Origin of the sequence: Paralimibaculum aggregatum (assembly GCF_030270585.1) — a bacterium.
GTDB classification, from domain to species: Bacteria; Pseudomonadota; Alphaproteobacteria; order Rhodobacterales; family Rhodobacteraceae; genus Thermohalobaculum; species Thermohalobaculum aggregatum.
This window is the reverse complement of record NZ_BSYI01000002.1, coordinates 54836-111185: the sequence shown is the minus strand read 5'-3', so window position 1 is coordinate 111185 and position 56350 is coordinate 54836. Positions and strand designations below refer to the sequence as shown.

The following is a 56350-nucleotide window of genomic DNA, read 5'->3' as shown; positions in this document are numbered from 1 at the left end:
GCGCGGCGAGCGCGCGGCCCATCATCGCCTCGGCGCCGGCGACGGTGGCGCCGAGCGTCAGCGCGCCTTCCATGAAGCGGCGTCGGTCTATCCGCCCAGCCTTGAGCTGGGCCTTCAGCGTCTCGAGTGTGATCATCCCTGTGTCTTCCTTGTGCAGAGGGACCGTGGCCCCGTCCGGGTTTATGTCTGCACAGCCTAGCGCCCATCCGGCGCCGGGCAAAATCCTATTCCCTCGCGGCAGCGGGCGCCCGGCAGGCGCGTCGACAGCGCTGCGACGATGTGCTAGCGCTACGTAATGTTCGGTTTTCGGAATGGAGGCACGCGATGACCCTGTCGAGGATGGCCGGAGCGACCGCGGCGTTTCTCCTCGCCGCAGGCAACGCCTCGGCGATGCTGGTCGATGTTTCCCTCTTCGAGGACGGCCCGATCGTTCGGCTCGAGTATTCCGGCACCGTCGATCTGACGGGTTTTAACTTTTCCGGTACGGCGACACCCTTTTCCAACAGCGCGTTCATCAGGCCCGGCCTCGAGAGCCCCGGTTTCTACGAGTACCAGAACGGTTTCACTGTTTCGAAAGCGGGGGAAACCCGCGATAGCTACTATTCCCTGATGAGCTCCGGGCCGCAAAACTTCGGCACGCCAGGGAGTGTCTTCGACACCATGCCTGCCGTTTTCGGCGACAGCTTCTTCTTCCTGTTCCTGAAGCAATCCGATCTTGCGGCGCCACATGTGCAGATCGAGCTGCCGCAGGGGTATGCCTCGAACACCCCGCTCGACGGCAGGGCCGAGCTCTCGGGCACCGATCTCGCGACCATCGGCGCCGACCCCGGGGTCTATGAGTGGATGTTCGGCAACAACACGCTGCGGCTGACCGTCAGCGCCGCGAGCGACGTGCCGCTGCCGGCCTCGGTGCTGCTCCTGCTGGGCGGTCTCGGCGCGCTCGGCGCGGTCAGGGCCGCCCGCGCGCCTCGGCGCGGATGAGCGCGAGATTGCGGATATAGACCACGACGCCGAAGGCCTGGGCGAGGATGATCACGATGTCCTCGCGCAGGATGCCGTAGACGAACAGCATCGCCGCGCCGCCCAGCGAGAGCCACCAGAACGCCACCGGCACCACCGAGCGGCGGGCCCGCTCCGAGGCGATCCACTGCACCAGCATCCGCGCCATGAAGACCGCCTGCGCCAGCAGCCCGAACAGCGCCACCCAGACGCCCCAGACGCTGTCGACCAGCAGCACGTGCATCAGCCAGCCCGGCGCCGCGGCCCAGACGGCGGCGAGGCTCTCCATCAGCCGGCCTGCTCCGGCATGCCGGCGGCGCTGGCCGCGACCGGCGCCGTTGCCGGGGTCTCCACCGGCGCCGCCATGCCCGGGTCGAGCGCCACGACCTCCGCCAGCTTGCGCCGGCGGATCAGCCACCAGACGCCGAGCAGGTCCTGCACGCCGACGAAGGCGCGCCCGAAATTGGTGTATTTCGAGCTGCCGGTCTCGCGCGCCCGGTGGCTGACATCCACCAGCATCACCGAATAGCCCTCGCGCTTGACCAGCGCCGGCAGGTAGCGGTGCAGGTGGTCGAAGAAGGGCAGGGCGAGGAACACCGCGCGGGGAAACGCCTTGAGGCCGCAGCCGGTGTCGCGGGTGTCGTCGCCGAGGATGCGCGCGCGCAGCCCGTTGGCGAGGCGCGAGGCGAGGCGCTTGGAGGCGGTGTCCTTGCGCCCGACGCGCTGGCCGGCGACGAGGCCGAGCGGCCGCTCCCCGGCCCGCGCGCCCTCGAGGAACGGCCGCACCAGCTTGGGGATCTCGCCCGGCGGGTTCTGGTTGTCGCCGTCGATGGTGACGATGTAGGGCCCCTGCGCCGCCAGCACGCCGGAGCGCACCGCGGCCGACTGCCCGCAGGGCCGGGCATGGCGCAGCTCGCGCAGCCAGGGATGGCTGCGGCGCGCCTCGGCGATGCGCTCGGCGGTGTCGTCGGTTGAGCCGTCATTGACGAAGATCGCCTCGAACGGGCCGAGCCCGGCGCAGGCCTCGGCGATCTCCTCGGCCATCGGCATCACCGCATCGGCCTCGTTGAGCATCGGGGCGACGACGGTGAAGCGCGGAGCATTCGGGTGCGGGGCGCCGGCGGGATCAGGCATCGGTGTCTCCTGGCTGCGCGCGACCATAGGCCATGAAAGGGGGCGATCCAAGTGGGCTTGCGGGCGCAGGTCAGCCCCCCGCGGCAGCCGCGCAGGCGGTCCAGCGCGGGTCCTCGGGGGTGACGATGGCCGCCGTCTCCATGTCTCCGCGGTTGTAGTTGAAATAGCTGAGCCGGGCGCGCTCCACGAGCGCCGGCGGGCTTTCCCAGTGGCGCTCGAGCAGCGGCTTCCAGCGGTCCTCGAGCAGCATCAGCGTGCCGGGATCGCTGGCCAGCGCGCGGGCCGCCTCCTCCGGCGTGGCGAGCCGCGTCCCGGTCTCGGTGAGGAAGACGAGGCTCGGCTCGCGGTATCCGGCGGTGACCAGCGGCCCGGAGGCGCAGGCCCGCCAGGGCGCGGCGGCGGCGGCGATGCGCGGCGAGGGGAAGGCGGTCTCCAGCGCCGGCAGGCCGAACTGCAGCACCCCGCCCGCCAGGGTCAGCACCGCGACGAGGCTCGCCGCGATCTGCGCCAGCGGCCGGTCGTCGAGCGCGGCGCGGGCGGCCAAGAGGCTCGCCCCGGCGCCGAGCGGCGCCAGCAGCAGCGCCGGCCAGGGCAGCCGTCCCTCGAGCGCCAGCGGCAGCCCGACCAGCGCCAGCGCCAGCAGGCAGCCCGGCACCGCGGCGATCAGCGCGCCGGCCCAGCGGGTGCGCGGGCCCGGCACCGGGCGGTCCTCGGCCAGCGCCCAGGCGGCGAGCCCCACCAGCAGCGCCGGATAGAGCGGCAGCACGTAATGCGGCAGCTTCGTCGGCACCGCCTCGAGCACGATCCAGAACGGCACCACCCAGGCCGCCAGCAGCGCCATGAAGGGCAGCCGCCGCTTCGCCCAGGCCCAGGGCACTGCCGCCGGGAGCAGCGCCGACCAGGGCCAGAGCGTCAGCCAGACCAGCGCGAGGAACAGCCCCGGCGGGCCCCAGTGCTTCTCCTGCCCCTCGGCGACCTTGCCGAGCAGGTCCTTGCCGACGCTCTCGGCAAAGAAGCGCCCCTCGGAGACCTGCCAGATCGCGACCAGCCAGGGCAGCACGATGGCCGCCGCCAGCAGCACGCCGACCCCGGGGCGCAGGCGCAGCAGCGGCGGCGGGCGCCGCGCCCAGAGCCAGAGCCCGGCCAGCGTCAGCAGCACGATCAGCGGCACGATCGGGCCCTTGACCAGCCCGGCCAGCCCCACCGCGCCCCAGAACAGCAGCACCACGCCCCAGGGCAGGCGCGCCTCCGGCGCCGCCAGCATCCGCGCCAGCCCGGCGAAGGCGGCCACCGAGCAGGCCATCAGCACCGCGTCGGTCTTGGCGATGTTGGCCTCGCCGAGCGCCAGCAGGCAGCTCGCCAGCAGCACCCCGGAGAGCGCCGCGGCCCGCGCGCCGACCAGCGGCCGCGCCGCCCAGCCGAGCAGGATCGCCGCCGCCAGCGCCGCCAGCGCCGAGGGCAGCCGATAGGCCCAGACCGGCGCGGCGCTGCCGCCGGCGAGCGCGGCGCTACCGGCCTGCATCCAGTAGATGCCGACGGGTTTCTTCCAGCGCGGCGCGTCCTGGAACCGGATGTCGATCAGATCGCCGCTCTCGACCATCTGCTTCGAGGCCTGCACGAAGCGGGCCTCGTCGCGGTCGGTCACCGGCATGGCGGCGAGGCCCGGCAGGATCGCGGCGAGCGCGACCGCGGCGATCAGCAGGCTGCGGCGGAGCGGGCTGGCGGCGGCCCGGTCGAGCGCCGCGGCGAGCCACGTCTCGAGGCGGCCGCAGAGCCGCCGCGCAGGGGAGGGGGGCCGGTCCGCCACGGGCTGCATCGGGAGCCGGACCGGCGCCCCGGATCAGTCGGCGGTCGGCGGGGTGGTGGCGCCGCCCTCGGCCGGAGCGGGCTCCGGCGCGCCGGCCGCGCCGCCATCGGCCGCCGGCAGGCCCGGCAGCACCGCGCCGCCGGCACCGGCCGCGCCGTCGTCGGCGGGCGGCAGCTCCGGCAGGATGATCCCGCCGCTGCCGTCCTCGACCGGGACCTCGTCGATCACCGAGCGCGCGGTGGGGTTGCCCCCCGCCAGCACCGCCAGCGTGATCGAGGTGGCGATGAAGGCCGCGGCCAGCCCCCAGGTGAGCTTGGCCAGCGCCGTCGCGGCGCTGCGCGAGGAGACCATGCCGCCGCCGCCGCCGCCGATGCCGAGCGCGCCGCCCTCCGAGCGCTGCAGCAGCACGGCGCCGATCAGGCAGACGGCGATGATCAGGTGGATGATGAGAAGGACGTTTTCCATCGGGTTCCGTGTCTCGGGCGTTGCTGTCCGGCGCATCGCCATGCCGGAGGGGCGGGCGTCGCACATATGACCAGGGGCCGGGGCGTGCCGGCCCCGGAAGCGGTTTGCGGGCCTTCTAATCTGCCTTAAGCCATCTGTCGAGACTTGGCCGGCCTGCGCGTGCCGGCGGGGAGGGCGGGCGATGTATGCCGAGGACAGCTTCTTCACCCTTTCGGCATCGGCGCGGGCCGGGCTGCTGGCGCTTTCTGCCGGGTTCGCGGGCCTTGCCGGGGCGCTGGCCAGGGCGGGGCTGCGCGCCGCCGGGCGGCGGCTGGCACCGCGCCTCGCGGTGGCCCTGCTGGTGTTCTGGGGCTTCGAGTGGCTCTCGCCCCAAGGCTACTACGCCTACTACCGGGCGGTCATCCCCGGGCTGCCGGCGCAATGGGTGATCGGCCGGCCGCCGGGGCCGGGGCAGGTGGCGGAAATCCTCGGCTTCGCCGGGCCGGCGACGCTCTCCGCCCATGCCCGGGGGCTGCTCGGCTGGGCGCTGCTGCTGGCCGCCTGCGCGCCGATGCTGCGCCGCCTCAGGCCGCCGAGATCCCGCCATTGACGCTGATCGCCTGGCCGGTGATGCGCGCCGCCGCCGGGCTGGCGAGGAATACCGCCAGCGCCGCCAGATCCTCCGGATAGGTCGGCCCCAGATCCGCCTTGGGCCGGGCCTTGGCGAAGAGCTTCGCCGAGAACCGCCCCTCCTCCATCAGCCGGTCGGTGAGCGGGGTGCCCTCGACGAGGCTCGGCGTCAGCACATTGGCGCGCACGCCGTTGCGCTTGGCCTCGAGCGCCAGGGTGCGGGCGAACTGGATGATCGCCGCCATGCCCGCGCCGATCACCGACTCGCCGGGGGTGGCGAGCTTGCCGGCATCGGAGGCGACCATCAGGATCGTCCCGCCGCCATCGGCCATCATCGGCTCGAGCACCCCGCGGGCCGCGAGCAGCGCCGGAGCGAGGTCGAGCCGCAGGGTCTCGGCCACGTCCTCGAGGCTCTGGCGGAACAGCAGCTCGGGCAGATGCGTGGTGCCGGTGGAGACGAGCGCGGTGTCGATCCGCCCGAGCGCGGCATGGGCCCCGGCCACCGCGCGGGCGACCTCGGCCGGCACGGCGCAGTCCGCCGCGACGAAATGCGCCGCCGGCCCGAGGCTCGCCGCCGCCGCCGCGCCGCGCTCGGGGTTGCGCGCGATCAGCGCGACGCGGGCGCCCTCGGCGACGAAGGCGCGCGCCGCGGCGAGCCCGATCCCCGAGCTGCCGCCGAAGATCGCCACGCCCTGTTCGCGGAGCGGCCGCGGTTCCGCTGCCATGGCCGGTGCCTCCCTGGCGTTGCCTGCGCAGTTCCCTGCACGGTTTCCTGCGGCGAAAGGCTAGCCGAGGCCCCGGAGCGGCGCAATCGGGCGGGCCGGGCGCCTCAGGTGCAGGGCCGGCCGGCCGGAACCGGAAACTGCGCCCAGGCGCCGGCGAGATCGAGCCAGAACACCGCGCCGGCGAGGCCGATCGCCGCCGAGGTGCCGGCCGCGCCGTCGGCGACATCCGCGGCCAGGCTCGCGCCCGTGGCCGGGGAGAGCGGCACCACCGCCAGCACCTCGCGCCCGTCGCTCGTCAGCTCGGCGCCGACCGAGAGCGCCAGGCGCACCATGGCGCGGTTGTCCCGCGTGGTCTCGATGCGCACCCGCTTCAGCCCGAGATTGCGCGCCCGGCGCAGCACCCGGCGCATCAGGCCGAGGCCGATGCCGCGCTTGCGAAAGCCGGGCTCGACGGTGAAGGCCGCCTCGCCGGAGCCGTCCGGCTCCGGATGCAGCTCGGCGACGCCGCGCAGCACGCCGGCCTGGAACCATCCGATCACATGGCCGCCGCCCGCGAACACGCTGGCGGCATGGGCGGCCAGCGCCTCGGCCGACATCGCGCGCATGAAGCGGCTCTGGATGCCGGTTCGGCACATCCGCTGCCAGTGGTCGAGAAGCGCGGCGGTGTCGCCCTGGGAGAGGCTCGCGAAGTAGCCGTGCTCGAAGACCGGGGCCATCGCCTGGGAAAGAGCCGTCGTGGTCATGGGGCAGTCTCCTTCGAGGGTGACAGCCCGTCGTGAACGTTTCCTGTTGGTATGAATTAGACGCGGCGGCGGAGGATGCAATGCGTCCCCGCCTGCCGGCGCCTGGTGCGCGGCGCGATGTGGCACGGGTGCCGCATCGCCGCGCCGCGCGGGACGGTCGCCCTGGCTCAGGTGTCCTCGACGTCGTCGACCGAGACCTGGCCGCTGAGCCGGCGGCGGATGATCGCCCAGGAAAGCCCGATGCCGAGGATCAGGCCGAGCCCGATCAGCACCAGCCAGTCGACCACGCCCGGGTTGGCCAGGTCGAACACCCCGTTCTCCGCCAGCACCCAGACCAGCGCCGCCAGCAGCGCCGCCACCAGCGCGACGCCGGCGACCCCGATCGAGAACAGCGTGGCGCGCAGCAGCACCACGTAGCAGACGATCAGCAGCAGCCCGACGAAGATCTTGGTCGGCTCCTCGAGCGAGACGCCGCCCTCCTTCAGCCAGTGGACATAGGAGAGATATCCGGTGGGGTTGTAGGTCAGAAGCACGATGACGGTCGCGATGGCGATGCGAATCAGCATCCCCGTGAACGTATTCTGGCTCAGCATGGCCCCTCCGCGATTCAGTTTTCCGCTGCCTTATAACCGGCGGGCGGCGGCAGGCCAATGGCGCAGCGCGGCCATGCACTCTTGTCGCGGGCGCGCGGGCGGGTCATCTAAGGGACCATGCCACTCACCGAGTACGACATCGCCGCGGCCATCGCGCAGGGCCCGCGCCGCCGCGGATCGGACGACGATCTCAACCCGGAGGCGCGCCGGCTGGCGCTCGGCATCCGGCGCGAGCGTCCGGCCGCGGTGCTCGCCGCGCTGATGCCGCGCGCCGAGGGGCTGGGCCTCTTGCTGACCCGCCGCGCCGGGCATCTGCGCCATCATGCCGGGCAGATCTCGCTGCCCGGCGGCAAGGTGGAGCCGGAGGATGCCGGGCCGGAGGCGGCGGCGCTGCGCGAGGCGGAGGAGGAGATCGGCCTGCCGCCGGCCGCGGTGCGGCTGCTCGGCCGGCTCGATCCCTATCTCACGGTGACCGGCTTCCTCGTGATGCCGGTGGTCGGCGTGGTCGAGCGGCCCTTCACCCCGCGGCTCGACCCGCAGGAGGTGGATCATCTCTTCGAGGCGCCGATGGATTTCCTGATGGATCCGGCCAACTGCGCCCGGCACAGCTTCGAGCGCGACGGCATGCGGCGGCACTATTATGCGATGCCCTGGGGCGAGCACTATATCTGGGGCGCGACGGCGGGCATCCTCAAGGGGCTGTCGGACCGGCTGGCCGCGCCGGCCGCCGCGGCGGCGGCCTCCGCCGCGGCGGAGCGCGAGGGGTGAGCGCCGCCGCCGGCGAGCCCGCGCCGCGGATCGACGCGCCCTGGATCGCCGCCTCCTCGGCGCGCGCCGTGCTCGCGGCGCTGGGCGGGGCGGGCTACTTCGTCGGCGGCTGCGTGCGCAATGCGCTGCTCGGCCGGGAGGCGACGGATATCGACCTTGCCACCCCGCTCGAGCCGCAGGAGGTGGTGCGCCGGCTCGAGGCGGCGGGCCTGCGCGCGGTGCCCACCGGCATCGAGCATGGCACCGTCACCGCGGTGGCCGGGGGCACGGGCTACGAGGTCACCAGCTTCCGCGCCGATATCGAGACCGACGGGCGCCATGCCACCGTGCGCTTCACCACCGAGATGGCCGAGGATGCCGGGCGGCGGGATTTCACGATGAACGCGCTCTATGCCGATGCGGATGGCCGGGTGATCGACCCGCTCGGCGGGCTGCCCGATCTCCGCGCCGGGCGCATCCGATTCATCGGCCGCGCCGAGGACCGCATCCGCGAGGATTATCTGCGCATCCTGCGCTTCTTCCGCTTCACCGCCTGGTACGGGCGCGAGGGGGTCGAGCCCGAGGGGCTGGCGGCCTGCGCGGCGCTCGCCGAGGGGATCGCCCGGCTGGCCCGCGAGCGGCTCGGGGCGGAGATGAAGAAGCTCCTCGCCGCGCCCGATCCCGGCCCGGCGCTGGCGGCGATGGCGGCCGCCGGCGTGCTGGCGCGGGTGCTGCCGGGGGCGACGGCGGCGGCGATCCCGCCGCTGGTCCATGCCGAGGGGCTGGCCGGCGCGGCGGCGGACTGGCGGACCCGCCTCGCGGCGATCGGCGGCGAGGACCCGTCCGACGCGCTGCGGCTCAGCCGGGCCGAGGCGCGGGCTCTGGGGCTGATCCGCGCGGCGCTGGCAGAGGCGCTGCCGCCCGCGCAGGCGGCGCAGAAATCCGGGGTCGAGGCGGCCCGCGCCGCGGCGCTGATCGCCGCCGCCGCCACCGGGGCGGTGCCCGCCGGCCTCGAGGACGAGCTCGAACGCGGCGCCGCGGCCCGCCTGCCGCTCGAGGCGCGCGACCTGATCGCCGCCGGCATCGCCCCCGGCCCGGCGCTCGGCCGGGCGCTGGCGGCGGCCGAGGCGCGCTGGCGGGCGAGCGATTTCACGCTGGACAAGGCGGCGCTTCTGGAGGACTGTCCGAAACAAGGTCAATAAAGCTGACCAAACGCGCCATCTCTGCCAGACACCGGGGCCGACATGACCATCGACACGCTTCTCGCCCTTGCCGGTTTCGCCTTCGCCGCCGCGTGGACGCCGGGGCCCAACAACATGATGCTGGCCGCTTCCGGCGCCACCTTCGGCTGGCGCGCCACGCTGGGTCATGCGCTCGGCGTGTCGCTCGGCTTCGCGCTGATGATCTTCCTGATCGCGCTCGGGCTCGGCGAGGTGTTCCAGCGCTCCGAGACGCTGCGGATCGGGCTCGCCTGGGGCGGCGGCGCGGTGATGCTCTGGCTCGCCTGGCGGATCGCGACGGCGGGGCCGGCGCGCACGGGCCGGCGCTCGCGGCCGCTGAACTTCCTCGAGGCCTCGGCGTTCCAGTGGATCAACCCCAAGGCCTGGGTGATGGCGATCGGCGCGGCGGCGACCTTCGCCTCAGGCGCCGCGCCGCTGCGCGAGGCCTCGGTGGTGGCGGCGGTGTTCCTGCTGGCCGGGCTCACCGGAACCCAGGTCTGGAGCGGCTTCGGCGCGACCCTCGGCCGGCTGCTGGGCGATGGCTGGGCGCTGCGCGCGTTCAACGTCACCATGGGCGTGATGCTGGCGGCCTCGGCGCTCTGGATGGTGCGCGACGGCATGGTCGGCACCGGGGCGCCGTGACGGCGCCCGGCGGGCTGGCGATCCGGCGCTACCGGGCGGCGGATGCGGGGCCGGCGGCGGCGCTCTTCTTCCGGGCGGTGCGCGAGGGCGCGGCGCGCGCCTACAGCCCGGCGCAATGCGCGGCCTGGGCACCGGCGGTGCCGGAGACGGCGCGCTGGCACGAGCGGATGGCCGGCGGGATCAGCCTGGTGGCGACCCGCGGCGGCCGGCTCGCCGGGTTCATGACGCTGAGCCGGATCGGCGCGGCGGGGCCGGGCAGCGCCCATCTCGACCTTGCCTTCGTCGCGCCCGAGGAGATGGGGCAGGGCACCGCCGGGGCGCTGCACGAGGCGCTGCTCGCCGAGGCCCGCGCGGCGGGGATCAGCCGCCTGACCACCGAGGCGAGCCGGCAGGCCCGGCCCTTCCTCGCGCGGCGCGGCTGGCAGGTGCTGCGCGAGCAGGTGGCGGTGCGGGCGGGGGTGAGCCTGCCCAACACGGTGATGGCGCTGGCGCTCGGCTGAGTGCCTCAGCGGTGGCGGCGTACCGCGTCCTGCCACCAGGGATCGCCGGCCAGGGCCCGGCGCAGCGGGGTCTCGGTGGTGGCCGGCGCGCTCTCGATATAGCCGACCGCATCCGCCAGCCGCTCCGGCGGCAGCGCGGCGAGATAGGCCCGCGCCGCGGCGAGGCTGAAGGGCTGCCCGGTCGCCGCGGCGAAGTTCGAGGGCAGATCGGTCCAGACCGCGCCGTCCCAGCCGCTGGCGGCGCACCAGTCGGCCACCAGCGCCACCACCCGCCGGTCGCTGCCGTGGCGCTGCCCGCTGATGCGGCAGACCGCGCCGATATGCGCCTCGGGCGCCCGCTCGCGCGCCGCGAGATCGGCGCGCGCCTCGGCGATGGCGGCGCGGCGCGAGGCGATCGCATGGGTCGGGCAGGCGGTGCCGTGGCCGGCGGCGATCACCACCGTCAGCGCGCCGTTGCGCTTGGCGCTCACCCGGCAGAACTCGAGCGGCAGCGCCGGGCCGACGCCTATCTGCCAGGCGCCCGTCACCTTAGGCGCGAGGTCGTCGAGATCCCAGATCAGCGAGCCCCAGCCGATCACCGCAAAGCCGGGCATGGCGCCTCCTTCAGCCGCTCGGCACATCTGAGCCTGCGGCGCCGCCGCGTGCAAGGCCGATGCGCCGGAGCGGCGACGGAGCAGGGCCGGGGCGCTTGCGGGGGCCGCGCGCTGCTGCCATGCTCGGACCCTTCGATGGCAACCCCGGGGGCAGAGGCGATGGCAGTTCGCGAAACCGAGGTGCTGGCGGCCAATGCCGCCTTCTACGCCGCAATGCGCCGGGGCGACCGGGGCGCGATGGCGGCGCTCTGGTCGGTGCGCTTCGAGGTGAGCTGCACCCATCCCGGCGGGCCGACGCTGACCGGCCGCGCCGCGGTGATCGGCAGCTGGGACGCGGTGCTGGCCGAGAGCCCGGGGCCGGAGATCCGCGTCTCCGGGCCGGTGGCGGTGGTCTCGGGCCGCACCGCGCTGGTGCTCTGCGAGGAGCGGATCGCCGGCGCGCGGCTGATCGCCGTCAACGCCTTCATGCTGGAGGACGAGGCCGGCGACGGCGGCGCCCCCGGCGGCTGGCGGATGATCGGCCACCACGCCGCCGATCCGATCTGAGCCGGCCGCGCCCTCAGAGCAGCGCCGCGCTGTCGGCCGGCGCCTCGGCGCGGTCCTCCAGCCCGTAGTCGCGGATCACCGCCGCGACCCGCAGCCGGTAGCCCGCGAACAGCCCCTCGCGCCCCATCTTCTGGTAGCGCCGGTGGACCGGGTGGTTGCGCCAGGCATCCACCGCCGCCTCGTCGCGCCAGAACGAGATCGAGAGCAGCTTGCCCGGCGTGGTCAGGCTCTCGAAGCGCTCGACCGAGACGAAACCGTCGATCTCGGCGAGCAGCGGCTTCAGCGTGGCGGCATGGTCGAGATAGGCCGCCTGCCGGCCCTCGGCCGGCTCGACCTCGAAGATGATGGCGATCATCGCGTGTTCCTTTCGTGGCTGCCCGTTGCTGCCCCGGCGTTGACAAAGCGGCCCGATCATGCCAGTTGCCGCATCCTTGCGGGAGTGATGCCCGCAGCCCGACCCCCGCGGCCCGGTCTCAGGGCCTGTCGTTCCGCACCGCCTCCGGCGGGCGGGAAGAGGAGGGGCGGGTCGACATTCGCGATGGAGTGCAGAGATGAGCAAGCGGACCTCCGCCAAGTACAAGATCGACCGCCGGATGGGCGAGAACATCTGGGGCCGTCCGAAGTCCCCGGTCAACCGGCGTGAATACGGCCCCGGCCAGCACGGCCAGCGCCGCAAGGGCAAGATGTCGGATTTCGGCCTGCAGCTCCGTGCCAAGCAGAAGCTGAAGGGCTATTACGGCGACCTGACCGAGAAGCAGTTCCGCCGCATCTTCGCCGAGGCCGAGCGCCGCCGCGGCGACACCGGCGAGCTGCTGGTGGGCCTGCTGGAGCAGCGCCTCGACGCGGTGGTCTACCGCGCGAAATTCGTGCCGACGGTCTTCGCCGCGCGCCAGTTCGTCAACCACGGCCATGTCCTGGTCAACGGCAAGCGGGTCAACATCCCGTCCTATCGCGTGGTGCCGGGCGACGAGATCTCGGTCGGCGAGAAGGGCAAGCAGATGGCGCTGGTGCTCGAGGCGACGCAGTCCGGCGAGCGCGACGTGCCGGAATATCTCGAGGTGGATCACAACAAGCTGACGGCGCGCTTCGTGCGCATCCCGACGCTCTCCGAGATCCCCTATGCGGCGATGATGGAGCCCAACCTCGTCGTCGAGTACTACGCGCAGAACTGATCCCGCCGATCGGCTGCGTGCCTGCCGCCCGGCCCGTCTCGGGGCCGGGCCTTGCCGGAGCGCGGGGGCTCAGGGCAGTTCTCTCAGCAGCCGCTCCCGCTCCGCCTTGCGCGAGGCGAAGCCATTGGCCGCCCGCACCGCCCGGTCATGGGCCGTGCGCGCCGCCCGCGCCGCCGCCTCCAGCTCCCGGCTCTGCCGCTCGAAATCCTTCAGCGCCCGCTTGAAGTCCTTCTCCAGCGCCTTCACCCGCTTGTCGATGGCGGCCTTCAGCGCCGCCGCCTGGGCGGTCTCCGCGGCATCGAGCGAGATCGCCACGAAGCTCAGCATCGGGCCGAGCCCGCGCACCTTCACCCGGTCGAGCTGGTCGTAGCAGGAGAGCATGGTCTCGCTGGTCTTGTGCGCCGCCTGGTAGCGGGTCATCGAGCCGCCGGCGCCGACCACCTTGTCGATCACCATCCCCGCCGCGGTGGCCGAGACGGCGATGCCGAGGGTCGCCGCCACGCCGATCGGCCCGGCCGCGAGGGTGGCCCCGGCGATCGCGGCGCCGAGCGCGGTCTTGGCCGCCTTGCCCTTCAGGATGCGCTTCAGCTTCTCGAGGTCGCGGCGGGTCTGGTCGAGCTTCTGGCGGATCGCGAGGAAGGTCCGGGCATGGCCCGAGACCTGGCCGACCAGCGTGAAGAACAGCGTGAGCTTCACCCCGAGCGCGGCATCGACCACGGCGCTGAAGGGCACGTTCATCTCCTCGACGATCTCCAGCGCGATCAGATGCGTCTGATAGGCGCCCTCGAAATCGTCGAGATCGCGGGCGCGGCCGGAGATCACCCGGTTCCACGCGTCGTTGAAATCGCCGTAGCTCGCCTCGCAGGCGGCGACATCGCCGCGATAGGTGGCGAGCGTCGCGGCGGTGCAGGCCTTCAGCGCGCCGCTCTGCAGGTTGCGCCCGGCGAGGGTGAGCGCGGCCTCGGTGGCGTTGACGATCTCGCCGAGATAGCGGCGCACGACGGGGGTATCGAGAAACTCCTTCGGATCGGCGGTTGCGGTTGCGGACATCGGTCTGATCCCTTCGGTTGCGTCGCCGGCAGGGGTGCCGGCTCGCTGTCAGGGATATGTCCGCCCGGTTTCGCGCATGTGTCGGGCGCCGCGCCGGAAGGGTCTCGAAGGTTGCCTGCGTTTCGGTTGTTTCCGCGCCGGTCAGGCGGCCGGGGTCTCCGGCGCCGCGATCTCCTCGGCGAAGAGCACGAAGCGCATCGGGCCGTCCTCGTCGCCGTCGAAGGGCCAGCAGGTGGCCAGCGCCAGCCGCCGCGGGCCCTCGAGCGCCACCGGAAAGCGCCATTCCCGGCTGTCCACCACCAGCGCGCGGGTGACGCGGTAGCGCTGCACGCCGCCGCCGGGGGTCTCCAGCGCCAGCAGGTCGCCGGGGCGGAGCTTCGCGAGGAAGGCCAGGTGGGTGTCACGGTGCCCTGCCACCGCCGCCAGCCCCGGCGTGCCGAGCGGCGCGGTGCCGGGCACATGGCCCGGCCCCCAGGCCATCGCCTCGCCGGAGGCGCTGGCCAGCACCACCGCGGCCGCGCCGAGCGCCGGCGCCGAGAGCCGCGCCGCCGGGGCGACATCGGCCCAGCTCCAGGGCCTGGCCGGGCGGCCGGTCTCCAGCGTCTCGGCCCAGGCGGCCTCGAGCAGCCATTGCCCGACCTTCGCCTTGGCCGGCAGGTAGGCCGCCTCGGCGGCGAGGACCAGCCCCGCCGCCATCAGCCCCGCGCCCGCCAGCTGGCCGGCGCGCCGCAGCGGCCCGCGGCTCATGCCCGCCCCGAATCGGCGGCGGTGACGGTGATCGCGCGCACCTGCGGCCGGCGCACCCGGCGCAGCCGCGTGACCACCAGCGTGAAGAGCCCGGTGACCATCAGCAGCAGCCCCAGCAGCAGCGACTGGCGCCAGTTGAGCGCGCCCTTCGGCACCGGGGCACCCGCCGCTTCGGCCTCGGCCTGGGTGCGCTGCGGCGCGATCCGCTGCAGCATGGCGCGGTCGAGCTGCGGCGCGGCCTCCGGCGTCTCGAAGAGGAAGGCCTCCGGGTCCCAGCCCTTGGGCAGGTTGAGCGGCACCTCGGCGCTGGCGAGGCCGGTGCCGCGCGGCCGGCTCGGGGTGACGTCCACCGCCACCAGCGAGGTCAGCCGCGAGACGAGGCCGTAGCCGAGCGCGGTGTCGAGGATCTCGCGGTCGAGCCGCTCCATGCCGGAGACCTCGACCGCCGGGCTGAGGCGCAGCGCCTCGAGGCTGGCGATCCGGCGCCGGGCATAGAGCTTGGCCACGCCGGCGCGCTCGGCGGCCCGGTCGAGCGGCAGGCGCACCTGCCAGGGCTGCGCGCCGCGCATCCCCGAGAGCACCGCCTCGCCGGCGATCTCCGGCCCGCGCAGCGCCACCGCGAGCGGCTCGCCGGCATAGAGATCGGGCAGCGGCGAGGGCAGCACCTCGGCGGTCACGCCCTCCGGCAGCCGGAGCTCGAGATCGGTGATCGCCGGGGTCTCGATCTTGGTGAACAGCGCGGTCATCCGCTCCGCCACCTCCGAGAGATCGCCGATATAGACATGGGCGCCGCGGCCCTTCTCCGCCGCGCGGCTCATGAAATAGCTGTTGGGTGCGGAGCCGATGCCGACGGTGAAGAGCCGGGTCTCGCCGAGCTTCTCGTCGATCAGCGCGAGCATCTGCGCCTCGTTGCCGACGGCGCCGTCGGTGAGGAAGATCACCTGGCGCAGCCGGTCGCCCGCCGGGGCGCCGGAGAGCGCATAGTCGAGCGCCGGCAGCATCTCGGTGCCGCCCTCGGCCTCCAGCGCGCGCACCGCGGTGACGGCGGCGGCGATGTTCTCCGGGCTCGCCGGCACCGGCGCGTCGTGGAACACGGCGAACTGGTCGTTGAAGATCACGATGTTGAAGGCGTCCTCCGGGCGCAGCCGCTTCACGGCCATCTCGAGCCCCTCGCGGGCCTGCTCGATCGATTCGCCCGACATCGAGCCCGAGACGTCCTGCACGAAGATCACCTCGCGCGGCCGCACCGGGCGGGCCTCGCCGAGCTCCGGCGCGGTGAGCATCAGCAGCATGTGCGCCTGCCCGTCCTTCTCCTCGGCGAACAGCGCGGCCTGCGGCTCGGCGCCGCTGCCGGCCCAGCGCAGCAGGAAGTCGCGGTCGGCCGGGGCCGGGCCGGCGAGCGCGATGCGGGCGCGGCCGGGGCCGGGCTCGGCGACGGTGATCTCGTGCGAGGGGCTCTCCAGCGTCGCGATGTCGAAGCCCGGCGCGAGGTCGATGTCGATCTGCACGGGGTTGCGCATCTGGCCGGCGGGCTCGGCGCGCGGATCGGCCACCGGCGGCTCGATGCGGTCGCGGTCCGGCACCGGGTCGGTCACGCCCCAGCCGTCCTGCAGGAACTCCACCACCTGCACCACCGGCGAGGGGTTGTAGCGCGGCGCCACCACCAGCGGCATGCGGACCTCCCAGCGCCCGTCCTTCGGCGCGAGCGACTGCTGGAAGGCGATCTGCGTCACGATCACCTCGCCGGGGCCGATATTGGCGACCGAGTTGGTGAACAGGTTCGGCCGCTCCTGCTCCACCAGCGCGGCCTTCTTGCCCTCCGCCTTGGCGGCCTCGTAGATCTCCTTGGCCTCCTGCCGCTCCTTGATCTCGCCCTCGATGAAGCGGTCGCCGATGCGCATCCGCAGGGTGTCGACGGCGCTGTCCTCGGGCAGCGGGAAGGCATAGATGCCCTCGACCCATTCCTCGGTGGGGTTGGTGAAGCGCTGGGTCACGGTGGCGCGGGCCACGGTGCCGGTGATCTGCATGTCGATCTTGGTGGAGACCAGCGGGGCGGGCACGTATTTGCCGGGCTCGTCGGTGCGCAGCATCAGCCGCCCGGTGCGCACGTCGTCGAGGGTGAGGAGCGCCGGCGCGGCCGCCGGGGTCTCTGTCGGGGCGGCGCCGGGGGCGCCGGCCTGCTGGGCCGGGGCGGTGCCCTGCGCCAGAGCCATGACAGCGGCGAACGCCGCTGCCAGTCGGGTGATACGGGGTGTCATGATGCTCCTCCCTCGCGAGCTTTCGGGATACGCCACTGGACTATACGCAGAAGAGGCGCCGATTCGGGCGGTCGCTGGCCGCGGGTCGGGCAGGGCGGGGGCGATTTCGTGGCCCGTTAACCACAGTGTGGCGCCCGGTGTTGCGGATGCGCCGCGATCAGGTGCCCCGGGCGGCCGCCGCCTCCTCCCGCCGGTCGAGCAGCGCATCGGTCAGCGCGCCGCCCGCCCACATCGCCGCGAGCGCAAGCCAGGCGGTCAGCGCCAGCGCCGAGCCGCCCGAGACCCCGGCGCCGATCGAGCATCCCCCCGCCAGCATCGCGCCGAAGCCCATCAGCGCCGCGCCGGTCAGGGAGCGCTGCATCGACCGCACCCCCGCCCAGCCCTGCCATTCGAGCTCCCCCGCCGCGAGCGCCGCGAGGAAGGCGCCGAGGAATACCCCCGGCACGAGGCCGATGTCGAAATCCAGCGCCGGCGCCGGCGTCAGCACATAGATCAGCATGTCGGCCGAGGGGCCGGAGAAGGTCAGGCTCTCCACCGGCGTCGGCGCGAAGGTGAGCCCGGCGAGCGCATGGGTGATCCACCAGCCCGCCGCCGCCGCGAAGCCGACCCCCGAGCCGAAGACCAGCAGCCGCGCCGAGACCCGGTTGCGCCAGGCGAGCCAGAGCGCGGCCAGCGTGAACCCCGCGCCGAGCGCGATCCCGGCCCAGCCCGGCAGCCCCGCCGCCGCGGCGAGATCGGGGTTGGGGCCGGGCGTGACGATCTCCGCCGCGAGCCGCCCGCGCGGGCCCGCCAGCAGCCCGTGCAGCGACATCTGCGCCGCCACCGCGAAGACCAGCCCCGAGAGGATCGCCCGGAGGTTGCCGGTGGCCGCCAGCACCAGCAGCCGCCCCGGGCAGCCGCGCGCCAGCACCATCCCGGCGCCGAAGACCAGCCCGCCCAGCACCGCGCCGGAGACCGAGCCGGGCTGGCCGAGCCAGCGGCTCTCGGCCAGGTCGATCTCGCCAGCGAAGATCAGCGCCTGGGTCCACAGGAGCGCCGTGGCGAAGCAGAGCAGCCAGACCGCCATGCGCGGCCCGAGCCGGCCGCGGGCGAACTCCACCACGCTGGCGCGCAGGCAGAAGCGGCTGCGCTGTGCCGCCACGCCGAAGACCAGCCCCACGGCAAGGCCCGCCAGCGCCACCGTCTCGGCCTCGCCGAGCGTCTCGAGCAGCCCCTCGAGGATCTCCGCGACCTCCATCGCGCCCTCCCGGCTTTCCCTCCCGGTTTCCCCCGAGGCTGGCGCGGCGCGCGCCGGGGCGCCTTGATCCGGGTCATGCCGCCGGGCGCATCCATGCCGCTGACGCAAGACAGATTGCCGCAGGAGGCGCTGGCGGCGGCGCCGCCCAGCGGCTAAGACGGGGCGGAAAGGAATTTCGCCCATGCCGCCCCTGCCGATTTCCGAGGCCGCCAGCCTGCCGGTCTGGCGTCGTCCCGCCGCCCTTCTCGTGCTGATGGCCATCGCCACCCCGCTCGCCTTCGCGACCTGGTCGGCGCTGCTCAACAACTTCGTCGTCGAGGCCGCGGCCTTCGACGGGCTCGACATCGGCACGCTGCACGTGGCGCGCGAGATCCCGGGCTTCCTCGCCTTCCTGGTGATCTACCTGCTGTTCGTGATCCACGAGCAGCGCCTGGCGATCCTGGCGCTGCTGGTGCTCGGCGGCGGCACCGCGGTGGTGGCGGAGTTCCCGAGCTACTGGGGGCTGATGGCGACCACGATCATCTCCTCGGTGGGGTTCCACTATTTCGAGACGGTGAACCAGTCGCTGCAGCTGCAATGGCTGCCGAAGGACCGCGCGCCGAAGATCATCGGCTGGATCGTCTCGGCCGGCTCGGCCGGCTCGCTGGTGGCCTTCGGCACCATCATCCTCGGCGCCGAGTTCTTCGGCTGGGGCTACGAGACGCTGTACTGGCTCGGCGGCGGTGCCTGCGCGCTGCTGGCGCTGGTGGCCTGGGCCTGGTTCCCGATCTTCCGGGCGCCGGTGACGCAGCACCGCAAGATGATCCTGCGCCCGCGCTACTGGCTGTATTACGCGCTGGTCTTCATCGGCGGCGCGCGGCGGCAGATCTTCATCGTCTTCGCGCCCTTCATGATGGTGGAGCGCTTCGGCCTCGCGGTGCACGAGGTCACCGGGCTGATGCTGGCGAACTATGTCGCGACGATCTTCTTCGCGCCGCTGGCCGGGCGGATGATCCACCGCTATGGCGAGCGCAACGCGCTGATCGTGGAGTATATCGGGCTGTTCACGGTGTTCATCGCCTATGCCGGGATCTACTTCTTCCACTGGGGCGTGGCGCTGGCGATCATGCTCTACGTGCTCGACCATCTGCTGTTCGCGCTGGCGATCGCGCAGAAGACCTATTTCCAGAAGATCGCCGATCCGGCCGACCAGGCGCCGACGGCGGCGGTGGCCTTCACCATCAACCACATCGCCGCGGTGACCCTGCCGGCGCCGCTGGGGCTGCTCTGGCTCACCGCGCCGGGCGGGGTCTATGCGCTCGCGGCGGCGCTGGCGCTGGTCTCGCTCACCCTGGCCTTCCTGGTGCCGCGGCATCCGATGGCGGGGGCCGAGACGGTGCTGACCCGCGCGCGGCCGGAGGCGGCCGACCCGCCGCTCACCCAGCCGGCGGAGTGAGCGGCGGGCCTTGAGCGGGAAACCCCAGATCGCCGCGCCCGGAGGCGGCCGGCCCGCGCCGGAGAGGCCGGCCGGCCAGCCGCGCTTCACCACCGGCTCGACCATGCGCCATGTCGCGGTGATGACGCTGACCGGCGCCGTCGGGCTGATGGCGCTGTTCCTGGTAGATGTGGCGAACCTCTTCTATGTCTCGCTGCTCGGGCCGGAGGTGCTGGCCGCGGCCATCGGCTTTGCCGGCACCGTGCAGTTCTTCATGATCTCGGTCTCCATCGGGCTCTCGATCGGGGCGGCGGCGCTGGTCAGCCGCGCCATCGGCGCCGGGCGGCGGGCCGAGGCGCGCCGGCTCGCGGCCTCGGCGGCGGTGCTCAACTTCGCGGTGCTGGCGGCGGTGACGGCGGCGGCCTGGGCGTTCCGCGACGAGATCCTGACCCTGCTCGGGGCCGGCGGCGAGACCCATGCCATCGCCAGCCGCTTCCTGGCCATGGTGCTGCCGGCGCTGCCGCTGCTCGGGCTCGGCATGGTCTCCGGCGGGCTGCTGCGCGCGGTCGGCGACGCGCGGCGGGCGATGTGGATCACGCTCGGCGGCGGGCTGCTGGCGGCGGCGCTCGACCCGCTCTTCATCTTCGGCTTCGGCCTCGGGATCGACGGCGCCGCCATCGTCTCGGTGATCGCGCGCATCGTGGTGGCGGGGCTCGGGCTCGGCTTCGCGATCCGCCGGCACGACCTGATCGCCCGGCCGCGGCTCGCCGACATCCTGGCCGATGCGCCGCGGCTCGGCGCGATCTCCGGGCCGGCGATGGCCACGCAGCTCTCCACCCCCTTCGGCATGGCCTATCTCACCACGGTGGTCGCCGCGCATGGCGACGAGGCGGTGGCCGGCTGGGCGGTGGTCGGGCGGCTGACGGCGCTCTCATTCGGCGGCATCTTCGCGCTCTCCGGGGCGGTGGGGCCGATCTTCGGGCAGAACCTCGGCGCCGGGCGCGGCGACCGGCTGCGCATGGTGCTGCGCGACGCCTTCCTCTTTGCCGCGGCCTATGTCGCCTGTGTCTGGCTGGTGCTGGTGCTGCTGTCGGGCAGCGTGACCGCCGCCTTCGGGCTCACCGGCGCCGGGGTGCGGGTGTTCGAGACCTTCGTGCATTACGGCGCCGGGGCCTATCTGTTCACCGCGCTGCTGTTCGTCGCCAACGCCGCCTTCAACAATCTCGGCCGGCCGCATCTCTCGACGCTGTTCAACTGGAGCCGCGATGCGCTGGCGATCCCCGGGCTGGCGCTGCTGCTCGGCGCCGCGGCGGCGCCGGAGGGGGCGGTGCTGGTGCAGGCGACGGCGGCGATCGCGGTGGGCATCGCCGCCGGCTTCGCGGCACGGGCGCATGTGGCGCGGGTGGCGGCGCGCACCGTGCCCGCGCCGGCCGAACCGGCGCCGCCGCATGCGCTGGCGGTGCCCTTCACCAGCGCGCGCACCGATCTGCCCGAGACCGGCGAGGGGCTCGCCGAGGCGCCGGAGCCGGCGGAGATGGCCGGCCGCCCCCCTCTGGCACCGCCGGAAAAGACAGGCTAAGAGGGCGCAAAGAGGCGGATTCCAGTCGACAGGCTAGCAGGGGACCAGCAGGGCCATGGCAAAGATCACGTATATTGAGCACAGCGGGAAGGAACACGTCGTCGAGGTCGCCGAGGGGCTGACCGTGATGGAGGGCGCCGTCTCCAACAACATCCCCGGCATCGATGCCGATTGCGGCGGCGCCTGCGCCTGCTCGACCTGCCATGTCTACGTGCATCCCGACTGGGTGGCCAAGCTGCCCGAGAAGGAGGACATGGAGGTCGACATGCTCGATTTCGCCTTCGAGCCCGACACCGAGCGCTCGCGGCTGACCTGCCAGCTCAAGGTGACCCCCGAACTCGACGGGCTCGTGGTGCAGATGCCCGAGAAGCAGATCTGAGCGTGGGGCGCGCGGCCGGACCGGGCGGCGCGCCCGCACGGCGCCGCCGGATCGCCCTGGCACTGGCGCCGGCGGCGATCGCCGCGCTGCTCGCCGGCCCGCGCCCCGGCGCGGCCGACACGCCCGGGTCCTGCGTGCGGGACACGGCGACCGGCCTCGGCGCCTGCCTCGAGGATGCCACCGCGCGCTATGGCCACGGCGTGCTCGGCGAGGGCGGCGAGTGGGAGCGGCTCTCCCTCGGCCCGCGCGCCGGCCCGGCGCTGACCCATCGGCTCGGCGCGGGGCATGTGTTCGAGGACCTGCATCCCCGGCTCGCGGATCTCGACGGCGACGGTTTCCCGGAGATCGTGACGGTGCGCTCGGGGCAGGCCAGCGGGGCGGCGATCCTCGTCTATTCCGCGGCCGGGGGCAGGCTGCGCGAGATCGCCGCGACGCCGGCGATCGGCCGGCGCCACCGCTGGCGGGCGATCGCCGGCATCGCCGAGCTCGACGGCGCGCCGGGGCTGGAGATCGCCGAGGTGGACCGGCCGCATCTGGCCGGCATCCTGCGCATCTGGTCGTTCCGCGACGGCCGGCTGACCGAGATCGCCGCGGCGGCGGGCTTCTCCAACCACCGGATCGGCGAGAGCGCGATCCGCTCGGTGGTGCGCCGCTGCGCCGATGGCCCGGAGGTGGTGCTGCCGGATCGCGGCTGGACGGAGCTCGTCGCGGTGCGCCTCGAGGGCGGCGCGCTGCGGCAGCGGCGGCTCGGCCTGCCGGCGAGCGATGCCGGCCTCGGCCGCGCCCTCGCCTGCCGCTGAGCCTGGGAACCACAACACGGGAGCGAGAATGGCACATCGTCCGCTGATCGGCGTCACCGCCTTCCTGCACAGGGTCGACGACACCTTCGATGCCGATATCTGCGGCGTGCGCACGCCCGAGGCGGTGGCCGGGGTGGCCGGCTGCGCGCCGATCGTGCTGCCGGGGCGGCCGGAGGCGCTGCCGACCGGGCACCTGATGGAGTTGCTCGACGGGCTGGTGCTGACCGGCGGGCGGCCCAACGTGCATCCGCGCCACTATGGCGAGGCGGATGACGGGCGCTACGGCAAGTTCGACGAGGGGCGCACCGCGATCACCCTGCCGCTGATCCGGGCGATGGTGGCGGCGGGGCGGCCGGTCTTCGGCATCTGCCTCGGCATCCAGGAGATGAACGTCGCCTTCGGCGGCAGCCTGCATCCGGAGATCCGCGACGAGCCGGGGCGGATGAACCACCGCATGCCGCCGGGCGAGAAGGACCCGGAGGTGATCTTCCGCCGGCGCCATCTCGTGCGCTTCCGCGAGGGCGGTGCGTTCGCGCGGCTGCTGGGAACGCAGGAGACCGTGACCAACTCGCTGCACGGCCAGGCGATCTGGCGGCTCGGGGAGCGGGTGGTGGCAGAGGGCCGGGCGGAGGACGACACCATCGAGGCGATCTCCATCGCCGGCGCGTCGAGCTTTGCCCTCGGGGTGCAGTGGCATGCGGAATACGCCGCCGGCGAAGATCCGGTGAGCCGGGCGCTGTTCACCGCCTTCGGCGCGGCGGCGCGCGCGGCGCAGGCGGCGCGGAACGGCTGAGGGACCCGGGGGCGGCCCGCCATCGCGCCCGCGCCGGAACGGGGCGCCCCGCCCGCCCGCCCGCGCCCCGCTCCGGCGCGGGCGCGATGGCGGGCCGGCCGGAGCGGTGGTGGGGGCGGGCAGCCGGGGCGTCTCCCGCCGGGGGCTCCGGTGCGGTGCAGATGCCGGAGGTGCAAGCCCTGCCGCGGGGAGCCCGGGCTCAGAGCCAGTCGCGCAGCACCGGGATCAGCGGCAGGTCGGCCGGCGGCATCGGGTAGTCGCGCAACCGCGCCGGGCGCACCCAGGCCAGGCGCTGGCCCTCGCGCGGGCTCGGCGTGCCCTCCCATTTCCGGCAGGCGAAGAGCGGCATCAGCAGGTGGAAGTCGTCATAGGCGTGGCTGGCGAAGGTGAGCGGCGCGAGGCAGCTCGCCCAGGTGCCGATGCCGAGCTCCTCGGCGAGCTCGCGGATCAGCGCCGCCTCCGGGGTCTCGCCGGGCTCGACCTTGCCGCCGGGAAACTCCCAGAGCCCGCCCATCGCCTTGTGCGCCGGGCGCTGGGCCAGCAGCACGCGGCCGTCGGGGTCGATCAGCGCCGCGGCGGAGACCAGCACCATGCGCTGCGCCGCCGCTTCGGCGGCGGCGCCCTCAGCTCCGGTAATCGGCATTGATCTCGACATAGCGCTTGGTCAGATCGCAGGTCCAGACGGTGGCCCGTCCCGGCCCGACCCCGAGATCGACGCCGATCTCGAGTTCCTGGCGGCGCATGTAGGCCGCCCCGGCCGCCTCGGAATAGGCCGGCGCGACCCAGCCGGCCTCGGCCACCGGGATGTCGCCGAAGCGGATCGACAGCCGGTCGCGATCCGCCTTCTCGCCGGACTTGCCGACCGCCATGACGATGCGGCCCCAGTTCGGGTCCTCGCCGGCCAGCGCGGTCTTGACCAGCGGCGAGTTGGCGATGGCGAGGCCGACCTTGCGCGCGGCGCGGTCGCTCTCGGCCCCGGTGACGGTGATCTCGGCGAGCTTGGTGGCGCCCTCGCCGTCCTTCACCACCTGGATCGCCAGATCGCGCATCACCGTGCCGAGGGCGCCGCGCAGCAGGTCGGCCTCCGGGCTCTCGGCGCGCTCGATCGGGGCCATCGGCGCCTGGCCCGTGGCGCCGACGATCAGCGTGTCGGAGGTCGAGGTGTCGCTGTCGACGGTGATCGCGTTGAAGGTCTGCTCGGTCAGCGCGGAGACCAGCGCCTGCAGCACCGGCGGGCGCACCGCGGCATCGGTAAAGATGAAGACCAGCATCGTCGCCATGTCCGGCGCGATCATGCCCGAGCCCTTGGCGAAGCCCGAGACGGTGACCGGCGTGCCGCCGATCTCCACCGTGGCGGTGGCGCCCTTGGGGAAGGTGTCGGTGGTCATGATCGCCCGGGCGGCGCGCTCCCAGGTCTCGGTGGAGAGCCCGGCGGCGAGGCGCGAGAGGCTGGCCTCGATGCGCTCGGCGGGCAGCGGCTCGCCGATCACGCCGGTGGAGGCCATCATCACGTCGCCCGGCGCGAGGCCGAGGGCATCGGCGGTGGCCCTCGCCACGCGCTCCACCGCCTCGGTGCCGGCAGCGCCGGTGAAGGCATTGGCATTGCCGGAATTCACCACGATGGCCCGCGGCGCCGGGGCCGCCGTCGCCAGCGCGGCGAGGCGTGCCTCGCACCAGAGCACGGGCGCCGCGCGGGTGCTCGAGCGGGTGAAGGTGCCGGCCAGCACCGAGCCGGCCTCGAGGCGCACCAGCATCACGTCGTCGCGCCCCTTGTAGCGCACGCCCGCGGCATCGGCGGCCAGCGTCACCCCGGCGACCGGGGCGAGCGCCGGGAAGCGCGCCGGGGCCAGCGGCGAGACCGGCCCGCCGAGGCGTTTCCTCAGCGCCGCGATCTCGGCCGCGAGCGCCCTGGCCGCGGCCTCCTTCTCGGCGAGCTCGGCGGCCAGCGCCGCGTTCTCCTCCGGGCTGCTCATGCGCGAGGCCCCGTCACTCGGACGCGGCTTCGGGGGCGATCAGCTGGTCGGCCAGCAGCGCCTCGGCGGGGATCTGCGTCTCCGGCATGGCGATCGCCACCGCCTCGCGGGTATCGGTGATCACCTCCTGCTGCGCCGCCTCGGCGAGACCGCGGACGATCTCCTCGCGGACCTCCTCGATCGGCGGCGCGGCGCGGGTGCGGCGGTCCTTCACCAGGATCAGGTGCCAGCCGAAGGTGGTCTGCACCGGCTCGCTGATGTCGCCGACCTCGAGGGCGAAGGCGGGCTCGGCGAATTCCGGCACCATGTCGGTGGCGACGAACCAGCCGAGATCGCCGCCGCGCTCCTTCGAGGGGCCGATGCTGTGCTCCCGGGCGGCCTCGCCGAAATCCGCGGCCTCGCCGGCGGCCTCGAGCTCGGCGCGGAGCGCCGCGGCGGCCTCCTCGGTCTCGAGCAGGATATGCGCGGCATTGATCTCGGCCACCGGCTCGGCATCGGCATAGCGCGCCTCGTAGGCGGCGGCGATGGTCTCCTCGGTGATCTTCTCGGCCATCGCCTCGCGCATGTAGGTGTCGGCCAGCGTCGAGTTGGTGATGTTGCGCAGCGCCATGTCGACATCGGTGCGGCTGTCGAGCCCGGTCTCGCGGGCGCGCTGGGCCAGCGCGGTCTGGTTGATGAGCTGCTCGAGCAGCCCGGTCATCAGCAGCTCGGCCGGCAGCGCCTGATACTGCGCCGGCAGCTTCTGGCGCACCGCGATCAGCTCGCCGAGGGTCAGCTCGTAGTCGCCGACGGTGGCGATCACCGTCTCCGCCGTCAGCCCCTCCAGCGGGTTGACCGCGGGCGCCGGCTCGGCGGCGGCGGCCGCCGCGGCTTCCGGCTCGGGGGGCAGCTCGTCGGCGCCCGCGGCGGGCTCGGCAGCGGGCTCGGCGGCGGCGCCGCTCTCCTGCGCGAGGGCCGGCAGCGGTGCGGCCAGGACCAGGCCGAGTGCGGCGGCAGCGGTCAGGCGGGGCAGGAGGGGAGAGCTGATCGTCACGGGCGATCTCCTTCGCATCTGCGGCCGGTGGGCCGCTCTGGCCTCGAATTCCGGCCGCGCGGGCCGTTTGCGCCAATTGTCGCCGGCCCGCACCGAAGCCCCCGCAAGCCACGCCGGGGCGTTGACAGGCAGGTATGGGCGACCATAACTCAGTGCCGGGCCGGCTGGCTTTGGCTCACCTCATGTACGCCCATGTCTTCGGATTGCCAACCGAGACCGGGCAGATATTTCGCGCTCCGGCACCAGCGCCGAGATGCGCAATCCGCCGCGGGCGAAACGCCCAGCGACCCCGGGAGACCGCGCCGCATGTTGGGACTGAAAACCCTCGGAAAGAAGCTCTTCGGTACCGTCAATGACCGCAAGGTCAAGGGCTACCAGAAGACCGTCGAGGCGGTGAACGCGCTGGAGGGGCAGATCTCCGCGCTCTCGGACGACGCGCTGCGCGGCCAGACCGACAAGCTCCGCGCCCGCATCGAGGCCGGCGAGAGCCTCGACGCGGTGCTGCCGGAGGCCTTCGCCACGGTGCGCGAGGCGGCCAGGCGCACCCTCGGGATGCGGCCCTTCGACGTGCAGATCATCGGCGGTGCCGTGCTCCACGGCGGCAACATCTCGGAGATGAAGACCGGCGAGGGCAAGACGCTGGTCGCCACCATGCCGGTCTATCTCAACGCGCTGACCGGCAAGGGCGTGCACGTGGTCACGGTCAACGACTATCTCGCCCGCCGCGATGCCGACTGGATGGGCAAGATCTACACCTTCCTCGGCCTCACCGTCGGCGTGATCGTGCCCGGCATCGACGACGACGCCCGCCGCGCCGCCTATGCCTGCGACATCACCTACGGCACCAACAACGAATACGGCTTCGACTACCTGCGCGACAACAACAAGTACCAGCTCGAGGACATGGTCCAGCGCGGCCACCACTTCGCCATCGTCGACGAGGTGGACAGCATCCTGATCGACGAGGCGCGCACGCCGCTGATCATCTCCGGGCCGGCCGAGGACCAGACCGAGCTCTATCTCGCGATCGACAAGATCATCCCGCGGCTCGACGAGAGCCACTACGAGGTCGACGAGAAGCAGCGCTCCACCACCCTCACCGAGGAGGGCAACGAGGCGGTCGAGCAGCTCCTGCTCGAGGACGGCATCCTGCCCGAGGGCCAGAGCCTCTACGACCCGGCCAGCGTCTCGCAGGTGCACCACGTCAACCAGGCGCTGCGCGCGCACAAGCTGTTCCAGCGCGACAAGGACTATATCGTCAAGGCCGGCAAGATCATCCTGATCGACGAGTTCACCGGCCGCATGATGGAGGGCCGGCGCCTCTCCGAGGGCCTGCACCAGGCCATCGAGGCCAAGGAGGGCGTGAAGATCATGCCCGAGAACGTGACGCTGGCCTCGATCACCTTCCAGAACTATTTCCGCCTCTACGAGAAGCTCGCCGGCATGACCGGCACCGCGCTGACCGAGCACGAGGAATTCGCCTCGATCTACGGGCTCGACGTGATCGAGGTGCCGACCAACCAGCCGGTCGCCCGCGTCGACGACGACGACCTGGTGTTCCGCACCGGGGCCGAGAAGTTCAAGGCGATCGTCGAGGCGATCGAGGACGGCCAGTCGCGCGGCCAGCCGATTCTCGTCGGCACCACCTCGATCGAGAAGTCCGAGCTGCTGGCCGCCGAGCTGCGCAAGCACGGCATCCCGCACAACGTGCTGAACGCGCGCTATCACGAGCAGGAGGCCGAGATCATCGCCGAGGCCGGGCGGCCGGGCGCGGTGACCATCGCCACCAACATGGCCGGCCGCGGCACCGACATCCAGCTCGGCGGCAATGTCGAGATGGAGGTGCAGAAGCGCCTCGCCGCCGAGCCCGAGGCCGACCCGGTGGCGCTGCGCAAGGCGATCGAGGATAGCCACCGCGAGGCCAAGGAGAAGGCGCTGGCCGCCGGCGGGCTCTGGGTGATCGGCACCGAGCGCCACGAGAGCCGGCGCATCGACAACCAGCTCCGCGGCCGCTCCGGCCGGCAGGGCGATCCCGGGCGCTCGACCTTCTATCTCAGCCTGCAGGACGACCTGATGCGGATCTTCGGCTCCGAGCGGATCGACGGCATGCTGCAGCGCCTCGGGCTGGAGGAGGGCGAGGCCATCGTCCACCCCTGGGTCAACAAGGCGATCGAGAAGGCGCAGGGCAAGGTCGAGGCGCGCAACTTCGACATCCGCAAGAACCTCCTGAAGTTCGACGACGTGATGAACGACCAGCGCAAGGCGATCTTCGGCCAGCGCCGCGAGATCATGGATGCCGACGATCTCGCCGAGACCGTGCGCGACATGCGCCACGACGTGATCGAGGCGCTGGTGGCGACGCATATCCCCAAGCGCGCCTATGCCGACCAGTGGGAGACCGAGACGCTGGAGGCCGAGATCACCGCCGTCACCGGGCTGGAGCTGCCGGTGCGCGACTGGGCGGCGGAGGAGGGCGTCGACGACGAGACGATCCTCGAGCGCATCCTCGAGGCGGCCGACAGCGCGGCCGAGGAGAAGGAGGCCGCGGTCGACGCCCAGGCCGGCGAGGGCACCATGCGCCAGATCGAGAAGGGCATGCTGCTGCAGCTGCTCGACCGGCGCTGGCGCGAGCATCTGGTGATGCTGGACCACCTGCGCGCGGTGATCGGCTTCCGCGGCTATGCCCAGAAGGACCCGCTCAACGAGTACAAGCGCGAGGCCTTCGAGCTGTTCCAGGCGCTGCTGACCGGCCTGCGCCGCGACGTGACGCGCGAGCTCGGCCGGATCCGCCCGCTGACGCCGGAGGAGCAGGCCGAGCGCCAGCGCATGATCGAGGAATACCAGGCGGCGATGCAGGCCCAGGCCGAGGCGGCGGCGGCGCGCGCCGCCGCCGGGCTCGCCAGCGAGGCCCAGGCGGTGAACCAGGCCAGCGGCGACGGTGCGCTGCTCGAGGCCGAGGTGCCGCTGGTGGCGGCGGAGGAGCGCGACCCGGCCCGGCCCGAAACCTGGGGCAAGGTCGGCCGCAACGAGGCCTGCCCCTGCGGCTCCGGCAAGAAATACAAGCACTGCCACGGCCGGGTGGCCTGAGGCGGCGCCCCGGCCCGTCCGCCCTGTCCCCGGTCTCGCGCAGGCCGGGTACAGGGCAGCGATCCGGTCGCCTCGCGGCCGGCCAAGGCGCTGACCCCACGCCGGGCCGATGCGTGCTGATGTGATTCCAGCGCCTCTGCGGCCGGGACACGCCATGCGCGCCCGCCCCTGACCGCCGCCCGGATCGCCGCCGGCACGATCCCGCCTGCCCAGGCCGCGCAGGCGGCGGTCACCGCCGCTATCGAGGAGACGGCAGCGGGCATCGCCCCTGCATCCTCCGGCAGCATCGGTTTCCAAGGCGCATCTTCCGGCCAGCAGTTCCGCCGTGAGCGCCCGGTTTCGGTGACAGCTTCGGCGGCGCGGGCGCATCGCCGGCCGATATGCCTCTGCCGGGCGGTTTCGGCGCGCTGCGCGCGCCCGCCGCCTCCCCCACCCTGTCGAGGCTCCGCCCCCGGACCATCCGGACCAAGAGCCCACCCATGGTCGGCGGCGGGGTGTCCCGCCCGGTGCCGATGATGCGCTCCGGCCGGCCGTGCCCGCCGGCGACCGGGTGGGCTGCGCCGCCGCCGGATGCTGGCGCAGGTCCATCAGGGGTGGGGGGCGCCGGCGGGCGCGGCCGGCCATGGGGTGGGCCGCATGGCTTCCAACACTGTCGGTGCCGAATCCCCCGGTCCGGAGGCACCTGCAGGAAACGGCCAGCCTGTTCCTAATTCGTTTCCCTACGGATGGTGTGTCTGGAAACGTCAACACCAAAATATGGTGTGGGGTGCGATCTTTTCCATTGACCCGAACCGGGGTCTGCATAATTCTGGTTGGGCATTGGCGGCCTGACACAAGATCTAGCGCCAGCACCAGAATCTAGAGGGATGCGCCGCCGGGGTAAACCCCGCGCGCCACGAGCCGCCGCGATGCAAGCGGCGCGGGGAGAAGATTTGCCATGAAGTTCGACCGCCAGTTCACCAAGGCCGGGCAGGACGTCTACGACGCCATCGGGTTCCGCATCGCGAGCTCCGAGATCCGCAATCCCGACGGCACGGTGGTGTTCCATCTCCCGGAGATGGAGGTGCCGGCCGCCTGGTCGCAGGTCGCCGCCGACGTGCTGGCGCAGAAGTATTTCCGCAAGGCCGGCGTCGCGGCGCGGCTGAAGCGGGTGCCGGAGAAGGGCGTGCCGGAATTCCTCTGGCGCTCGGTGCCGGACGAGGCGGCGCTGGCCGAGCTTCCGGAGGCGGCGCGTTTCGGCGGCGAGACCAGCGCCCGGCAGGTCTTTGACCGGCTCGCCGGGGCCTGGACCTACTGGGGCTGGAAGGGCGGCTATTTCTCCTCGGAGAAGCATGCCCGCGCCTATTTCGACGAGATGCGCGCGATGCTCGCGCTGCAGATGGCGGCGCCGAACTCGCCGCAATGGTTCAACACCGGGCTGCACTGGGCCTATGGCATCGACGGGCCATCCCAGGGGCACCACTATGTCGATCACGAGACCGGCGAGCTGACCCGCGCCACCTCGGCCTACGAGCACCCGCAGCCCCATGCCTGCTTCATCCAGGGCGTCTCGGACGATCTGGTGAACGATGGCGGCATCATGGATCTCTGGACCCGCGAGGCGCGGCTCTTCAAGTATGGCTCCGGCACCGGCACCAACTTCTCGGCGGTGCGGGCGGAGAGCGAGCCGCTGCGCGGCGGCGGCAAGTCCTCGGGCCTGATGTCGTTCCTGAAGATCGGCGACCGGGCGGCGGGGGCGATCAAGTCCGGCGGCACCACGCGGCGCGCGGCCAAGATGGTGATCTGCGACATGGATCACCCGGATATCGAGCAGTTCATCACCTGGAAGGTGCGCGAGGAGCAGAAGGTCGCGGCCCTGGTCGCCGGCTCGAAGATGCACAAGGCCCGCCTCGGCGAGATGCTGGCGGCGATCCGCGCCTGGGACGGCGCGGCCGAGGATGCCGCCGATCCGAAGGTCAACAAGGCCCTCGGCCGCGCCATCCGCGCCGCCCGCAGGAACGCCATCCCGGAGGCCTATATCCGCCGGGTGACGCAGTTTGCCGCCCAGGGCGCCACCGAGATCGACTTTCCGGTCTTCGACACCGACTGGGATTCGGAGGCCTATCTCACCGTCTCCGGGCAGAACTCGAACAACTCGGTGCGGGTGACCGACGCCTTCCTCGAGGCGGTGCTGGCGAATGACGACTGGGACCTGATCCGGCGCACCGACGGCAAGGTGGCGCGCAGCGTCAAGGCGGCGGATCTCTGGGACAAGATCGGCCATGCCGCCTGGGCCTGCGCCGATCCGGGCATCCAGTTCCACGACACCATCAACGACTGGCACACCTGCCCGGAGGATGGCGAGATCCGCGCCTCCAACCCGTGCTCGGAGTACATGTTCCTCGACGACACGGCCTGCAACCTGGCCTCGCTGAACCTGCTCGCCTTCATGAGGGACGGGGTGTTCGACGCCGCCGCCTACGAGCACGCGGTGCGGTTCTGGACCGTGACGCTCGAGATCTCGGTGCTGATGGCGCAGTTCCCCTCGCCGGAGATCGCCGAGCGCTCCTACCGCTACCGCACCCTCGGTCTCGGCTTCGCCAATATCGGCGGGCTGCTGATGACCCTCGGCCTCGGCTATGACAGCAAGGAGGGCCGCGCGCTCTGCGCCGCGCTCTCGGCGATCCTGACCGGCCGCGCCTATGCCACCTCCGCCGAGATGGCCGGCGAGCTCGGCGCCTTCCCGGCCTATGAGAAGAACCGCGAGGCGATGCTGCGGGTGATCCGCAACCACCGCCGCGCCGCGCATGGCCATACCGGCTACGAGGCACTCCGCACGCTCCCTGTCGCGCTCGACGCGGCCAACTGCCCGGACCCCGAGCTCGTCTCGCGGGCCCGGGCCTCCTGGGACGCGGCGCTGGAGCTCGGCGAGGCCCGGGGCTACCGCAACGCCCAGGCCAGCGTGATCGCGCCGACCGGCACCATCGGCCTGGTGATGGACTGCGACACCACCGGCATCGAGCCCGACTTCGCGCTGGTGAAGTTCAAGAAGCTGGCCGGCGGCGGCTATTTCAAGATCATCAACCGCGCGGTGCCGGCGGCGCTCGACGCGCTCGGCTACGATGCCGACACCCGCGACGAGATCATCGCCTATGCGGTGGGCCATGGCAGCCTCGCCGCGGCGCCGGGGATCGACCATGACCACCTGGTGCGGCTCGGCTTCGGCGCCCGCGAGATCGAGAAGCTCGAGGCGGCGCTGCCCGGCGCCTTCGACATCCGCTACGTGTTCAACCAGTATACCCTCGGCGCCGAGTTCTGCCGCGACACGCTCGGCATCTCCGAGGAGAAGCTCGCCGATGCCGGCTTCGACCTGCTCGGCTATCTCGGCTTCACGCCGGACGAGATCGAGGCCGCCAACACCCATGTCTGCGGCACCATGACCCTCGAGGGCGCGCCGGGGCTGAAGCCGGAGCACCTGCCGGTGTTCGACTGCGCCAGCCCATGCGGGCGCAAGGGCACCCGCAGCCTCTCGGTGGCGGCGCATATCGAGATGATGGCGGCGGCGCAGCCATTCATCTCCGGCGCGATCTCCAAGACCGTGAACATGCCCAACGACGCCTCGGTGGAGGACTGCACGGCGGCCTATCTGCGCTCCTGGCGGCTCGGGCTGAAGGCCAACGCGCTCTACCGCGACGGCTCCAAGCTGTCGCAGCCGCTGGCCGCCCAGGTGCTCGAGGAGCTCGATCTCGACGCCGAGGAGCTGGAGGAGGCGACCCCGGCCGGCAAGGCCGAGCAGGTGGCGGCCCGGATGGTCGAGAAGATCGTCGTGCGCGAGCGCGACACCCGCGGCTCGCGCGACCGGCTGCCCGACCGGCGCCGCGGCTACACCCAGAAGGCCATCGTCGGCGGCCACAAGGTCTATCTGCGCACTGGCGAGTTCTCCGACGGCCGCCTCGGCGAGATCTTCATCGACATGCACAAGGAGGGCGCCGCCTTCCGCGCGATGATGAACAACTTTGCCATAGCGGTCTCGGTGGGGCTGCAATACGGCGTGCCGCTCGAGGAGTTCGTCGAGGCCTTCACCTTCACCCGCTTCGAGCCGGCCGGCATCGTGCAGGGCAACGACTCGATCAAGAACGCCACCTCGATCCTCGACTACATCTTCCGCGAGCTGGCGGTGAGCTATCTCGACCGCGACGACCTCGCCCATGTCGAGCCCGAGGGCCAGCGCTTCGACACGGTCGGCCAGGGCGAGGCGGAGACGCCGAACCTGACGGATGCCGATCCGGAGGTCGCGGGCGCGGCGATCGAGGCGATCCGGCTGGTCAGCTCGACCGCCTCGACGGGCTATCTGAGAAAGCGCCTGCCGAAGGCCTTCGAGGCGATGGCCGCCGGGGTCACCGGGGCCGGCGGCGGCGGCCTCGCCGCGGCGGTGCGGGCCGGGGCAGCGGCCTCGCTCACGATCCCCTCCACGGCAGCGATCGGCGCGGCCGGCGCGGTCACCATGGGGCGCATCGCCGAGGCCCGGGCAAAGGGTTACGAGGGCGATTCCTGCAACGAATGCGGCAACTTCACGCTGGTGCGCAACGGCACCTGCCTGAAATGCGACAGCTGCGGCTGCACCACCGGCTGCAGCTGAGCCCGACCGCCGCGACATGCCGGGCCGGCGTTCGCGCCGGCCCCCTCCGGACAGGCCGCAGGAGAAAGAGCCCATCGAGCAGTGGATAAGAAGCGGACCTGAAAACCAACTCGCGGGGGCCCAGGCTCCCGTTTTTCTTTGTCCGGCAGGCGGCGGCGCGTCCCCGGGGCGCGGCACAGCGCCCGGTCAGGGGCGCCCGCCCGCCCACCCCGCCCCTGCCCGGACGCCGCGCCGCGCCCCGGATGCCGGGCGCCGGCGCGAAAACCTCCCTCGGGGCGATATCGCAGATGGTGCGGGGCCGCTCCTCGCAATGCCCGGCATCGCCCCTCCCTCGGTGCCGGGCATTCCGATTCCGGGCACCACATCGGCCAGCTGGCGCAGCGCGCCGCCGCCTCCCGTGGGTGGGCCGCGATGCGCGCGAAGCCGCCGCGACATCTCAGGGGTGGGGGAGGCGGCGGGACGGCCGCTCAGCCGGTGGCGCCGAGGCCCGCCCGCATCGCGAGCCGGCGCAGCGGCCCGATCCCGGCGATTGCCCCGAGGCCGGCCATCCGGAGATCGCGCAGCGGCTGCGGCTCGGCCTGGGCGAAGCGGTTGAGCAGATCGACCCCGAGCACGCGCGCCGCGATCTCCGGCAGCCGCCGCCGGGCATAGCGGCCGAGGATATCCGCGGCCCCGACATCCGCGGCGCCGGCGGCGATCCCGGCGAGGCATTCGATATCTGCCAGCGACATGTTGAGCCCCTGGGCGCCGATCGGCGGCACGACATGGGCGGCCTCGCCGATCAGCGCGAGGCGGCGCTCGGTGATCTGCGGCGCGATCTGGGCGATGATCGGCCAGGCGGCGCGCGGCCCGGCGATCTCCAGCGTGCCGAAGAGCCCCATGGTCTCGGCGGTGAGCTCCGCGGCAAGCGCGGTGTCGCCGAGCGCCATCAGCCGTTCGGCGCGGGCCCCCGGCATCATCCAGACCACCGCCGAGCTGGGGCGGCCCGCCCGCATCGGCATCGGCACCAGCGTGAGCGGCCCGCCATGGCGGTGGATCTCGGTGGAGATGCCGGCGTGGCCCGGATCATGGGTGACGGCGAAGACCAGCGCGCGCTGGCCGTAGCTCCAGCGCCGGGCGCGGAGCCCGGCGAGCCGGCGCAGGCGGCTGTCGCGCCCGTCGGCGGCGATGGCGAGGCGCGCGGCGATGCGGCTGCCGTCGGACAGGCGCAGGATCGCGGCATCGCTGCGCGGCAGCCAGCCGGTGACCGCGGTGCCGGGCAGCATGGTGACGGTGCCGAGCGCCGCGATCCTTGCGCGGAGCGCGGCGCGGGCGGTGGTGTTGGCGATGTTCTGGCCGAACGCCGCGTCCTGCAGCTCGCTGGCCGCGAAATCGGCCGTGCGGCGGGGCTGGCGCAGGGCGCCGCCGGCATCGACGAGGCGCATGACCCGCAGCGGCGCGGCGTCGCGGGCCATCGCCTCCCAGGCGCCGGCGCGGCGGAGCGTCTCGATGCCCGGCGCGAGATAGGCGGTGGTGCGCAGGTCCTCGCGGCCGTCGGACCGGGTGCCGGCGGTTTCGGGCGCCGGATCGACGAGCGTGACGCGCTGCCCGGCGGTGCCGAGGCGGGCGGCGGCGGCGAGCCCGGCGAGCCCGGCGCCGGCGATCAGGATGTCGGTCTCTCGGATGGCCATGGCGCAGAGGGTAGGGCGGCGCTGCCGCGCCCTCAAGCGCCGCGGCACGGCAGGATGGTCGCAGGGGGCGGGGAGGGGGCGCCGCTCCCCCCATCGAGGGGGAAGCGGCGCCCTCGCCGGGGCTGGCGCCCCGGCTCGCGCCGGTGGCACCTAGGGCGCCAGGGCGGGCGGGCTCAGCGGCGGGCGGCGAAGAAGGCGCGCAGGAGGGCGGCGGCGGCGGCCTCGGCGATGCCGCCATAGATCTCGGGCGCATGGTGGCAGGTGGATCGGGCGAAGACCCGGGGGCCGTGCTCGACGCCGCCGGATTTCGGGTCTGCCGCGCCGTAGTAGAGACGCGCGACGCGGGCCAGCGAGATCGCCCCTGCGCACATCGGGCAGGGCTCCAGCGTCACCGTGAGGTCGCAGCCGGCGAGCCGTTCCGTGCCGAGGCGCCGGGCGGCGGCGCGCAGCACCAGGATCTCGGCATGGGCCGTGGGATCGGACAGCTCGCGCACCCGGTTGCCGTCGGCGGCGAGGATCTCGGTGCCGCGGGAGATCACCGCGCCGACGGGGGTCTCGCCGCGGGCGGCGGCGGCGCGGGCCTCGGCGAGGGCGCGGGGCATGTGGGAGGCGAAGCGCATGGGCTGCCTTCTAGCGGCTGCGGCGGCGGGCGGGAAGCGCGCGTGCCGGTAGCCTGCACCTCCGGCCCCTGCCGGCGCGGTCCGCGGCCGGTGGGGGAGCGTGACGGCGCCGCCTGGCGCAGCGGTTGCCGGGGTGGGCGGGGCCGCGGACCGCGCCGGCAGGGGCCGGGCGCCGCGGATGCCCCTCACTTGCACCAGGTGGTTCGGCGCTGCGCCGTGTCGAAGTGGAAATGGTCGGCGTGGTGGCGATCCGAGCCCGGGCCGAGCACCGTGGTGAAGCGCCCGCAGGCGCCCTTGCGCGCGGCCTTCAGCAGCGCCCCCCTCGCGCCCTTGCCCCAGTGCTCCTTTACCGAGACGCGGCCGCCGCCGGCCAGCAGCACCGCGCCGATATCGATGGCCCGGCCGCGGGCATGTTCGGAGATCCGCGCGCCCTTGCGGTTGTTGCGCGTGCGGCAGGCATAGGCGCCGAAGATCCTGAGCGCGGTCGGGCTGTCCTGCAGGTGCCGCCGGGTGGCGGGCCGGAGCACGCCGGAGACCCAGTCGGCCAGCGCCCGCGCCGTGCCGCAGCCGAGCGTCGCAGCGGGGCGCAGCGCGATGCCGTCGATGGTCTCGACCAGAACCGGCTCGGCGATGCCGCAGGGCATTGCGGCATGGGAGATCAGCGGTTTCCTGCGGCCGATCACCCGTGGGTCGCGGCAGACCATGCCGGGCTTGCCGCTGCCGGTCGGGCCGGCCGGGGCGGGGCGCATGAGGGCGGGCCGCGGCGGCGGCGCGAGGGCGAGCCGCGGGGCCGGGCCGGACGGGGCGCCGGTGGCTTCGCCAGGGGTTTCCGCCGGCAGCGGCCCGGCCGGGGCAGGGTCGGCGGCGGCGGGCACGGGCACCGCGTCGCGCGCCCAGCCCTCGACGGCACGGTCCCAGGCGGCGGTGGCATTCGGTGCCGGCTCGGCGGCCGGTTTGGCGGCCGGGCCGGAGGCGGTCTCGGGGGCCTCGGCGGGCGATCCGGGGGCGGTTTCGAGCGTCTCGGCGAGTGCGTTGGGGGCGGCTTCTAGGGCCTTCGCGGCCAGCGCTGCGGCGGGCAGCTCCAGAGCTGGAGCCGCGGCGAGGCTCCGCGGGCGCATCGGCGGCAGCGGGATGCCGGGCGCGGGCTCGGCGGCGCGCGCCGGGGCGCTGGCGGGAAGGACGGGCAGCGAGGTGCGCTGCGGCGGCGGCGGCGCCACCAGCGGCGCGCCGGCCGCGGCCGCGCCGGGCAGCAGGGCCAGGGCCAGGACCAGTAGAGCCAGGGCCGGCAGGGCCGCCGGGAGGCACGCGGCGCGCGCCCCTCCGGCCGGTCCTGCGCCCCCGGCCCGGCGCCTCACCGCTTCGGGCCCGGCCGTCCGAGGCGCCCGAAATCCGGCGCGTCGGTGTCCTGCCCCGCCTCGAGGATGCCGCGGCGGATCGCGCGGGTGCGGGTGAAATAGGCGTGCAGCCAGTCGCCGTCGCCGGTGCGGATGGCGCGGCGCACCATCATCAGCTCCTCGGAGAAGCGCCCGAGGATGTCGAGCACCGCCTCGCGGTTGTTGAGGAAGACGTCGCGCCACATCGTCGGGTCGGAGGCGGCGATGCGGGTGAAATCGCGGAACCCGGCGGCGGAATAGCGGATCACCTCCGAATCGCTGACCCGCGCCAGATCGTCGGCCACGCCCACCATGGTGTAGGCGATGGCATGGGGCACATGCGAGGTGACGGCGAGCACCAGGTCGTGGTGCTCCGGCGTCATCCGCTCGACATGGGAGCCCATCCCCTCCCAGAGCGCGGCGAGGCGGGCGATCGCGTCCTCCGGCACCTCGTCGCCCGGGGTGAGGATGCAGAAGCGCTTCTCGAAGAGCTCGGCAAAGCCGGCATCGGGGCCGGAATGCTCGGTGCCGGCGAGCGGATGGCCGGGGACGAAATGCACGCCTTCGGGCAGATGCGGGCGCACCGCGGCGATCAGCTCGGCCTTGACCGAGCCGACATCGGAGAGCGTGGCGCCGGGCGCGAGATGCGGGGCGATCTCCGCCATCACCGCCTCGATGGCGCCGACCGGCACGCAGAGCACCACGAGATCGGCGCCCGCCACCGCCTCGGCCGGGCTGTCGCAGACACGGTCGCAGAAGCCGAGCTCGCGGGCGCGCTCGCGGGTGGCGGCGGAGCGGGCATGGCCGGCGATCTCGCCCACCAGCCCGCCGCGCCGTGCCGCCCAGGCCATCGAGGAGCCGATCAGCCCGAGCCCGAGCAGCGCCATCCGGGCATAGACCGGCCGCTGCGCCGCCGCCGGCGCGATTGCGGAAGGCGCGCTCACGCGGCCGCCCCGATCCCGGCCATCGCCTCGGCCACGGCACGGCAGGCGGCGGCATCGCCGACCGAGATGCGCAGATGCCCGGGCAGGCCGTATTCGTCCATGCGGCGCACGATCAGCCCGTGCGCGCGGAGATGGCCGTCGACCGCCCCGGTGCGCGCGCCGGTCTCGACCAGCAGGAAATTGGCATGCGAGGGGGTCACCGGGAAGCCGGCGGCGGCGATCTCGCGGGCCAGCCAGTCGCGCCAGACCTCGTTGGCGATGCGGCAGTCGGCGACATAGCCGTGATCGGCGATGGCGGCCTCGCCGGCGGCCAGCGCCGGGGCGTTGACGTTGAACGGCCCGCGCACCCGGCTCAGCACGTCGATCACATGCGCCGGGCCATAGAGCCAGCCGAGGCGCAGCGCCGCGAGGCCGTGGATCTTCGAGAAGGTCCGCGTCATCACCACGTTCTCGCGCGACTCGACGAGGGCGATGCCGCCGTCATAGCCCGGCGCGCGGACATATTCGGCATAGGCCGCGTCGAGCACCAGCAGCGCCGCCGGCGGCAGCGCCTCGGCGAGCCGCGCGATCTCGGCCTCCGGCACCATGGTGCCGGTGGGGTTGTTCGGGTTGGCCAGGAACACCAGCCGCGTCGCCGGGGTCAGCCGGGCGATCAGCGCGTCGATATCCGTCGTCAGCGCGCGCTCCGGCGCGGCGACCGGGGTGGCGCCGGCCGAGAGCGCCGAGAGCCGGTACATCAGGAAACCGTGGGCCGAGTAGAGCACCTCCGTCCCCGGCGCGGCATAGGCGCGGGCGAGCAGCGCGATCAGCTCGTCCGAGCCGTTGCCGCAGGCGATGCGGTCGGCGTCGATGCCGTGCGCCCGGGCGATCGCCGCGCGCAGCCGGGCATGGCCGCCATCGGGATAGAGCCCGAGCCCGTCGGCGGCGGCGAGATAGGCCTCGCGCGCGGCTGGCGAGGGGCCGAGCGGGTTCTCGTTGGAGGAGAGCTTGACGGTGCGGTTGGCCCCGGGCAGGGCCGAGGCGCCGCCCACATAGGGCGCGATCTCGGCGATCCCGGGGTTCGGGCGGATGGTCGGGTGCATGGCGTTCCGGCGGACTGGGTTCGGGAGCATTCCGAATAGCCGGTCCGGCGCGCCAAGGCCAGAGCCCGCGCGCGGGCGGGGACGGGCCGCCCCGCAGGCCCCGCCCACCCCGGCAACCGCTGTGCCCGGCTGCGGGGTCACGCTCCCCCACCGCCTGCGGGACGGCCCGCCCCCGCCCGCGCGCGGCGGCGCTCAGCCGAGCAGCAGGCTGCCCACCACCACCGGCAGCCCGAAGACCGGCAGCCCGTAGAGCAGGCCGATCTTGCGCGAGCGGTAGGGCCGGCGCCCGGCCCGGCCGCGGCCGCGGTTGCCGGCGCGGATGCGGCCGAGCCAGAGCGCGGCGAGCAGCCAGACCGCCAGGATCGGCAGCACCGGCGGCAGCAGCGTCTGGGCCATCGAGAGCGCCACGACGGCGCCGGAGATGGCGAGCCAGGCCAGCGTGGCGCGGCGCTTGCGCGCGGTCCAGCCCCGGCCGCTCCCGATCGCGGTCGCGAGATCGGGCAGCGGCGCCGGCGCCGCGGCCGCCGGGGGCGGGGCTGCTGCCGGGGCAGGGTCCGGGGCGGGCGCAGGGGGCGGCGCCGTCGCGGCTTCGGCGCCGCCGGAGAGGAAGTTCGCCGCGATCCGGGCGCCCTGCGCGCTCCGGGCGAACTCGGTCAGCAGGCGCTCGACGGTGCCCTCGGCGATGTTCAGGCGGTTGCCCTGCACATCGAGGTTCACGTTCAGCGTCGGCTGGTGGAGGTGGATGGTCCCGGAGGGGATCTCGAAAAGGGTTTCCGGCTCGATCTTTGCCATGAAGGTCTCCTGCGACGCCTGGTGAGTGCTCCGCACGCGACTCTCAATCACTTCAATCAACGCGGGATCAGTCTACGTTGCCCGCGCCCGGGGTCAAGCGGCGCGCATGAAGGAATGCCTGCGGCAAGCTGTCGGAGGGTGCGGACTGCGGGGTGCGGACTGCGGGGTGCGGGCTGCGGCGGGGGCCGCCGGGCCGGCGCCCCGGTCAGTTGCCGCGGATGCTCCGCCCGGTGGCGGGCTTGGGCGCCGGCGCCGGGCGCAGCCCCTCGAGCACCCGGAGCGGCGCCCGGGCGGCCTCGCGCAGGCCCGATTGCGGCGTGATGTAGACCAGCTTCGCCGCCTCCACCAGCGTCACCCCGGCGAGGCGCTGCCAGTCGAGCCCCTGGCCGGTGCGCTCCAGCACCGGGCCGACGCGCAGCCAGAAGCGCTTGTGCGAGGGCGGCAGGTAGAGCGCGCCCTCGGCCTCCTCCACGGAAAAGTCGTGCGCCGCCAGTGCCTTCTCGAGCTGCGCCGCGGAATAGGGCCGGCCATAGCCGAACGGCGTGCCGTCGCGCCGCGCCCAGAGCCCGGCGCGGTTGGGGGTGATGAAGATCGCCCGCCCCCCCGGCGCCAGCACCCGCGCGATCTCCTCGAGCAGCGCGTTGGGCCGGGCGCAGGTCTCGAGCCCGTGCGCCACCAGCACCCGGTCGGCCGAGCCCTTGGCCAGCGGCCAGAGCGTCTCCTCGACCAGCGCGGCGAGATTGGGCCCCTCCGGCGGCCAGGGAAACACCCCCTGTTGCGCCGGCATCAGGCAGAGCGTGCGCTCGGCCTCCTCCATGAAGGGGCGCAGGAAGGGCGCGGAAAAGCCGAAGCCGACCACCGTCATGCCCTTCACGTCGGGCCACATCCTGCGCAGCCGGTCGCGCAGCACCCGACGCGCCAGCCGGCCGAGCCCGGTGCTGTAGTAGAACTTCCTGAGATCGACGACGTCGAGATGCATTGCGTCCCGCCCGGCTTTGCGCCAGCCTCGCACGCGCCCGGCCCCCGATCAAGCCGGGCGCGAGGCACCGCCGCCAGAGGAGATCCGATCCATGCCGCTCGAAATCGTCACCGTGCCCTGCCGCTCCGACAACTACGCCTATCTCCTGCGCGACGGCGCCAGCGGCAAGGTCGCGCTGGTGGATGCGCCGGAGGAGCGCCCGATCATGGAGGCGCTGGAGGCCCGCGGCTGGGAGCTCGACGCGATCTGGATCACCCATCACCACGGCGACCACGTCGAGGCGGTGGAGCCACTGCGGACGCGCTTCGGCGCGGCGGTGGTGGGCCACGGCGCCGATGCGGCGCGGCTGCCGCGGCTCGACACGGCGGTGGGCGAGGGCGACACGGTGAGCCTCGGCGAGACGGCCGCGCGGGTGCTCGACGTCTCCGGCCACACCGTGGGGCATATCGCCTTCGTGGTGGACGAGACCGGCGCCGGCCCGGCCGCCTTCACCGCCGACAGCCTGATGGCGCTCGGCTGCGGCCGGGTCTTCGAGGGCACCCATGCGATGATGTGGGAGAGCCTCTGCAAGCTCAACGCGCTGCCGGCGGAGACGCGGATCTATTCGGGGCACAACTACGGCAAGGCCAACGGGCGCTTCGCGCTCTCGATCGAGCCGGAGAACGCCGAGCTGCTGGCGCGGATCGAGCGCATCGCGGTGGCCGACGGGGAGGGCGCGCCGATCGTGCCGGCAACGCTCGCCGAGGAGCGCGCGACCAACCCCTTCCTGCGCGCCGTGGAGCCCGGCGTGAAGGCCGCGCTCGGGCTCGACGGCGCCGACGACGCGGCGGTCTTCGGCGAGATCCGCCGGCGCAAGGACAGTTTCTGAAGCCCGACCCCCGCGCGCTGGGGCTGGCCGGGCCGCCCCGCAGGCCCCACCCGCCCGGCATCGTCGCGCCCGGCCGCGACCGTTCCGAAGCCCCCCAGCCTGCGGGACGGCCCGGCCAGCCCTGAAGCCAGCCCGCAAGCCATCCCCCCGGGTAGGGCCCCGGCGCGCCCACCGGGCGCCTGCGGCGCAGCCGCATGGCGGCGGTGGGGGCGGTGGCGGGCGCGCTCCTTCGAGGGGGGGCGGCGTCAGCCGCGGCCCCGAGGAGGATGCCCCCGCGCGGTGGGGGACGCGGTGCGCTCAGGCCCTGGCGCGGCGGTCCAGCACCTCGGCCAGCGCCTCCTGCCAGGGCCGCGGCGCCAGGCCGAAGCGCGCGGCGAAGCGCGAACAGTCGAGCCGGGAATTGGCCGGGCGCCGCGCCGGGGTCGGGTAGTCCGCGGTCGGTATCCGCACCACCTCCGGCGCGCGCCCGATCATGCCGCGGGCCAGCGCGCCGGCGAAGATCGCCTCGGCGAAGCCGGCCCAGCTGGTCTCGCCGGCCCCTGAGTAATGCCAGATCCCGGCTGCCGTGGCGTCGTCCTCCGCCAGCAGCGCTGCCGCCGCCGCGAGGCAGGCCGCCGCGAGATCGAGCGCCGAGGTCGGGCAGCCATGCTGGTCGTCGACGACGGTCAGCCGCTCCCGCTCCGCCAGCCGCAGCATGGTGGCCAGGAAATTCGCGCCCCAGGGGGCATAGACCCAGGCGGTGCGCAGCACGGCCACCCGGGCGCCCGCGGCCAGCGCCGCGCGCTCGCCGGCGAGCTTGCTCGCGCCATAGGCATTGACCGGGGCGACCGGGTCGTCCTCGCGCCAGGGACGGTCGAGGCTGCCGTCGAAGACGTAGTCCGTCGAGACATGCACCAGCGGCGCCCCCGCCGCGGCACAGACCTCGGCCAGCCGGCCGACCGCGGCGCCGTTGATCCGCTCGGCGAGCGCGGTCTCCTCCTCGGCCCGGTCGACGGCGGTATAGGCCGCCGCATTGATCACCGCATCCGGGCGGACGGCGGAGACCGCCGGTCCGATCGCCTCGATATCCGCCAGATCCAGCGCGCCGCGGCCGAGGAAGGCGAGCTCCCGCCCCGGCACCGGCGGCGCCTCGGCCAGCGCGCGGGCGAGCTGGCCGGTCTCGCCGATCACCAGGATGCGGGTCACGCCTTGCGCTCCGCCCCGGACAGCCCGAGCCGCTCGCCGCCATAGCGCCGGTTGCGGATGCCCTGCCACCAGTCGCGCTCGGCGAGATACCAGTCGAGGGTGCGCGCGAGCCCGGTCTCGAAGCTCTCCTGCGGCTCCCAGCCGAGCTCGGCGCGGATCCGCGTCGCGTCGATGGCATAGCGCGCGTCGTGGCCAGGCCGGTCGGTGACGAAGGAGATCAGCCGCTCGTGCGGCGCGTGCTCCGGCCGGCGCTGGTCGAGATGGGCGCAGATCGCCCGCACCACCGCGATGTTGCTGCGCTCGGCATTGCCGCCGACGCAGTAGCTGCGCCCGACGGCGCCCTTCTCCAGCACCAGCCGCAGCGCCCGGGCATGGTCCTCGACGAAGAGCCAGTCGCGCATGTTCTCGCCGGTGCCGTAGACCGGCAGCGGGCGGCCCTCGACCCCGGCGATCAGCATCACCGGAATGAGCTTCTCCGGGAACTGCCAGGGGCCGTAGTTGTTCGAGCAGTTCGAGGTCACCACCGGCAGGCCATAGGTCTCGCCCCAGGCGCGCACGAGATGGTCCGAGGCCGCCTTGGAGGCCGAATAGGGCGAGTTCGGCGCATAGGGGGTGGTCTCGCGGAAGGCCGGGTCGGCGGCGCCAAGCGAGCCGAACACCTCGTCGGTCGAGATGTGGTGGAAGCGGTGCTCGCCGGGGCGGCCCTGCCACCAGGCCCGCGCCGCCTCGAGCAGGGCGAAGGTGCCCATGATGTTGGTCGCCATGAAATCCGCCGGCCCGTCGATCGAGCGGTCGACATGGCTTTCCGCGGCGAGGTGCATCACCCGCTCCGGCGCGTGCTCCTCGAAGAGCCGCGCCAGCAGCGCGCGGTCGCAGACATCGCCCTCGACGAGGGTGTAGCGCGGGCTCCCGGCGGCCTCCTCGAGCGCCTCCGGGGTGGCGGCATAGGTCAGCTTGTCGAGGTTGACGACCTCGTGCTCGGTCTCGCGAATCAGCTGGCGGATCACCGCCGAGCCGATGAAGCCGGCGCCGCCGGTGACGAGGATCTTCACGGCATGTCTCCGAAGGGGTTGGACCAGTCGGCGAGCTTCGGCGCGGCGGCGTCCTTGGCCGAGAGCACCGGGGCGCCGTCCAGCGGCCAGGGGATGGCGAGCGCCGGGTCGTCCCAGGCCACCGCGCCGTCATGCTCGGGGCTGTAGGGGGCATCGACCTTGTACTGCACCTCGGCGTCCGGCGTCAGGGTCACGAAACCGTGCAGGAAGCCCCGCGGCACCAGCAGCTGCGCCCAGTTCTCGGCCGAGAGCTCGATGCCGAAATGCCGGCCATGGGTGGGCGAGCCGGGGCGGACATCCACCGCCACGTCCCAGATCCGCCCGGCGGTGCAGCGCACCAGCTTGGCCTGCGCCATCGGCGGCGCCTGGTAGTGCAGCCCGCGCAGCGTGCCGGCCTCGGCGGAGCGGGAATGGTTGTCCTGCACCCAGTCGAAGGCGAGCCCGGCGGCCTCGAAGGCGGCGCGGCTCCACACCTCCGAGAAGAAGCCGCGGGCATCGCCGTGGCGCTTCGGGCGGAAGATCGTCAGGTCGGGGATATCGGTCGGCTCGAACATCGCGTTCCGCTGTCGCTGGTCCCAATCCGGGGCGGGAAGCCGGTGCGGATGCCCCGGGCGAGGCCAGTAGTGCCACATCGGAACGCGGGGCGAAACCCGCGTTTTCCCGGAAGGATTTACCGAAACTTAAGATTGTTTTGGCACCAATTGGAGCCCGAGCAGGTTTCGCCCTGCCGTGCCGCGTGCCCGCGAGGCGCGCAGGGGCAGCACCGGCCGGCGCCGGCGCCGCCGCCCGCAGCTCCGGCGTCCCCCTGCCCGGCGCAGATCCGCAAAGAGTCCCGCGAAACCGCTCCCCGGGCCCGTCCGGGGACCAACCCCCCATGGAGGCATCCGATGCCCGGAACCGTGAAACTGTGGTGGCATGACGGCTCGACCCTCGATGTCCGCAGCCATCCGACCCCCCTGATCGCCGAGCCGGAGCTCGGCTTCGAGACGCTCAGCGTCTCCACCGCGGCCGCCGTGGCCAGCGGCGCGGCCCCCGAGGACGCCCATGTCGCGGTGATCGAGAGCGGGGTCAACCTGCGCTACCGCGTGCTGAAGCCGGGCCAGAACGGCTCCGCCGCCGACCCCGAGGCCAAGCCGCTGATCGCCACCCTGCCGGGCATCGCCGCCATCGGCATCGCGCCGGGCGCGACGCTCTCGCTGATCGAGGAGGCGTGAGCCCATGTCCTATCTCTACAGCTATGGCGGGCGCGCCGGCGGCGGCGACGTCACGATCAACACCACGGTGCAGGAGATCACCGCCTCGGGCCTCTCGGAGGATCCGGGGCAGGTGCTCACCGAGGGCAGCGATGGCGGCGCGCTGCTGACCGGGCCGGACATCCAGGCCGCGCTCGACGCCACCCTCGGCGGGGCGGACTGGCGCCAGGCCGCCGCCGAGCGGCTGATGAGCTACGACGCGCCCTCGCGCACGGTCGGCATCCTCGCCGGCACCGGGGTGGCGCTGCCGCTCGCCACCACCTCGGAGGCCGGGCTGATGTCGGCCGCCGACAAGCAGGCGCTGGCCGCGGCCGGCGGCGGCACCGGCACGGCGACCGAGATCACCCGCGCCCAGCTCTCCGCCACCGGCATCGAGGCCGGCGTCGCCTCGGTGCGCACCAGCGGCTATTCGGCGCCCGGCGATGGCGGCGGCGGGCTCTATGTCCGCGCCGCCTCCGAGCCCGCGCATGGCGGGAAGGTGCAGTCGGCCGACGGCGCCTGGTGGGCGCTGGTCGCCGAGGCCGGCCGGGTCAACGTGCTGCAGTTCGGCGCGGCCCGCACCCTCGACGGCAGCGCGCCGCTGGTCGATGCCCATCCCGCCTTCGCCGCGGCGATCGACTATGCCAGCCTCTTCGCCGAGGGCGAGAACGGGCTCGGCCTGACGGTGGAGATCCCGGCCGGGCGCTACCTGATCGGCGCGACGCTGGAGCTGCGCGCCTCGATCCGGCTCGCCGGGCAGGCTGCCATGGGCATCGTCGAGGGCTGGCCGGTGCGCCTGCATTTCCCGGATGTCGCCGGGCTGATCGTGCATGACGCGCGCACCGTCGACACCTCCTCGGCCTTCGAGGAGCCGGACGATCCGGCCACCCTCGCGGCCCGCGGCGCGGCGATCGAGGGCATCCATTTCTGCGGCGCCGCTGCCGGGGCGGGCTTCGACATCGCCAGGCCCGGCATCCGCATCCACAGCCGCTGCCTGCTGCGCGACATCCGGGTCAGCGAGTTCTCCGGCCACGGCGTCCACATCGAGGCCGATGCGGCGAACGAGACCTCCAACGCCAACACCTGGATGGTCTACAACCTCTCGACCGCGCGCAATGCCGGCTCGGGCTTCTATGTCGAGGGGCGCGACGCCAATGCCGGGCACGGCTTCGGCTTCGACATGACCGGCAACGGCCGCTGGGGCATCGAGGACCGCTCGCTGCTCGGCAACCACTATCTCGGGGTGCACGGCCAGTCCAACGGCACCCTCGAGGCGGGGCAGGACGGCGCGACCTCGCTGGTCACCTTCGCCGGCAGCAACTACGCCGCCTCGGTGCGCGCCAGCGAGGCCGATCTCGTCGCCACCGAGCCCGGCACCGATGCGGCGGTCTGGGCGCCCTGCCATGCCGGCATCCCGCTCGCGCCCAGCAGCGCGCCGGAATGGCAGCCGGGCCAGCCGGCCGGCACCTATGTCCATGGCGGCGGCATGCTCTGCGACGGCGGGGTCAACCAGTCGGTGATCGTCGGGCTCTATCTCGAGGCCAACCAGGCGCCCGGCACCATCGACCAGGGGGTGATGGCGCTCGGCGGCTCGCAGGGCGGGCCGCTGCTGCGCGGCACCCATGACAAGGGCTTCGCGATGGTCGGCAACGCCATCGAGGCCGATTCGCACCTGCGCTTCCGCAAGGGCGACGGCGTCGAGCTGCGCATCCGCGACAAGCCCGAGGAGGTGCTCAACATCCAGTCCGACGCGACGCCGGAGGGGCTGCTGCTGCGCTACAACCCGGCGATCGCCGGCGGCATCGTGAGCTGGCAGGTGCTGTTCGACGCGGCGCTCTCGCAGGGCTTCACGCTGAACGAGAGCACGGCGCAGTTCGGCCGCGGCGCGCCGGTCGGCGGCGGGCACACCTTCTTCCGCCGCGGCGCCTTCCACGGCGACGAGAACAACGGGCGCCAGTTCGTGTTCCACGACGACGCGATGGCCGATCAGGACCATGCCCGCGGCGATCTGGTGCTGCAGAGCCAGCCTGCCGGGGGGCAGCCCGCCGGCTGGCTCTGGCTGGCCGATCACGATGCCGACGGGGTCGCCGGCAGCTACCGCGCGCTCTGGCAGGTGCCGAGCCTCGACGGCGCGGTGACGCTGCCCGCGCTGGATGCCGCGGCGCGGGCCGCGGCGGGCGCGGCGGGCCATGCCGGCACCCTGGTGCAGCAGGCCGAGCGCGGCATCCCGGCGGTCTCCGACGGCGCGGCATGGCGCGATCTCCGCGCGGTGCCGGTCACCGAGAAATCCGCCGATGCGACGCTCGCCGCGGCGGAGGCCTTCGGGCTGCTGCGCTTCACCGGCGCCGGCCCGCAGGTGCTGACGGTGGAAGCCGGCACGCTGGCGGTCGGCGAGCAGGTGAGCCTGCTGCAGGCGGGCAGCGGCGCGGTCTCGGTGGCGGCGGGGGCCGGGGTCACGGTCGACAGCGAGTTCGCCCTCGCGCTCCGCGGCCAGCACGCCATCGCCTCGCTGATCTGCGTCGCGCCCGACAGCTACCTGCTGGTCGGCGGCCTCGCCGAGGCGTGAGCGGCGGCGGCGCGGCGGGGTCAGCCCGCCGTGTCCGCCAGCGGCGCCGCCGCCACGGCGCTGCCGGCGCCCGGTCCCTCGGCCCATGCGGCGAGCATCAGCACCGTCCAGAGCCGGTCGCCATGATCGGCCCGGCCGGCCAGATGCGCCTCCCAGGCGGCGCGGATCGGGCCGGGGGCGAGGCCGAAGCGGCCCTCCCAGTCGGTCTCCGCCAGCAGCGCCTCGGCCCAGGGCCGGAGCTGGCCGCCGAGCCAGCGCTCCACGGGAATCGCGAAGCCCTGCTTCGGGCGCTCGACCAGCGCCCGCGGCACCCGTTTCTCCAGCATCTGCCGCAGGATCCACTTGGTCCGCCCGCCGCGCAGCTTGAGCTCGGGGGCGAGGCGGAAGGCCGCCCGCACCACCCGGTGATCGAGGAACGGCACGCGGACCTCGAGGGCATGCGCCATCGAGGCGCGGTCGACCTTGGTCAGGATGTCGTCCGGCAGATAGGCGGCGAGGTCCATCGCCTGCATCCGGCCCACCGGGTCGAGCCCGGCCGGCGCCGGCCGCGCCATCAGCTCGGGCGCCGGGGCGAGCTCGCGCCACTGCGTCACCGCCGCCTCCAGCGCCGCCTCGGGGGTGCTCGCCCCCAGCATCGCCGCCAGCTTGTGCACCCGCCGCCCGGCCCCGGCGAGCCCGGCGGCGCGGCCGGCCCGGTCGACCAGCGCCGGCGGCAGCCGGGTCAGCGCGCCGCCCGCCGCGCGCCGCAGCCAGCCGGGCACCGGGCCGATATGCGCCAGCCGCGCGAACCAGCGATAGCGGTTGTAGCCGGCGAAGAGCTCGTCGCCGCCATCGCCCGAGAGCGCCACCGTGACATGCGCCCGCGCCAGCTTCGAGAGCAGCAGCGTCGGCAGCCCCGAGCTGTCGCCGAACGGCTCGCCATAGACCGCCATCAGCCCCGGCACCACCGCCAGCGCCTCGGCCTCGCCGACCTCGAGCTCGGTGTGCTCGGTGCCGAGACGGGCGGCCACGGCGCGGGCATGGCGGGCCTCGTCATACTCGGCGCGCGGGTTGCCGATCGAGAAGCTGCGCACCGGGCGCGGGCTCGCCTCCTGCATCAGCGCGGTGATCAGCGTCGAATCGATCCCGCCGGAGAGGAAGGCGCCGAGCGGCACGTCCGAGATCAGCCGGATCCGCACCGCCTCCGAGAGCCGCGCCTCGATCTCCGCCTCGGCCTCGGCCGGGTCGGCGATGCGCTCGCCGGCGCCGATGCCCTCGAGCTCGGCGGCGAGGTCGTAGAACGGCGTGATGCGCGGCGGGCCGCCGGCGCGGATGCGCAGCACCTGGCCGGGCGCCAGCTTCTGCACCCCGGCATAGATCGAGCGCGGCGCCGGCACGTAGCCGAGCCTGAGATAGGCGGCCAGCGCCTCGGGGTCGATCTCCGGGCGCGGCATCGCCGCCATCAGCGCGCCGAGCTCGGAGGCGAACAGCAGCCCGCCGGCGCGCGCCGTCCAGTACAGCGGCTTGATGCCGAGCCGGTCGCGCACCAGGGTCAGCTCGCGCGCGCGCCGGTCCCAGAGCGCGAAGGCGAACTGGCCGACCGCCCCGGCCAGCGTCGCCTCGAGCCCGCGCGCCGCGATGCTCTCGAGCAGCGCCTCGGTGTCGGAATGGCCTCGCCAGGCATGGCCGGGCAGGGCGGCGCGCAGCGCCGCGCCGGAGAACACCTCGCCGTTGTAGGAGATCACCCAGCGCCCGCAGGCCGAGACCATGGGCTGCGCGCCGGCCGCCGAGAGATCCTGGATCGCGAGGCGGGTATGGGCGAGGCCGATGCCGGCCTCCGGGTCGGCCCAGTGCCCGTCGGCATCCGGCCCGCGATGGGCGATGGCGGCGGACATCGCGGCAAGGCGCCGGCCGAGCGCCTCGGCGGCGATGCCCGGGCCGAGGCTGCCGGCGATGCCGCACATCAGGACACCGCCCCGCGCGCCGCCAGCAGCCGCTCCCAGAGCGCGAGATGGCGGGCCGCGACATCCTCCACCGCGAAGGCCCGCTCGGCCAGCGCCCGCCCGGCCCGGCCCATCGCGGCGCGGCGCGCCGGATCGGCCAGCAGCGCGGCGATCGCCTCGGCCAGCGCGGCGCCGTCGCGCGGCGGCACCAGCAGCCCGGTGACCCCCGGCTCGATGGCGTCGCGGCAGCCCGGCACGTCGGTGGTGACCACCGCGCGGCCGGCCGCGGCGGCCTCGATCAGCGCCTTCGGCATGCCCTCGCGATAGGACGGCAGCACCACGAGGCTGGCGCGCGCGAGGATCTCCGGCACGTCGCCGCGCTGGCCCCAGAACTCCGCCGCGCCCTCGGCCTCCCAGCCGGCGCGGGTGGCGGCATCGACGCAGGCCGGGTTGGCCGGGTCGGGCGCGCCGATCCAGGCGAAGCGGGCGGCGACGCCGCGCCGGCGCAGCAGCCGCGCCGCCTCGACGAATTCGCGCGCGCCCTTGTCGCGCAGCAGCCGCGCCGGCACCACCACCAGCGGCGGCGTCTCCGGCGCCGCCTCGGGGCGGAAGGCGGCCAGCATGGTGCCCGAGCCGCGGATCATCTCGACGCCGCCGCCCGGGCGCACGCCGAGCCCCTCGATCACCGCGCGGTCGTCGGCGTTCTGGAAGATCGCGGCGGCGCAGGGCCGGTTGAGCGCCAGCCGGTAGAGCGGCACCAGCGCCGCCCGGATCGCCCGCGCCCGCGCCCCCTTGCTGATGAAGAGATAGCCGAGCCCGGAGATCGCCGCCGCCACCGCCGGCACCCGCGCCAGCCGCGCCGCGACGCCGCCATAGAGCACCGGCTTGATGGTGACGAGGTGCACCAGATCCGGCCTGATCTCGCGGAACAGCCGGGCCAGCCGGCCGATCACCGCGATGTCGCGCCGCGGCTGGATGCGCCCGCGGCCCATCTCGACGGCGGCATGGGCGAAGCCCTCGGCGCGGATCCGCGCCACCGCCGCGGCCGGCTCCGGCGGCGTCACCAGCCAGACCTCCCAGCCGGCATCGCGGGCGGCGCGGGCGATCTCCAGCCGGTGCGACAGGAAGAACGCCGGGTCGTTGACCACGAGGGCCAGCCGGCGGGCGCCTGGCGCCGGCCCCCTCACAGGCCCCAGACCGTCAGATCGGGGCGCAGCGCCGCCGCCGGCAGCGCCCGCTTCACATCGACCAGCACGCCGCCCGGGCGCACCATCGCGACGATCCGCTCCGGCTCGGCCAGATAGGCGGCATGCGGCACCGCGAGGATCAGCGCGTCGAGCCCGGCGAAGGCGCTCTCCGGCGCCGGCTCGATGCCGGCCTCCTCGCGCAGCATCGCCGCCGGCGCCGCCGCATCCGCCGCCGCCGCCGCGATGCCGAAGCTGGCCAGTTCGTCGAGGATGTCCGGGCAGCGCGAGTTGCGCAGGTCCGGCACGTTCTCCTTGAAGGTCAGGCCGAGCAGCCCGACCCGCGCGCCGGTCAGCCCGATCCCCGCCGCCACCATCAGCTTCACGGTCTTGCGCGCCACGACCCGGCCCATGGCGTCGTTGATCCGCCGCCCGGCCAGGATCACCTCGGGGTGGTGGCCCACCGCCTCGGCCCGGGCGGTGAGGTAGTAGGGATCGACGCCGATGCAGTGCCCGCCGACCAGCCCCGGCGTGAACGGCAGGAAGTTCCACTTGGTGCGCGCCGCCGCCAGCACCTCGGCGGTGTCGAGCCCGAGCCGCTCGAAGATCAGCGAGAGCTCGTTCATCAGCGCGATGTTGATGTCGCGCTGGGTGTTCTCGATCACCTTGGCGGCCTCGGCGGTGGCGATCGAGGCGGCCTCGAAGACCCCGGCCGGCACGATCGCGCGATAGGCCGCGGCGACCCGGGCGCGGGTCTCCGGCGTGTCGCCCGCCACCACCTTGACGATGCTCTCGAGCCGGTGCGCCGCATCGCCCGGGTTGATCCGCTCCGGGCTGTAGCCGAGGTGGAAGTCGCGCCCCGCGGTCATGCCCGAGGCGGCCTCCAGCGCCGGCCCGCAGATCTCCTCGGTGGCGCCGGGATAGACGGTGGATTCGAAGACCACCGCCGCGCCCTTCGCCAGCCGCGGCCCGATGGCGGCGCAGGCGGCGCGCAGCGGCCCGAAATCCGGGCGCTTGGCGGCGTCGATCGGGGTCGGCACGGTGACGATCACGAGGCTCGCCCCGGCCAGCGCCTCCGGGTCGTCCGAGAGCGTCAGCGCGCTCCCGGCCAGGGTCTCGGGGTCGATCTCGCCGGTGGCGTCGTGGCCGGCGCGCAGCTCGGCGATGCGGCGCGCGCTGACATCGAAGCCGACCGCGCCGCCGGCGGCCCGGGCGAAGGCCAGCGCCACCGGCAGGCCGACATAGCCAAGACCGACCACCGCGACGCGCTCCTGCGTTCCTGCCATCGCTCTGTGCTCCCACGGATCCCCTCGGCGCGGTTTGCGGCGCCGCATGGCCGGTGTCAAGCCGCGCCCCCGTGCCGGCCGTCCCGCCGCGGGACACCCCGCGGCCGGGCCGCGGGCCCCGCGGGGATCGGCCCGAGCGCTGCGGCCCCGGTGATGCGGCCCGTGTGCCGCGGCCGCCGTGCGGTCGTCCCGTTGAGGGACTCCCTGCGGCCGGGTCGCAGGCCCCTCGGTCGCGGCCCCGGTGCTGCGGCCCCCGTGCTGCGGCCGCCGTGCCGGCCGTCCCGTTGCGGGACGCCCTGCGGCCGGGTCGCGGGCCCCGCGGTCGCGGCCCAAATGCTGCGGCCCCGGTGCCGCGGCCACCCGCTCTGCCGCCTGTGTGCTGCGGCCCGAGTGCCGCGACCTCCGCGCTGCGGCCCCCGTTTGCCACGGCCCTCGCGCTGCAGTCCTGGTGCTGCGGCCCGTGTGCTGCGGCCGCCGTGCCGGCCGTCCCGTTGCGGGACGCCCTGCGGCCGGGTCGCGGGCCCCGCGGTCGCGGCCCGAGTGCTGCGGCTCCGGTGCCGCGGCCACCCGCTCTGCCGCCTGTGTGCTGCGGCCCGAGTGCCGCGACCTCCGCGCTGCGGCCCCCGTTTGCCACGGCCCCCGCGCTGCAGTCCTGGTGCTGCGGCCCGTGTGCTGCGGCCCGTGTGGTGCGGCCCCTGTGGTGCGACCTCCGCGCTGCGGCCCCCGTTTGCCACGGCCCCCGCGCTGCGGTCCTGGTGCTGCGGCCCCGTGCAGTAGCCCCGTGCTGCGGCCCCGGTGTTTCTGCCCCCGGCGCTGCCGCCCCGGTGCCGCGCCCCCGCGCTGCGGCCGGCGGCCCGGTCAGTCCGCGGCCAGCTCGGCGCGCAGCCGGGAGACGCTGAGGATGCGCAGCCGCCGGCCCTCGCGCAGGATCCAGCCCTTCTTGCGCAGCCGGCTCATCTCGCGCCCCACCGCCTCGCGCTGGCCGAGGATGGCATCCGCCAGCGCCTGCTGCGTCGGCAGCGCCGGGATCACCGCGCGGTCCGCCCCGTCGGGCTCCGAGAGCTGCAGCATAAAGGCGATCAGCCGCTTGCGCGCGTTCATCGTGGTGACATCGACCATCCGCGCCGAGAGCCCACGCACCCGGCCCGCCAGCAGCTGCAGCACGGCGCGCATCACCGCCCGGTCGCCGTCGATCAGCGCGTTGAACTGCGTCGCCGGGAGCCGACCCAGCCGCACCGCGGTCAGCGCGACGACATTGGTCGAGCGCGGGCCGCCGTCGATCGCCGCGAGCTCGCCGAAGCTGTCGCCCGGCCGCAGCTCCGAGAACGCCACCTCGCGCCCGCTGCTGGCATAGGTGGTCGCGCGCACCCGGCCGGCGAGGATGAAATAGACGTCGTTGTCGTGGTCCTCGATGCTGACGATCGAGGTGCCGGCCGCGACCGACAGCTCGCTCCAGTGCGCGGTCAGCGCGGCAAAGCCGTCGGGCCCGCAGGCACGCAGCATGCTGCCCGGGGGCAGGGTCTCCCAGATGCCGTTGTCCATTGGCCCCGTCCCCCCAAGGGATGGTGTTCACAGGCGCGCCACACGCCGGGTCTTCACCTTTTCTTAACCGAATTTCCGTAGCTCTCAAGGCACAGGTGGCGGTGGGCACGAATTCGCGCCCGGTCACGGCGGTCTCCGGTCCCCGGACCGGGCCGGTGTTGTTGAGTGGAGTGGTGTTGGCGTTGCGTAGGCGGACGGTTTCCCTTTCGGGCCGTCCGCGCAACGGCGTTGGCGCGGGGCGAGGCCCCCGGCGCCGCAGCTCGGCCCGGCCCCGGGTGCCGCAGCTCGGCCCGGCCCCCGACGCCGCTACCGGCCTCACCCCCGGTGCCACAGCTCGGCCAGGCCCCCGACGCCGCTACCGGCCTCACCACTGGCGGCGCAGTTCGGCCTCGCCGCCGGCGCCGCAGTCGGCCTCGCCCCCGGCGCCTCCTCGCGCCGCAGCTCGGCCTGGCCGCCCCGGCGCGCCCTCGCGGCGCAACCGGCCAACCCTCGCCTGCGCGCTCCGCAGCGCCGCCCGGCCGCCTCACCCGCCTCGACGCACCCCACAGCGCAGCAGCCTGCCAGCCGCGCCAGCCCTGACCCGCCCGGAAGCGCCGCCGGCCTGCCCGCCGCGCCCGCCTCAGCGCGCCTCATAGCGCCGCCGGCCTGACCACCTCGCCAGCCTCGGCGCGCCCCGTGGCACCGCGGCCTGGACGCCTCACCCGCCCCGGCGCGCGCCCACAGCGCAGCGGCCTGCCCGCCGCACCCGCCCTGGCGCGCCCCGCAGTGCCGCAGGCCTGCCCGCCGCCCCCGCCGCGACCCGCGTTGCAGCGCTACCGGCCCGACGACCTCGCCTGCCTCGACGCGCGCCGTGGCGCGGTCTTCATGCCCGCCTCACCCGCTTCGGCACGCCTTGTCGCGCGGCCGGCCCTGCTGCCTCACCCGCCCCAGCGCCCTGCAGCGCAACCGGCCTGACCGCCTCGCCTGCCTCGACGCGCCACGTAGCGCAACCGGCCCGGGTGCCTCATCCGCCCCGGCGCGACGCAGCGCAGCCGGCCCCGTCGCCTCACCCTCCTCCGAGGGTCTGGTAGCGCCGCCGGCCTGCCCGCGGCGCCCGCCCCGGTGCGCCTGTTAGCGCCGGCGGTCCGGTCGCCTCAGCCGCCCCGGCGCGCCCCGAAGTGCCGCCGGCCTGCGAGCCTCACCCGCCTCGGCGCGCCCCGAAACGTCCGGCCGAACCGCCGCCCCGGGAGGTGCCGGGCCGTGCGCGCCAGCTTCCCTCCGCGCCCCTGCATGCCGCGGCAGCGGAGGCGCAGATCACTCCGCCCGGCGGTGTTCTCCGCCGGCGTGCCTGCACCTCCTTCCTGCAGCGCACCAGCATCGCCCGGCTGCGATGTGCGCCGGCGGTGCGCGTTAGTCGCTCTCGCCGAAGCCGCGCCCCGACAGCGCGCGGCCGAAACACCGCCTCGCGCTGCGCCCGGTGCGCATGGCCACGACACCGCCCCTCGGTGCCTCCCGGCGGTGCGCGGCCACAATGCCGCCCGGTGGTGCACCCCTGCGCCACACGGCGGCAGCTTGGTCCCGGCAGGGAGCCCCACGGCATGCGGCGCCGTTGCCGCCAGTGGCGTGCCACCACGGCGCGGGTTTTGTCCTCACGGGGTTACGGACAGCGTGTCCATGGTGCGCGCGCCTTGCCGCCTGGCGATGGCCTCCGGCCGCGCGCCTGCATCGCCCATTGGCGATGTGCGCCAGCGGTGCGAGCGGATCGCACCCCTCGGACCCGTGGCCGTGCGGCGCGCGGTCGCAACACCGCCCCGCGATGCGCTCCGGTGCGTGTGTCCACAATATCGCCCCACAGTGCATCCGGGCGGTACGTCGCCTCAATGCTGCCCAGCGATGCGCCCCCGCGGCACGCGGCAGCAGCCATGCTCCGACAGGATGCCTCATGGCGTACGGCGCTGTCGCCGCCGGCGACATCTCTCCGCGCGGCGGGCAAGCACCCCTCCGGACGGCGTGCCCCATGGGGCGCGTGCCTCGCCCCCTGACGTTGCCCTCCGGCCGCACGCCTGCATCGCCCTCCGGTGACCTGCGCCAGCGGTGCGAGCGGTTCGCTCCCCTCGGACCCGTGGCCGTGCAGCGCGCGGTCGCAACACCGCCCCGCGATGCGCTCCGGTGCGTTGTCCACAATATCGCCCCACAGTGCGTCCGGGCGGTACGCTGCCTCAATGCTGCCCAGCGGTGCGCGCCCGCGGCACGCGGCAGCAGCCATGCTCCGTCAGGACGCCTCATGGCGTGCGGCGCTGTTGCCGCCAACGGCATCTCTCCGCGCGGCGGGCAAGCACCCCTCCGGACGGCGTGCCCCATGGGGCGCGTGCCTCGCCCCCTGACGATGCCCTCCGGCCGCGCGCCTGCATCGCCCATTGGTGCCGTGCGCCGGCGGTGTACGCGGATAGATCTCCCCCGAAACCGTACGCCGACATCGCGCGGCCGCAAGACCGCCCTGCGATGCATTCCGGTGCCAGTGGCCACGAGATCGCCCCGCGGTGCGTATTGCCGGTGCGCGGCGGCATCTCTCCCGCGACAGGGGGGCCTTGTCGCTCAGCGCTGTTGCCGC

At 74.0% G+C, this 56350-nt stretch carries 49 protein-coding genes (1 of these 49 only partly in view); 18 read left to right on the top strand and 31 right to left on the bottom strand.

Annotated elements, in window-relative coordinates; genetic code table 11:
• Positions 1–136 carry the 5' end (the start) of an ABC transporter substrate-binding protein gene (locus QSJ97_RS01705; RefSeq protein WP_285669761.1) on the bottom strand. The gene continues 1463 nt to the left of window position 1, outside the view, so 136 of the gene's 1599 nt are visible here — the first part of the coding sequence; its start codon is at positions 134–136; its stop codon lies beyond the left edge, outside the window.
• 188 nt (positions 137–324) lie between these two features.
• Here QSJ97_RS01705 and QSJ97_RS01700 point away from each other — a divergent pair, with 188 nt between their 5' ends.
• Entirely contained in the window at positions 325–981 is a 657-nt protein-coding gene (locus QSJ97_RS01700) for a VPLPA-CTERM sorting domain-containing protein (protein WP_285669760.1), read from the top strand.
• Here the strand turns inward: QSJ97_RS01700 and QSJ97_RS01695 are convergent.
• The 4 genes from QSJ97_RS01695 to secG all read right to left on the bottom strand — a co-directional run bounded on the left by QSJ97_RS01695 (position 950) and on the right by secG (position 4405).
• Positions 950–1288 carry a lipid-A-disaccharide synthase N-terminal domain-containing protein gene (locus QSJ97_RS01695; protein WP_285669759.1) on the bottom strand — a complete coding sequence of 113 codons (339 nt, stop codon included), beginning with the start codon at positions 1286–1288 and terminating at the stop codon, positions 950–952. The genes QSJ97_RS01700 and QSJ97_RS01695 overlap by 32 nt on opposite strands.
• The gene (locus tag QSJ97_RS01690; RefSeq protein WP_285669758.1) at positions 1288–2133 is read right to left on the bottom strand and encodes a glycosyltransferase family 2 protein; all 846 of its coding nucleotides are present in this window, start codon (positions 2131–2133) and stop codon (positions 1288–1290) included. The genes QSJ97_RS01695 and QSJ97_RS01690 overlap by 1 nt, the downstream gene beginning before the upstream one ends.
• A 70-nt stretch (positions 2134–2203) precedes the next feature.
• Positions 2204–3940 carry an ArnT family glycosyltransferase gene (locus QSJ97_RS01685; RefSeq protein WP_285669757.1) on the bottom strand — a complete coding sequence of 579 codons (1737 nt, stop codon included), beginning with the start codon at positions 3938–3940 and terminating at the stop codon, positions 2204–2206.
• A 33-nt stretch (positions 3941–3973) separates the two neighbouring features.
• Positions 3974–4405, bottom strand: a complete 432-nt coding sequence (gene secG / locus QSJ97_RS01680) for a preprotein translocase subunit SecG (protein WP_285669756.1) — start codon at positions 4403–4405, stop codon at positions 3974–3976.
• Between the two features lie 181 nt (positions 4406–4586).
• Between secG and QSJ97_RS01675 the strand changes: the two genes are divergently transcribed.
• Positions 4587–4994, top strand: a complete 408-nt coding sequence (locus QSJ97_RS01675; protein WP_285669755.1) for a hypothetical protein — start codon at positions 4587–4589, stop codon at positions 4992–4994.
• Here the strand turns inward: QSJ97_RS01675 and QSJ97_RS01670 are convergent.
• The 3 genes from QSJ97_RS01670 to QSJ97_RS01660 all read right to left on the bottom strand — a co-directional run bounded on the left by QSJ97_RS01670 (position 4969) and on the right by QSJ97_RS01660 (position 7075).
• Positions 4969–5739 carry an SDR family NAD(P)-dependent oxidoreductase gene (locus QSJ97_RS01670; RefSeq protein ID WP_285669754.1) on the bottom strand — a complete coding sequence of 257 codons (771 nt, stop codon included), beginning with the start codon at positions 5737–5739 and terminating at the stop codon, positions 4969–4971. The genes QSJ97_RS01675 and QSJ97_RS01670 overlap by 26 nt on opposite strands.
• A 104-nt stretch (positions 5740–5843) precedes the next feature.
• Positions 5844–6482, bottom strand: a complete 639-nt coding sequence (locus tag QSJ97_RS01665; RefSeq protein ID WP_285669753.1) for a GNAT family N-acetyltransferase — start codon at positions 6480–6482, stop codon at positions 5844–5846.
• Between the two features lie 167 nt (positions 6483–6649).
• Positions 6650–7075 (bottom strand): DUF6524 family protein, encoded by a 426-nt coding sequence (locus QSJ97_RS01660; RefSeq protein WP_285669752.1) that lies wholly within the window; start codon positions 7073–7075, stop codon positions 6650–6652.
• 117 nt (positions 7076–7192) lie between these two features.
• On the opposite strand from QSJ97_RS01660, the gene QSJ97_RS01655 reads away from it, so the two are divergent.
• From QSJ97_RS01655 to QSJ97_RS01640, 4 genes are read left to right on the top strand one after another with little or no spacing between them, the layout of a single operon-like run.
• Positions 7193–7843, top strand: coding sequence for a CoA pyrophosphatase (locus QSJ97_RS01655; protein ID WP_285669751.1), 651 nt, complete (start codon positions 7193–7195; stop codon positions 7841–7843).
• A complete protein-coding gene (locus tag QSJ97_RS01650) occupies positions 7840–9024 on the top strand; it encodes a CCA tRNA nucleotidyltransferase (protein ID WP_434220874.1) in 1185 nt (394 codons plus the stop codon). Before QSJ97_RS01655 ends, QSJ97_RS01650 begins: the two co-directional genes overlap by 4 nt.
• Before the next feature lie 42 nt (positions 9025–9066).
• Complete coding sequence (locus QSJ97_RS01645; protein WP_285669750.1) at positions 9067–9684, top strand: LysE family translocator; 618 nt, start codon at positions 9067–9069, stop codon at positions 9682–9684.
• A complete protein-coding gene (locus QSJ97_RS01640) occupies positions 9681–10184 on the top strand; it encodes a GNAT family N-acetyltransferase (RefSeq protein ID WP_285669749.1) in 504 nt (167 codons plus the stop codon). The genes QSJ97_RS01645 and QSJ97_RS01640 overlap by 4 nt, the downstream gene beginning before the upstream one ends.
• A gap of 5 nt (positions 10185–10189) precedes the next feature.
• Here the strand turns inward: QSJ97_RS01640 and QSJ97_RS01635 are convergent, their stop codons facing one another.
• Positions 10190–10777 carry a hypothetical protein gene (locus QSJ97_RS01635; protein WP_285669748.1) on the bottom strand — a complete coding sequence of 196 codons (588 nt, stop codon included), beginning with the start codon at positions 10775–10777 and terminating at the stop codon, positions 10190–10192.
• Positions 10778–10936: 159 nt separating this feature from the next.
• On the opposite strand from QSJ97_RS01635, the gene QSJ97_RS01630 reads away from it, so the two are divergent.
• Positions 10937–11323, top strand: a complete 387-nt coding sequence (locus QSJ97_RS01630; protein ID WP_285669747.1) for a nuclear transport factor 2 family protein — start codon at positions 10937–10939, stop codon at positions 11321–11323.
• A gap of 13 nt (positions 11324–11336) precedes the next feature.
• Here the strand turns inward: QSJ97_RS01630 and QSJ97_RS01625 are convergent, their stop codons facing one another.
• Complete coding sequence (locus QSJ97_RS01625) at positions 11337–11678, bottom strand: antibiotic biosynthesis monooxygenase family protein (RefSeq protein ID WP_285669746.1); 342 nt, start codon at positions 11676–11678, stop codon at positions 11337–11339.
• 196 nt (positions 11679–11874) lie between these two features.
• Here QSJ97_RS01625 and rpsD point away from each other — a divergent pair, with 196 nt between their 5' ends.
• Positions 11875–12495, top strand: coding sequence for a 30S ribosomal protein S4 (rpsD, locus tag QSJ97_RS01620; RefSeq protein WP_285669745.1), 621 nt, complete (start codon positions 11875–11877; stop codon positions 12493–12495).
• A gap of 69 nt (positions 12496–12564) precedes the next feature.
• On the opposite strand, the gene QSJ97_RS01615 is transcribed toward rpsD, so the two are convergent.
• The 4 genes from QSJ97_RS01615 to QSJ97_RS01600 form a co-directional block, all read right to left on the bottom strand.
• Positions 12565–13545, bottom strand: coding sequence for a hypothetical protein (locus QSJ97_RS01615; RefSeq protein ID WP_285669744.1), 981 nt, complete (start codon positions 13543–13545; stop codon positions 12565–12567).
• A 141-nt stretch (positions 13546–13686) separates the two neighbouring features.
• Entirely contained in the window at positions 13687–14292 is a 606-nt protein-coding gene (locus QSJ97_RS01610) for a class GN sortase (RefSeq protein ID WP_285669743.1), read from the bottom strand.
• Positions 14289–16550 carry a marine proteobacterial sortase target protein gene (locus QSJ97_RS01605; RefSeq protein WP_285669742.1) on the bottom strand — a complete coding sequence of 754 codons (2262 nt, stop codon included), beginning with the start codon at positions 16548–16550 and terminating at the stop codon, positions 14289–14291. Before QSJ97_RS01605 ends, QSJ97_RS01610 begins: the two co-directional genes overlap by 4 nt.
• Positions 16551–16707: 157 nt before the next feature.
• Entirely contained in the window at positions 16708–17787 is a 1080-nt protein-coding gene (locus tag QSJ97_RS01600) for a YeeE/YedE family protein (RefSeq protein WP_285669741.1), read from the bottom strand.
• 181 nt (positions 17788–17968) lie between these two features.
• On the opposite strand from QSJ97_RS01600, the gene QSJ97_RS01595 reads away from it, so the two are divergent.
• From QSJ97_RS01595 to QSJ97_RS01575, 5 genes are read left to right on the top strand one after another with little or no spacing between them, the layout of a single operon-like run.
• Entirely contained in the window at positions 17969–19222 is a 1254-nt protein-coding gene (locus QSJ97_RS01595) for an MFS transporter (protein ID WP_285669740.1), read from the top strand.
• 10 nt (positions 19223–19232) lie between these two features.
• Positions 19233–20780 carry an MATE family efflux transporter gene (locus QSJ97_RS01590; RefSeq protein ID WP_285669739.1) on the top strand — a complete coding sequence of 516 codons (1548 nt, stop codon included), beginning with the start codon at positions 19233–19235 and terminating at the stop codon, positions 20778–20780.
• A gap of 55 nt (positions 20781–20835) precedes the next feature.
• A complete protein-coding gene (locus QSJ97_RS01585) occupies positions 20836–21159 on the top strand; it encodes a 2Fe-2S iron-sulfur cluster-binding protein (RefSeq protein ID WP_285669737.1) in 324 nt (107 codons plus the stop codon).
• A 2-nt stretch (positions 21160–21161) separates the two neighbouring features.
• A complete protein-coding gene (locus QSJ97_RS01580) occupies positions 21162–21959 on the top strand; it encodes a VCBS repeat-containing protein (RefSeq protein WP_285669735.1) in 798 nt (265 codons plus the stop codon).
• A 28-nt stretch (positions 21960–21987) separates the two neighbouring features.
• Entirely contained in the window at positions 21988–22752 is a 765-nt protein-coding gene (locus QSJ97_RS01575; RefSeq protein ID WP_285669733.1) for a gamma-glutamyl-gamma-aminobutyrate hydrolase family protein, read from the top strand.
• Positions 22753–22951: 199 nt separating this feature from the next.
• Here the strand turns inward: QSJ97_RS01575 and QSJ97_RS01570 are convergent, their stop codons facing one another.
• The 3 genes from QSJ97_RS01570 to QSJ97_RS01560 are packed head-to-tail and all read right to left on the bottom strand — an operon-like array spanning position 22952 to position 25758.
• A complete protein-coding gene (locus tag QSJ97_RS01570; protein ID WP_285669732.1) occupies positions 22952–23395 on the bottom strand; it encodes a (deoxy)nucleoside triphosphate pyrophosphohydrolase in 444 nt (147 codons plus the stop codon).
• On the bottom strand, positions 23376–24725 hold the full coding sequence (gene argJ, locus QSJ97_RS01565) for a bifunctional glutamate N-acetyltransferase/amino-acid acetyltransferase ArgJ (RefSeq protein WP_285669731.1): 1350 nt from the start codon (positions 24723–24725) through the stop codon (positions 23376–23378). Before argJ ends, QSJ97_RS01570 begins: the two co-directional genes overlap by 20 nt.
• 13 nt (positions 24726–24738) lie before the next feature.
• Complete coding sequence (locus QSJ97_RS01560; protein WP_285669730.1) at positions 24739–25758, bottom strand: peptidylprolyl isomerase; 1020 nt, start codon at positions 25756–25758, stop codon at positions 24739–24741.
• Between the two features lie 306 nt (positions 25759–26064).
• Here QSJ97_RS01560 and secA point away from each other — a divergent pair, with 306 nt between their 5' ends.
• A complete protein-coding gene (gene secA, locus QSJ97_RS01555) occupies positions 26065–28845 on the top strand; it encodes a preprotein translocase subunit SecA (RefSeq protein ID WP_285669729.1) in 2781 nt (926 codons plus the stop codon).
• Positions 28846–29782: 937 nt separating this feature from the next.
• On the top strand, positions 29783–33463 hold the full coding sequence (locus tag QSJ97_RS01550) for a vitamin B12-dependent ribonucleotide reductase (protein ID WP_285669728.1): 3681 nt from the start codon (positions 29783–29785) through the stop codon (positions 33461–33463).
• A gap of 467 nt (positions 33464–33930) precedes the next feature.
• On the opposite strand, the gene QSJ97_RS01545 is transcribed toward QSJ97_RS01550, so the two are convergent.
• The 7 genes from QSJ97_RS01545 to QSJ97_RS01515 form a co-directional block, all read right to left on the bottom strand.
• Entirely contained in the window at positions 33931–35133 is a 1203-nt protein-coding gene (locus QSJ97_RS01545; protein WP_285669727.1) for an FAD-dependent monooxygenase, read from the bottom strand.
• A 173-nt stretch (positions 35134–35306) separates the two neighbouring features.
• Positions 35307–35753: a nucleoside deaminase gene (locus QSJ97_RS01540; protein WP_285669726.1), complete on the bottom strand. Its 447-nt coding sequence runs from the start codon at positions 35751–35753 to the stop codon at positions 35307–35309.
• A gap of 185 nt (positions 35754–35938) precedes the next feature.
• Positions 35939–36970: an extensin-like domain-containing protein gene (locus QSJ97_RS01535; protein WP_285669725.1), complete on the bottom strand. Its 1032-nt coding sequence runs from the start codon at positions 36968–36970 to the stop codon at positions 35939–35941.
• 134 nt (positions 36971–37104) lie between these two features.
• Positions 37105–38070, bottom strand: a complete 966-nt coding sequence (locus tag QSJ97_RS01530) for a prephenate/arogenate dehydrogenase family protein (protein WP_285669724.1) — start codon at positions 38068–38070, stop codon at positions 37105–37107.
• Complete coding sequence (hisC, locus tag QSJ97_RS01525; RefSeq protein ID WP_285669901.1) at positions 38067–39152, bottom strand: histidinol-phosphate transaminase; 1086 nt, start codon at positions 39150–39152, stop codon at positions 38067–38069. The genes QSJ97_RS01530 and hisC overlap by 4 nt, the downstream gene beginning before the upstream one ends.
• Before the next feature lie 192 nt (positions 39153–39344).
• On the bottom strand, positions 39345–39944 hold the full coding sequence (locus QSJ97_RS01520) for a hypothetical protein (RefSeq protein ID WP_285669723.1): 600 nt from the start codon (positions 39942–39944) through the stop codon (positions 39345–39347).
• Between the two features lie 205 nt (positions 39945–40149).
• Positions 40150–40923: a class I SAM-dependent methyltransferase gene (locus QSJ97_RS01515; protein WP_285669722.1), complete on the bottom strand. Its 774-nt coding sequence runs from the start codon at positions 40921–40923 to the stop codon at positions 40150–40152.
• A 91-nt stretch (positions 40924–41014) separates the two neighbouring features.
• Between QSJ97_RS01515 and gloB the strand changes: the two genes are divergently transcribed.
• The gene (gloB, locus tag QSJ97_RS01510) at positions 41015–41791 is read left to right on the top strand and encodes a hydroxyacylglutathione hydrolase (RefSeq protein WP_285669721.1); all 777 of its coding nucleotides are present in this window, start codon (positions 41015–41017) and stop codon (positions 41789–41791) included.
• Between the two features lie 297 nt (positions 41792–42088).
• On the opposite strand, the gene rfbD is transcribed toward gloB, so the two are convergent.
• Genes rfbD through rfbC form a run of 3 tightly spaced genes read right to left on the bottom strand, consistent with a single transcriptional unit; the run spans position 42089 to position 44582 of the window.
• Positions 42089–42976 carry a dTDP-4-dehydrorhamnose reductase gene (gene rfbD, locus QSJ97_RS01505; protein WP_285669719.1) on the bottom strand — a complete coding sequence of 296 codons (888 nt, stop codon included), beginning with the start codon at positions 42974–42976 and terminating at the stop codon, positions 42089–42091.
• A complete protein-coding gene (gene rfbB, locus QSJ97_RS01500; protein ID WP_285669717.1) occupies positions 42973–44028 on the bottom strand; it encodes a dTDP-glucose 4,6-dehydratase in 1056 nt (351 codons plus the stop codon). Before rfbB ends, rfbD begins: the two co-directional genes overlap by 4 nt.
• Positions 44025–44582 (bottom strand): dTDP-4-dehydrorhamnose 3,5-epimerase, encoded by a 558-nt coding sequence (gene rfbC / locus QSJ97_RS01495; RefSeq protein ID WP_285669716.1) that lies wholly within the window; start codon positions 44580–44582, stop codon positions 44025–44027. The genes rfbB and rfbC overlap by 4 nt, the downstream gene beginning before the upstream one ends.
• 333 nt (positions 44583–44915) lie before the next feature.
• Between rfbC and QSJ97_RS01490 the strand changes: the two genes are divergently transcribed.
• On the top strand, positions 44916–45242 hold the full coding sequence (locus tag QSJ97_RS01490; RefSeq protein ID WP_285669715.1) for a hypothetical protein: 327 nt from the start codon (positions 44916–44918) through the stop codon (positions 45240–45242).
• A gap of 4 nt (positions 45243–45246) precedes the next feature.
• Positions 45247–47826, top strand: a complete 2580-nt coding sequence (locus QSJ97_RS01485; protein WP_285669714.1) for a hypothetical protein — start codon at positions 45247–45249, stop codon at positions 47824–47826.
• 20 nt (positions 47827–47846) lie between these two features.
• Here QSJ97_RS01485 and asnB read toward each other — a convergent pair whose 3' ends face one another.
• The 4 genes from asnB to QSJ97_RS01465 all read right to left on the bottom strand — a co-directional run bounded on the left by asnB (position 47847) and on the right by QSJ97_RS01465 (position 53760).
• Positions 47847–49769 (bottom strand): asparagine synthase (glutamine-hydrolyzing), encoded by a 1923-nt coding sequence (gene asnB, locus QSJ97_RS01480; protein ID WP_285669713.1) that lies wholly within the window; start codon positions 49767–49769, stop codon positions 47847–47849.
• Positions 49769–50896, bottom strand: coding sequence for a glycosyltransferase family 4 protein (locus QSJ97_RS01475; RefSeq protein WP_285669712.1), 1128 nt, complete (start codon positions 50894–50896; stop codon positions 49769–49771). Before QSJ97_RS01475 ends, asnB begins: the two co-directional genes overlap by 1 nt.
• 35 nt (positions 50897–50931) lie before the next feature.
• On the bottom strand, positions 50932–52218 hold the full coding sequence (locus tag QSJ97_RS01470) for a nucleotide sugar dehydrogenase (RefSeq protein WP_285669711.1): 1287 nt from the start codon (positions 52216–52218) through the stop codon (positions 50932–50934).
• 858 nt (positions 52219–53076) lie between these two features.
• The gene (locus tag QSJ97_RS01465) at positions 53077–53760 is read right to left on the bottom strand and encodes a Crp/Fnr family transcriptional regulator (RefSeq protein ID WP_285669710.1); all 684 of its coding nucleotides are present in this window, start codon (positions 53758–53760) and stop codon (positions 53077–53079) included.
• Positions 53761–56350 lie beyond the last annotated feature (2590 nt).

Coding starts and splice junctions, on each gene's coding strand:
- QSJ97_RS01700 (WP_285669760.1), top strand. CDS start 325: ATGACCCTGTCGAGGATGGCCGGAGCGACCGCGGCGTTTCTCCTCGCC.
- QSJ97_RS01695 (WP_285669759.1), bottom strand. CDS start 1,288: ATGGAGAGCCTCGCCGCCGTCTGGGCCGCGGCGCCGGGCTGGCTGATG.
- QSJ97_RS01690 (WP_285669758.1), bottom strand. CDS start 2,133: ATGCCTGATCCCGCCGGCGCCCCGCACCCGAATGCTCCGCGCTTCACC.
- secG (WP_285669756.1), bottom strand. CDS start 4,405: ATGGAAAACGTCCTTCTCATCATCCACCTGATCATCGCCGTCTGCCTG.
- QSJ97_RS01675 (WP_285669755.1), top strand. CDS start 4,587: ATGTATGCCGAGGACAGCTTCTTCACCCTTTCGGCATCGGCGCGGGCC.
- QSJ97_RS01670 (WP_285669754.1), bottom strand. CDS start 5,739: ATGGCAGCGGAACCGCGGCCGCTCCGCGAACAGGGCGTGGCGATCTTC.
- QSJ97_RS01665 (WP_285669753.1), bottom strand. CDS start 6,482: ATGACCACGACGGCTCTTTCCCAGGCGATGGCCCCGGTCTTCGAGCAC.
- QSJ97_RS01660 (WP_285669752.1), bottom strand. CDS start 7,075: ATGCTGAGCCAGAATACGTTCACGGGGATGCTGATTCGCATCGCCATC.
- QSJ97_RS01655 (WP_285669751.1), top strand. CDS start 7,193: ATGCCACTCACCGAGTACGACATCGCCGCGGCCATCGCGCAGGGCCCG.
- QSJ97_RS01645 (WP_285669750.1), top strand. CDS start 9,067: ATGACCATCGACACGCTTCTCGCCCTTGCCGGTTTCGCCTTCGCCGCC.
- QSJ97_RS01635 (WP_285669748.1), bottom strand. CDS start 10,777: ATGCCCGGCTTTGCGGTGATCGGCTGGGGCTCGCTGATCTGGGATCTC.
- QSJ97_RS01630 (WP_285669747.1), top strand. CDS start 10,937: ATGGCAGTTCGCGAAACCGAGGTGCTGGCGGCCAATGCCGCCTTCTAC.
- QSJ97_RS01625 (WP_285669746.1), bottom strand. CDS start 11,678: ATGATCGCCATCATCTTCGAGGTCGAGCCGGCCGAGGGCCGGCAGGCG.
- rpsD (WP_285669745.1), top strand. CDS start 11,875: ATGAGCAAGCGGACCTCCGCCAAGTACAAGATCGACCGCCGGATGGGC.
- QSJ97_RS01615 (WP_285669744.1), bottom strand. CDS start 13,545: ATGTCCGCAACCGCAACCGCCGATCCGAAGGAGTTTCTCGATACCCCC.
- QSJ97_RS01610 (WP_285669743.1), bottom strand. CDS start 14,292: ATGAGCCGCGGGCCGCTGCGGCGCGCCGGCCAGCTGGCGGGCGCGGGG.
- QSJ97_RS01605 (WP_285669742.1), bottom strand. CDS start 16,550: ATGACACCCCGTATCACCCGACTGGCAGCGGCGTTCGCCGCTGTCATG.
- QSJ97_RS01600 (WP_285669741.1), bottom strand. CDS start 17,787: ATGGAGGTCGCGGAGATCCTCGAGGGGCTGCTCGAGACGCTCGGCGAG.
- QSJ97_RS01595 (WP_285669740.1), top strand. CDS start 17,969: ATGCCGCCCCTGCCGATTTCCGAGGCCGCCAGCCTGCCGGTCTGGCGT.
- QSJ97_RS01585 (WP_285669737.1), top strand. CDS start 20,836: ATGGCAAAGATCACGTATATTGAGCACAGCGGGAAGGAACACGTCGTC.
- QSJ97_RS01575 (WP_285669733.1), top strand. CDS start 21,988: ATGGCACATCGTCCGCTGATCGGCGTCACCGCCTTCCTGCACAGGGTC.
- QSJ97_RS01570 (WP_285669732.1), bottom strand. CDS start 23,395: ATGCCGATTACCGGAGCTGAGGGCGCCGCCGCCGAAGCGGCGGCGCAG.
- argJ (WP_285669731.1), bottom strand. CDS start 24,725: ATGAGCAGCCCGGAGGAGAACGCGGCGCTGGCCGCCGAGCTCGCCGAG.
- secA (WP_285669729.1), top strand. CDS start 26,065: ATGTTGGGACTGAAAACCCTCGGAAAGAAGCTCTTCGGTACCGTCAAT.
- QSJ97_RS01550 (WP_285669728.1), top strand. CDS start 29,783: ATGAAGTTCGACCGCCAGTTCACCAAGGCCGGGCAGGACGTCTACGAC.
- QSJ97_RS01545 (WP_285669727.1), bottom strand. CDS start 35,133: ATGGCCATCCGAGAGACCGACATCCTGATCGCCGGCGCCGGGCTCGCC.
- QSJ97_RS01540 (WP_285669726.1), bottom strand. CDS start 35,753: ATGCGCTTCGCCTCCCACATGCCCCGCGCCCTCGCCGAGGCCCGCGCC.
- hisC (WP_285669901.1), bottom strand. CDS start 39,152: ATGCACCCGACCATCCGCCCGAACCCCGGGATCGCCGAGATCGCGCCC.
- QSJ97_RS01520 (WP_285669723.1), bottom strand. CDS start 39,944: ATGGCAAAGATCGAGCCGGAAACCCTTTTCGAGATCCCCTCCGGGACC.
- QSJ97_RS01515 (WP_285669722.1), bottom strand. CDS start 40,923: ATGCATCTCGACGTCGTCGATCTCAGGAAGTTCTACTACAGCACCGGG.
- gloB (WP_285669721.1), top strand. CDS start 41,015: ATGCCGCTCGAAATCGTCACCGTGCCCTGCCGCTCCGACAACTACGCC.
- rfbC (WP_285669716.1), bottom strand. CDS start 44,582: ATGTTCGAGCCGACCGATATCCCCGACCTGACGATCTTCCGCCCGAAG.
- QSJ97_RS01490 (WP_285669715.1), top strand. CDS start 44,916: ATGCCCGGAACCGTGAAACTGTGGTGGCATGACGGCTCGACCCTCGAT.
- QSJ97_RS01485 (WP_285669714.1), top strand. CDS start 45,247: ATGTCCTATCTCTACAGCTATGGCGGGCGCGCCGGCGGCGGCGACGTC.
- asnB (WP_285669713.1), bottom strand. CDS start 49,769: ATGTGCGGCATCGCCGGCAGCCTCGGCCCGGGCATCGCCGCCGAGGCG.
- QSJ97_RS01470 (WP_285669711.1), bottom strand. CDS start 52,218: ATGGCAGGAACGCAGGAGCGCGTCGCGGTGGTCGGTCTTGGCTATGTC.
- QSJ97_RS01465 (WP_285669710.1), bottom strand. CDS start 53,760: ATGGACAACGGCATCTGGGAGACCCTGCCCCCGGGCAGCATGCTGCGT.